This is a genomic window from Pseudomonas sp. B20 (genome assembly GCF_020515755.1).
Classification (GTDB): domain Bacteria; phylum Pseudomonadota; class Gammaproteobacteria; order Pseudomonadales; family Pseudomonadaceae; genus Aquipseudomonas; species Aquipseudomonas syringae.
Genome location: NZ_JAHPJG010000015.1, coordinates 115343 through 169943 on the forward strand (window position 1 = coordinate 115343; position 54601 = coordinate 169943).

The window sequence follows — 54601 nt, forward strand, 5'->3', positions numbered from 1 at the left end:
TAGCAACACCCATGGCCATACCTGCGGTCTGTTGTGTGACGTGATCAATCAGCAGCAGGAACAACTGGCTGATCAGGCCGATCTGCGCAAACAGCCCGAGCGACATGGCTGCCGTCAGCGTGATGAATGGCCGGCTACTCCGCAACGTTATGGGTGCAGTGTCCTGCAATGGAGGCAGGTCGGTGGCTGTCTGGCGAATGTCGTCGGGGTGCTGACTCAGATGTTCAGGCCTGAACCGGAACACACCGAAAGCGAGGAGCGCGATCACGACTGTTGAAAGCACACCCACCACGATCGCCGCGAGGTTGAACCCGAACTGGTCGATCAGGTACACCCAGCCCGACGAAAAGACCACGCCGCCGATGCTCGCGCCGTTATAGGCCATCGCCAATGCGCCGGGGCGTTTGCTGATAAACCATGGCGAGATTGTGGCGTTGACCGCCGCCGCACCCATGGTTACCCAACCGAATCCGCTGAGAGCCGCCGCGATAAATAGCTGCCAGGGCTGATTGGCGATCGACCAGCCGTACACACCGACAGCTAGGGTTGCCGCCCCTGAGACCGTAATCCACGGCAGGCCGTACCTTTTGTACAACGCAGGCAGGTTGACCACGACCAACGTACCTGCCAGAAAATGCACCGTGACCGCAGCCGAGCACAGCGCTGTCGACCAGCCGGTTCTCTGAATCACGGCATACATGAATATCGGCGGACCGTAAAAGCCGATGCCCCAGCCAAACACAGCCATCAGAAACGTGGCCGCGACGACTTTTCTGCCGAAAAAACTCGATTGACGCATGGGTGAATCCCTTCAAGTGGTTTGGCAGCAGTATGATGACTGCCTACGAGAACACTTCAGGGATGGCTGAACTATGGATGTTGAAGCGGCAGACCTCTCGCTGGCGGCAGTGGCGGGTGCCATTGCTGACCCTGCACGATCCCGAATGCTTTGTGCGCTACTGGACGGGCACGCACGAACCGCGACCGAGCTGGCGGCGCTAGCCGATACAGGCGCATCGAGCGCCAGTGGCCACTTCGCGCGTTTGCGTGAGCAGGGGTTGGTGGAAATGCTCGTGCAGGGGCGGCATCGTTACTATCGACTGGCCAACGCGCAGGTGGCGCAAGCGCTGGAAGCCTTGCTGTTGCTGACTCGACACAGCGTTGCGCCGTTCAAACCCAACACGCCTTCGGCCTTGAGACAGGCCCGAACCTGTTACGACCATTGCGCCGGAGAAGTCGCCGTCAAGTTGCACGACGCCTTGCTCAAGGCCGGCTGGTTAAGTGAGCAGGGCAAGGATTATGTGCTCAGTGAACAGGGTGCCGAATCACTCAATGCGCTGGGCATTGACGTGGACGCAGTACGTCAGCAACGCAGACGTCTGGCCTACGCCTGCCTGGACTGGAGTGAACGCGCCCCGCACATCGGCGGCGCGTTGGGGGCGGCGCTGCTGGAACTGATGCTCAAGCGCGGCTGGGTAAGCCGCCATCTGGATTCCAGAGCACTGCAGCTGACGCCCAAAGGAGCAGGCGGGATGGCGAAGGCGTTTGGTCTGGATGGCGGTGCGTAACCGCTCAGGTAACCACGCTGCTACCGAGCATGCCCGGCAGCAGCGTGGCTCAGGTTCAGAAGCTGTACTTGGCCGTCAACGCATAGCTGCGCGGATTGCCGTAGACGTCGGTGGAACCCCATACCGAGCTTGCGCCAATTGCCGTGTAGTAGGTGCGGTCGAAGATGTTGTTGGCGTTCAGTTGCAGGTCGAGGTTCTTGCTCACCTGATACCCCGCCATCAGGTCGGCAACGGCGTAGCTCCCCTGTTCCAGGCGATAGCTGCCATCGGTGAGCGCGATGTCGTTATACATGCGGCTCTGCCAGTAAACGTTGCCACCGACGCGCATTTTCTCCAGTGCGCCCTGCAGGCGATAGACCGTCGACACCTTGAACAGATGCTCGGGTGTGTCGGTGTCGAAACGCTGGTTCTTTTTCGTCGTATCGGCATCCTTGAGGTAGTGGGTGCGGGCGTAGGTGTAGCCTGCACCGACTTGCCAGTTCTCGGTCAGCGCGCCTTGCAATTCCATCTCGATGCCTTGGCTGCGTACCAGACCGGCAGCGTCGTAACAGGTCAGAACCGCACAGCCCGCCTGGGTCGGCGACTGGGTCTTGAGGTTTTTCTGGTCGATCTGGAACACCGCCAGGGAGGTGTTGAGCGCGCCGTTGAAGTATTCACCCTTGATACCGACTTCATAGTTTTCGCCCACCACCGGCTTCAGCACCTTGCCGGACAGGTCCTGTGCGCTCTGCGGCTGAAAGACGTCGGTGTAACTGGTGTAAAGCGAGTGGTGTTCATCCAGCTTATAGATCAGCCCTGCGTAGCGCGTCAGGTTACGGGTGACTTTGTAGTCTTCATCGCCGACGCGGTCATCGTAGTCGTACCAGTCCAGACGGCCGCCGAGGATCAGGGTCAGCGGATCGGCCAGGCTCAGGCGTGTGGTGAGATAGACCGCATCCTGAGTAGCGATGCTATGCGTCTTGCCATTGCGAACGAAGTCCGGCTTTGGCGCGCCGATGGGCAGGCCGGTGTCGTAAGGGCTGTACTCGTTGCTGGTCTGGTCGTACACGCGCCGGCTGGTGCCGACCACCACTTCATGAGTGCGGCCGAAGGCCTCGACCGGCCCACTGGCGTAGGCATCGAAGGCGGTCTGCTGCTCTTCCGGCTTCGACTGGTAGGCCGTGGTTTCCAGCGGGCCGTTGTAGCGAGACAGATAAGTCCCCGAAAACAGACCGTCCAGCGACGAGCTCGAGCCTGCTACGCGCAGCTTCCAGTCGTTGTCGAAACGGTGCTCCAGCTCACCGAACACGGTGTCTATCCGGATTTTCTTGTTTTCCCAATCCGAGCCGGAATAGGTGGAGCGCGGCAGGTTCAGGTGGTGACCATCGACGCCCAGGGGCAGGCCGCCCCAGAAGTAGTTGGTCTGATCTTCCTGACGAGACAGGCCCAGGGTGGCGGTCGTCGCGTCACTCAGATCGGCTTCGACCACCCCGTAGAACACGCCGTGATCGCTCTTTTCCTTATCGCGGAAGCTGTTGGCATCCTGGTAGGAGCCGACTATGCGGCCGCGAACCGTGCGGCTGTCGTTCAATGGGCCGGACGCATCGAATACGCCACGGTAATCGTCCCAGCTCCCGACCGTGCCGGTGAGGGTGACCTGTGGCACGGCGGTAGGGCGTTTGCGCACCATATTGATCGCTGCCGAAGGATTGCCAGACCCTGTCGCCAGGCCAGTGGCACCCCTGATCACCTCGACATGATCGAACATGGCCAGATTGGGTTGAACGCCTGCCGTGTAGCCCGAATAAGACGCGGGCAGGCCGTCGTACATGATGTTGTCGATGTCGAAACCGCGCGACGTGTAGGTTTGCCGACCCGGCCCGCTGGACTGGTCCAAAAACAGTCCCGGCGTATACCTGACCACGTCATTGATGCTGGTCATGGCCTGATCGTCCATGCGTTGGCGGGTGACAACCGTTACCGCCTGCGGCGTTTCACGAATGGTCAGCGGCAACTTGGTCGCGGTCTGCATCGGGCCGGTGGTGTAGGACTGACTGCCCTCGGTTGTGGAGCCAAGTTGATCGCTGCTGATCTGCGTTGCGCCCAGTTCCATGGTTGTGGCGGGCTGTTCTTCAGCGCCCAAGGCTGCCTGTGTGGTGGCAGCCCAGATGCCCATTGCCAACAGACCCGGTGTGAAACGATTGCGGCTTTGCGATTGTTGCCCCGACATGAACCCGACACTCCCTCGACGCCCTCCATGGCTGGATGATAATAATGTTGATAATGGTTCGCATTAGTGTGACAGGTTGTTTCGCACAGAAAAAGACACTGCGAACAAATAGTTAACAAATTTTTCACATTTCCGTGCTGAGGCCGGACGTGAGTCGCCGTGAGGGTCTGACACGTATCCCATCGAAAAGCGCTATGAAAATCTTGTACATGAAATTACATTGGTACAAGTTTTTATGGCTGCGGAGCCTCTTCCATTGACCCAAGCCCCTCGTCTCCACCTGATCCTTGGCGATCAGCTTTCCTTCGGCCTCGCGTCCCTGAAGGACCTGTGCCCCGAACGCGACGCGGTCCTGATGGTCGAGGTCATGGAAGAGGCGAGTCATGTGCCGCATCATCCGCAGAAGATCGTGCTGATCTTCAGTGCCATGCGTCATTTTGCCGAGGCGCTGCGTGAGCGTGGTGTTCGGGTGCAGTACGTCATGCTCGATGATCCGCAGAACACCGGGTCGGTGCCGGGTGAGTTACAGCGTTGGCAGGCCCTGTTGCGAGCAGAAGAGCTGCACGTTACCGAGTGTGGCGACTGGCGTCTGGAGCAGTCGATCAAGGACTGCGGGTTGCCCATCCAGTGGCACGCCGATACGCGCTTTCTCTGTTCCCGTGACGAATTCTCATCGTGGGCGCACGGCAAGAAGCAGTTGCGCATGGAGTTCTTTTACCGGGAGATGCGCCGCAAAAGCAGGCTGCTGTTGAACGGCGACGGTACGCCGGTCGGTGGTGCCTGGAACTTTGATGCCGAGAACCGCAAGGCGCTGCCCAAGGGTGTGGCAGCGCCTTATCCGCTGCGCTTTTCCGCCGACACCATTACGCGCCAGGTACTAAAGCTGGTAGGCGAGCGCTTTGCCAGCCATTACGGTTCGCTGGATAATTTCGACTATCCGGTTACGCACGCCGACGCTCAGGCGCTGTGGGAATACTTTCTGGACTATGGCCTGGCCGGTTTCGGCGATTATCAGGACGCGATGGCCACTGATGAGCCTTTTCTGTTTCATGCGCGCATCAGCGCGGCGCTGAACATCGGGCTGCTGGATTTACGCCAGGTGTGCAGTGACGTTGAATCCGCGTACTGGTCGGGCAGGGTGGGGCTGAATGCCGCCGAAGGTTTCATTCGCCAACTGATCGGCTGGCGGGAGTATGTGCGTGGCGTCTATTGGCTGAAAATGCCCGATTACGCGAGCGGCAATCTGTTCGGTAACAGCCGGCCGCTGCCCGAGTTTTACTGGACCGGTGAAACCAAGATGAACTGCATGAGTCAGGCCATTGGCCAAAGCCTGAAGCATGCCTACGCCCACCACATTCAGCGCCTGATGGTGACCGGCAACTTTGCCCTGCTTGCCGGCATCGTGCCGGAGCAGATTTGCGAGTGGTACCTGGCGATCTACATGGACGCCTTCGACTGGGTCGAGCTGCCCAATACGCTGGGCATGGTCATGCACGCGGATAGCGGCTATCTGGGCTCCAAGCCTTATTGCGCCAGCGGCCAGTACATCAAGCGCATGTCTGACTATTGCCGCGGCTGTGCGTACAAGGTCACTGAAAGCACCACTGAGGATGCCTGCCCGTTCAATGCGCTCTACTGGCATTTCCTGATGCGCCACGGCGACCTGTTACGTCGCAATCAGCGCATGGCAATTATCTATAAGAACCTTGATCGCATGGCTGAGCCCAGGCAACAGGCGCTGTGGGAGCGGGGCGAGCATTTGCTGGCCAGACTGGATGCCGGAGAGGCGCTTTGAAAAAGAACGAGCTGCCGGTCAAGACCTGCGTGGTCTGCGGGCTGCCGTTTACCTGGCGCAAGAAGTGGGCGCGCTGCTGGGATGAGGTGCTTTATTGCTCTGAGCGTTGCCGGCGAAACAAGCGCACTGCACGCGAGTAGCGTTTTCAAAATATTTCGAAATGAAAAACGCTGAACTATCGCGTGCTCAGCATGATCCTTCCTTATGCGCATTCAGCGCGACCCCGACCTGCCAGCGCATCCGCACTGAGTTTTGATCCAGGGTCGCCGAACGAAAAGGAGCCGTCATGACCGTAACCACCCATCCCGTCTACCGCTACACGCCAGGCCCGCTACATGCGACCTTGCTTGCCGGAACCGTGCCTTTGTTTCTCGGTGGCTTGCTGAGTGATATTGCCTATTACCAGACGTTTCAGGTGCAGTGGAGCAACTTTGCCGCCTGGCTGATTGCCGGAGGCCTGTTGTTCTGCGGGCTGGCGTTGCTGTTCGCGTTGGTCAATCTGGTTCGCGCCGATCACAAGGCCGGTCGTCCCGTGGTGTACTTCCTGTTGTTGCTGGTTACCTGGGTGCTGGGTCTGGTCAATGCCTTCGAGCATGCGAAAGACGCCTGGGCGGTCATGCCGTCTGGCTTGATCCTGTCGGTCATCGTCACTGTTCTGGCCTGCGTTGCGACGTGGACCGGGCTCACCAGCCTGCGTTCCGGAGGTGCAGAATGAGAAATATCCACGCATTGACTGCATTGAGCATGGCGCTGCTGCTGAGCGCCTGCGGTGGTGAAGCCGACAGCACTCAGGCGCGCGGACCGGACCCGAAGCTGCCGGACCCGCAACGCGGCCTGTTGCCGAGCATGAAGATTGCCGAACCGACCGCATGGGGCGATCAGAAGCCTGCCGTGCCTGAGGGGTTCAGCATCACGGCGATTGCCAGTGATCTGAATATTCCGCGCCAGTCCATCGTCTTGCCCAACGGCGACATCATCGTTGCCGAAGGACGCGGCGGCAGCGCTGCCAAGCTCAAACCCAAGGACGTGATTGCCAGCGTCATCAAGGCCCATGGCAACACCAAGGTCAAAAGCGGTAATCGTCTGACACTGTTGCGGGACGCGGACGGCGACGGCAAGTACGAGCTGAAGACGGTCTTTGCCGAGAACCTTAATGCGCCTTATGGCCTGGCCTTCGCGAACGGCAAGCTGTACGTCGCCAACCAGGATGCGCTGGTCAGCTTCGATTATCAGGAAGGTCAGACCAAGGCCAGCGGTGAGCCGACCAAGGTCACCGACTTGCCATCGGCGATCAACCACCACTGGACCAAGGCGCTGACGGCAAGCCCTGATGGCCGTTACCTGTATGTCGGTATCGGCTCGAACAGTAACGTGACCGAGCGCGGCATGGAGGTCGAGATTGATCGGGCCATGGTCTGGCAGATCGACGCCGCCACTGGTGCCCACAAGCCTTATGCGACCGGGCTGCGCAACCCGACGGCACTGGCGATTCAGCCGGGCACCGGGCAGTTGTGGACCGTGGTCAACGAGCGTGACGAACTGGGGCCTGATCTGGTTCCGGACTACCTGACCTCGGTGAAGGAGGGCGCGTTCTACGGCTGGCCTTACAGCTATTGGGGCCAGAATGTCGACACGCGTGCCCAGCCGCAGAATCCGGCCAAAGTCGCTGCGGCGATCAAGCCTGATTACAGCCTTGGTTCGCACGTCGCCGCACTGGGCGTGTCGTTCTCGATCCCTGCCATGGGCGACAAGTTTGCCGATGGCGTGTTCGTTGGTGAGCACGGCAGCTGGAACCGCGATAACCCGGTGGGTTACAAGGTGATCTTCGTGCCGTTCAGCAATGGCCGTCCTGCGGGCGAGCCTGTGGATTTCGCAACCGGTTTCCGCGGAGCTGACGGTAAGACTCGCGGCCGGCCAGTGGGCGTGACGGTTGATCCGAAAGGCGCACTGATCATCGCTGATGACCTGGCAAACACCGTCTGGAGAGTGACCCGCAACAAGTAGGTCACATGACCTGAGATCGTTGTTGAGTGATCGTTCCCAAGCGCTGCTTGGGAACGCTGTTCTTGACGCGGAGCGTCGGCACGATAGTCGATGATTGATCGTTCCCATGCTCCGCGTGGGAATGCCGTTCGTGACGCTCTGCGTCAACCATGCAGCCTCTCCGCGGAGCATCGGCCTGATGGCCAGTCTTCGCTGGGCTTACTTTGCGTCATCCACACAAAATTCTTTCGCAAGGTGGCTTCGATACGGGCTTACACGTTAGGGTTGGCCGCTTACACGCGCTGGCCCGAGCGGCCGGTCGCTGACATTCCCGAATTCTGGAACCGCTGTGAGTCGCTTTGAAACCGCTGGAAACGTAGAAACAAAACCCGCTTCATGGTGGGCCGTTGGCAGCGTATCGCTTGGGTCGTTCGCCACCGTCACCACTGAATTTCTGCCGGTCGGGCTGCTGCCCGATATCGCTCGCGACCTGGGAACCAGCATCAGCCAGACAGGCTTGATGATGGCCGTCCCCGGCATCCTTGCGGCCATCTCGGCACCGTCCTGTATTGCCCTGTTCAGTCATGTCGACCGCAAGCGCCTGTTGCTCGGGCTGCTGTCGATATTGCTGGCATCCAACCTGATCGTCGCGTTGTCTACGCACTTCTGGCTGACACTCGCAGGCAGGGTCCTGCTGGGCTTCGCGCTGGGGGGATTCTGGACGATTGCCGGGTCCCTCGGGCCGCGCTTGAGGCCCGGCAAGGAGGGCGTCAAGGCCACGGCTTATGTGCTGGCGGGCGTCTCGATTGGCACTGTCGCCGGGATTCCGGCCGGTACGTTGATCGGTGAAGCCTTCGGCTGGCGGGCCGCTTTTGAAACAGCGGCAGTGGTCACGGTGGCAGTGGGTTTGTTGATCGCATTCTTCCTGCCTGCGTTGCCGGGCGAGCGTTCCGCAGGCATCAGCCAGATGCTGTCGCTGGCTGGCGAGCAACGCATTCGTCGCATGTTCGCCGCCGCACTGTTGATCTATGTCGGGCACTTCGCGGCTTACACGTACCTCGCACCCTTCGTGCAGGAATTCGCGCATATTCAGGGTCAGGCCCTGGGCGCATTGCTCTTCGCGTTCGGCCTGGCGGCAGTTGCAGGCAATCTGGCCGGTGGAGCCCTGGCGGCCAGAAGCGCGCCGTCCTCGGTGCTGATCATGACCCTGCTGATGCTGGGTTCGCTGACGGCGCTGCTGATGTTCGTCGGTAACCCGTGGCTGCTCTGGCCGGTGATTCTGGTCTGGGGGTTCGCTTTCGGGATGATCCCCATCACCACGCAGATCTGGTGTTTCGAGGCCTCCAATGATCGTGTCGAAGGCGTTCAGGCGTTGCTGGTCTGTGTGGTGAATCTGTCGATAGGCGGCGGGGCGTTCATTGGTGGTGTGGTGTCCGGTCGGGCCGGCTTTACCGCTGCCATCGTGATCGGCGCGGTATGTGCCGCGCTGTCCATGCTCACCGTGATACTGGCGATGCGCAACTCAAGGCCGGTCAGTTGCATAGACTGATCTGCCGATAATGGGATACCGCGGCGATGCTCAATCCATCGTCGCGATAACTCATCACACCTTCATCACACCCTCAGCCTGCCTTGAAAAATGCGACTTTGCGGGTCAGGCGATCCGCAAGCTGTGCCAGCTCCTCACTGGCGGTTGCCACCTGCTGCGATCCATTGGCAGATTTGAGCGTCGAGTCGTGGATGCTGGTGATGTTTATCGCAACGTCTTCTGCCACCGCGCTCTGTTGAACCGACGCGCTGGCGATCTGCGCGTTCATGTGATTGATCGCACTCACTTCCTGATTGATTCTCGACAGGGCGTTTTGGGCATTGCGTGTCTGTTCCACGGCACGATTGACCAGTTCACAGCTGTCGCGCATGTTCTGTGCCGCAGTTTCAGTACCGCCCTGCAGCGTGCTGATCATGTTCTGAATCTCCTGGGTCGACAGCTGGGTGCGATTGGCCAGCGAACGAACCTCATCGGCGACCACCGCAAAACCTCGGCCATGCTCGCCCGCGCGGGCGGCTTCAATGGCCGCGTTGAGCGCCAGCAGGTTGGTTTGTGAGGCAATCGAGTTGATCACCTCGATCACCTTTTCGATCTCCTCGCCGTGCCGTGAGACCCGCTCCACGGTGCTGGTCGTTTCAGTCAGCGTGGCCGCCAGTTGTTCGATGGCAGTGGTCGTGCCTTCGACGAGCGTGTTGCCGTTCGCCACCTCACTGTCAGCCAGACGTGCAGCGTCTGCGGCCTGCGCTGCATAGCCCGACACTTCACTGACCGTCGCGGCCATCTCGCTGATGGCGGTGGCCACCTGTTCGGCTTCACGGGTCTGCACCATGATCTGCGCATTGTTGGCAGAGGAGGCCGTCGACAGCACGGTAGAGGACTGGCTGACCTCCTGAGCGGCCATGCGTACGTCGGTGATGGTTTCTGAAAGACGGTTTAGCGCCGTTCTCAGCACACCCATGACGCTGTCAGGATAGGCCGTGGTGATGGTTTGCTGCAGATCGCCCGCTGCCAGTCGGCGAATGGCCTCGGCAACATCAACCGGCTCTGCGCCAAGGGTCTTTTTCACGAAGCGGATGATGAACGCCGACAGCACGATGCTCAGCAGCACAGCGAACGCCGTGGCCAGCAGCATCAGGCCACGGAACTGGCTGGCGGTCGCCTGCACATTATCCAGCTGGACCCTGATCGAGGCTTCCTCATGGTCGATGAGCGCGTTGATGCGCTTCAGCCATTCACTGTAGTTACCGGAGGTCTGGCTCAGCAACAAGGCCTGCGCACCGGCGATGTCTCCGGCACGGCGCAAGGCAATCACGCTCTTGGTAGAGCCGAGCGTTTGCTGCTCGATTTCCTTGATGCCCCGGAGCAATTGGCGTTCTTCGGCACTGACATTGGGCTTTGTGAACAACTGCTCCATCGGCACAGCCGAGTCGACATAGTCCTTTTCAAGGCGGGTCATCTCTGCCAGATGCAGCGCCAGGTCCTGATCGTTGTTGACCAGCACGGCGTCACGCAGGGCGATCGCACGGTTATGCACGCTGCCCCGGAAGTTGATCGCATAGCGTTGCACCTTGGCGGCATTTTCGCCTACGTCTTCCAGGGTGCTGTCGATGAAGCCGACCCGCTGAATGCCAACGGCGGTGATCAAGATGAGCAGCGACACGACAGCGGCGAATCCCAAGCCGATGCGCGTAGCCAGAGAAACCTGATTTTTCATGAAATGAACCTGAGCGAGGCAAGAGAAGAAGTCGAATTAAATAATGGCAAAGAGCCTTTATTCAGAATGGCCTGACAATACCGTCCAGTCGACTCGCTGCCCAATAGATATTTGCGCACGGTGACATAGACAGGTGTTATTTCAGAACTGTATGACAGTTACGAAAGCGTGGGGTGCGATCTTTAGGGTCCTCGTCGTCGCTCTGTGCCGCGGGTAACCGGCGACGCTCATGTCGTTCGCCGGTTACGGGTGTTTTGCTGCGTCGGTCAGACGAAACCGGTCACTGCATGGGGCACGTACGGAGCTTCGAGACGTTTGATGTCCTCATCACTGAGCACCAGTTGCAGCGCTGCGATGGCATCGTCCAGTTGCGTGGCCTTGGAGGCGCCGACGATGGGCGCGGATACACCGCGCTTGGCCAATACCCAGGCCAGTGCGATTTGCGCCATTGGCACCCCGCGCTCTGCGGCCAGCTGTTCCACGGTATCGATCACCCGACCGTCTTCCTTTTCCGTCGCCTCGTAAAACGACTGGCCGGAAACGTCGGTTCTGGTCCGCTCCGTCTGCTGACCATGGGGCCTGGTCAGCCTGCCGCGTGCCATCGGGCTCCACGGCATCAGGCCGACACCCTGATCGATACACAGCGGGATCATCTCGCGCTCTTCTTCGCGATACACCAGGTTCAGGTAGTTCTGCATCGAGACGAACCTGCTCCAGCCATGCGCGGTCGCGACCTGCTGGGCCTTGGCGAACTGCCATGCGTACATGGAGGACGCGCCGATGTACCTGGCCTTGCCGGCCTTGACCACATCGTGCAGGGCTTCCATGGTTTCTTCGATGGGCGTGTCATAGTCCCAGCGATGGATCTGGTACAGGTCGACGTAGTCAGTGCCGAGTCGCGTCAGGCTCGCGTCGATACTGGACATGATGGCCTTGCGCGAGAGCCCCTTTTCGTTAGGACGGGTCGAGCCTTCCCACATGTTTGCCGGAAAGAACACCTTCGTGGCGATGACGGTCTCGTCGCGACGGGTGAACTCTTTGAGCAATTTGCCGACGATGGTTTCCGAAGTACCTGCCGAGTAGCTGTTGGCCGTGTCAAAAAAATTGATGCCTTGCTCGACGGCGTGTCTGATGATCGGCCTGCTTGCTTCTTCGCCCAGTGTCCAGGGATGCGTTCCGGCATCGGGCTCGCCGAATGTCATGCATCCAAGGCACAGTCTGGAAATATCCAGCCCTGTGTTGCCAAGCTTTACGTAGTCCATGAATCCTCCGTCTATCGTTGATTGATCAGCCGCCGAGCTGTTTCGGTGCCGTCCATAACATTTACAGTTGGGGTAATGTCTGCCCGGAACAACTCGCTTCGGCGCGATTGGTTCTATAGTTCTAGTTCTGTAGAACTATAAGCGACTGTGCACGATTCGGGAGAGCAATATGGCCAGACTGGAACAGATAGGGTTTCTCGGTTTCGATGTATTCGGCACCGTTGTCGACTGGCGAAACGGCGTGGCGCGGGCCGCTGCGCCATTTCTGCAGCGGCATGGCATGCACGTCGACCCCCTTGATTTTGCCGATCAGTGGCGCGGCCTTTATCAACCTTCCATGCAGCGCGTACGTGCGGGTGAGCGCCCGTACGTGACACTCGATGTGCTCAACCGGGAGAGTCTCGAAACCGTGCTGGCGCGCCACGAGGTGGATTTCGGCAGCATCTCCGACGCCGAGCTCGCCGAGCTGAACAAGGCCTGGGAACGGCTCGATCCATGGCCCGACTCGGTCGCAGGCCTGACCCGATTAAAGCGCAGATTCTCGATCGGTACGCTATCGAACGGACACATTGCCGGAATGCTCAACCTGGCGAAATTCGGCGGACTGCCCTGGGACGTCATCGTCGGCGCGGAGATCGCCGGCACCTACAAACCGATGCCCCAGACCTACCTGAAGTCTGCAAAAGCAGTGGGCCTGGCGCCGCATTGCGTCGCCATGGTGGCTGCGCATAACGCCGACCTGACTGCCGCACGTGCGAATGGCTTCAAGACCGTTTTCGTCCGACGTCCCGCCGAGCACGGGCCAGGCCAGACGTCTGATCTGACCGCCTCACAGGACTGGGACGTGATCGTCGACTCCCTGACCGAAGCGGCTGACGCGCTCGATTGTTGAAGCGCTTGTCACCCGGGTGGGCCGGTCACCCGCGCAAGTCTTTCCACATGTGCACCTTGGGGACGAACCCGGTGCCTACAGCAACTGCAAGGGGTTCGAGGCCAAAGGTCACGAAGCCCATGCGCTCGTACAGTCCGACTGCTTCGGCGTTGCCCTGCGTGACAGTGAGCTGGACGACCAGAAGCTCGGGACGGGTTTCGGCGTGGTCGAGCACGCTGCGTACCAATTGAGCGCCGATGCCCCTGTTCCTGTGGGCCAGTGGCACATACATGCCGAACAGGGTCGATTTGTGTCGGGCCTTCTTTCGGGTTTCGACGCAGAGGCCGGCGACGCCCAGCAGGTGACCGTCTTCAACGGCGGCAAACACCACTTCGCTTGCGTCAGCGCTGTCATCCAGCCTCTTTTTCCACCACTCGGCAGGCAGCACTTCGCGCTCCTTCACGTCAGAGGTAAAGGCGTCTGGATGACGTTCATAGGCCTCGAGCATCAAGGCGCGATAGGCAGGTGCATCGGCCGGAGTCAGTCGTCGGTAGGTGAGGGTCATGGAGGCCGGGCTCGTGTGAATCAGGTTTCGAGTATTGCATCGGATGCCTGGAAAAGTCGCCGCCCGCCGCTGAAATTGGAAGCAGATCTGGCGGCTGGACAGTCATGCCGTTTGACGGACACTTTCGCGGTTTGTAACTTTTTGTTTGCCTCATCGCCGAAAATCGTGGTTATTATCCCGGGCGTCCAGGGCCAAAAACCCGGCGCCAATGGCTGTCACGGGTCCACAGACTCCGCAGTCACAGCCGATCGGGTCCACCCTGGCGCTGACACCCCGGCGCAGGCCGTTCCCCGTCGTTGACCCTCAAACGGAAGATGAGGTTTCAATTGGTCACGCGGTATGCAAACGTCAGTTCCAAGGGCAGAGCGATCAGTCTCGTCAACGAGCCAGCCATCCCCCTTTCTGTAGGCGAGTCGCGCCGTGCCGCGTTCGTCTGTCATCCCTCTGCGATCCCCCCGAGCGCTTGCATGTCAGGTCATGACATGAGCCCGAGAGCCCGCGCCGCACCTTCTCCCTGAGTCTCGATGTTCATCCGGCATTGCTCATGCCGTGCCTGACGGGCTTGCTGCTCTGCGCTCCCGTCTGCTCATAAAAAAATAATCTGCTCACGGACGGTGATTCCTGATGGTCGACAAATCTTCCTCGCGCGGGACGGGCTTCGCTCATCCTGATACAGAGCAACCCTTTGACCAAAACCAGTGTGTGCATGGCCTTTTCGAAGCCCAGGCAGAGCGCAATCCTGGTGCTATCGCGGCACGCTTCGGGCTGGACACGCTTGACTATGCGACGCTCAATACCCAGGCCAACCGCCTGGCCCACTACCTGCGCAGCCTTGGTGTCGGGCCGGATGTGCGGGTCGGGATTTGCCTGGAGCGCTCGCTGGACATGCTGGTTGGCGTGCTCGCGGTACTCAAGGCGGGCGGTGCCTACGTGCCGCTGGACCCCGCGTACCCGAAAGCCCGCCTGGCCCACATGCTGGCAGACAGCGCGCCACGCGTGCTGCTGAGCCACGCTCCGGCGCGCGCGGCGTTGCTGGCGGCGCTGGAGGAGGTCGAGGTCGCAACGCAGGTGCTCGATCTGGCCGATACCCGACTATGGGCAGCGCAGCCGGCGCACAACCCTGACCCGCACGCGGTTGGTCTGACGTCCCGCCATCTGGCGTACGTGATCTACACCTCGGGCTCCACCGGGACGCCCAAGGGGGTCATGGTCGAGCACCGTGGGCTGATCGCGGTGAGCGCTGCCTGGGAGCCGTTGTACGCGCTGCACAAGCACCTCAATCACCTGCAAATGGCCGGGTTTTCCTTCGATGTGTTCAGCGCCGACCTGATCCGCGCGCTGGGTTTTGGCGGCACGCTCGTGCTCTGCCCGCGTGACACGCTGATGGACCCGCCTGCGCTGTATCGTCTGATGAGCGAGGCGCGCATCGATTTTGCGGACTTCGTGCCGGCGGTGCTTAACCCGTTGCTGGCCTGGGTGCAGGAGGCGGGGCGCGACCTGTCGTTCATGAGCACGGTGGTTTGCGGCTCGGACATCTGGACAGCGCACAGCGCGCGCCAACTGCGTAGGTTGTGTGGCGAGCATGTACAAATCGTCCAAGCCTACGGTGTTACCGAAGCGAGCATCGACAGCACCTGTTTCGAGTTCGAGGCCGACAGCCATGTCGATGCGGTGCTGCCCATCGGGCGGGCGTTGGCCAATACGCGGATTTACCTGCTCGATGCCGCTGGCGAGCGGGTTCCCCAGCGCGTGACCGGCGAACTGTACATCGGCGGCGCGGGGGTAGCGCGTGGCTACCTGAATTTGCCGGAACTGACCCGCGAGCGCTTCGTCGACAACCCGTTCGTGGCCGGTGAGCGGTTGTACCGTACTGGCGATCTGGCCCGCTATCGAGCTGACGGCCATCTGGAGTTTCTCGGGCGCAACGACTCGCAGGCCAAGCTGCGCGGCCTGCGCCTGGAACTGGGTGAAATCGAGGCGCGTCTGGCCGAGGTTGCCCTTGTGCGGGACAACGTGGTGGTGCTGCGTGAAGACGGTGCGGGCGTGCCCAGGCTGATTGCCTACTTTCACGAACAGAGCGGCGCAGCGCTGACGCCCAAGGGCCTGCGCCAGCATCTGCAGCTCAGCCTGCCGGAGTACATGATTCCTGCTGCGTTCGTGCGTATGGACGCGCTGCCGCTGACCGCCAATGGCAAGCTGGACCGCATCGCATTGCCCGAGCCGGGGGACGACGCGTTCGATCGGCACGTTTTCGAAGCCGCGCAAGGCGCGCTGGAAACGGCCCTCGTGGCCATCTGGGCGGAGGTGCTGGGCGTCGAGCGAGTCGGTCGCCAGGATCACTTTTTTGCACTCGGCGGCCACTCGCTGCTGGTGATGCGCGTGCTGGCCAAGGTTCGGCAGGCACTGCATCTTGAGGTGTCACCCTCATCCCTGTTTACCGCCCCCGTGCTGCAGCAGTTCGCCGAACGACTGAGCACCGCGCAGCAGGGCAACGCTCGCCCACCGATCACGGCTGTAGAGCGTAGCGGAGCACACACGTTGTCGTCTGCCCAACAGCGTTTGTGGTTTCTGGCGCAGATGAAAGGCGGCAATGCGGCCTACCACATGCCCTTGAATCTGCGCCTGCGCGGGCCGTTGCAAGTGGCCGCGCTGGAGCGCAGTTTCAATCAGCTGGTGGCCCGCCACGAGGCTCTGCGCACCACGTTTTTCGCTTTAGAGGGAGAAGGGCGGCAGCGCGTTTGCGCTGCGGAGACGATCATTCCGTTATCAGTCACCGATTTGCGTGGCGAGCACGATGCCCAGGCGCGTTTGCTGGCGTTGATCGACGCAGAGGGCAGCAAGCCGTTCGACCTGGCGGTGGGGCCGTTGATGCGCGTCAGCCTGGTCAAGCTGGCCGACGACGATCATGTGTTATTGCTGACCCAGCACCACATCGTCTCGGATGGCTGGTCGATGGGCGTGCTGACCCGTGAACTGGGGCTGCTCTATGAGGCGGCTATTCAGCAACCGGCCGCGCACGGGCAGTCCCTGCCACTGCCGCCGCTGGCTGTTCAGTATGTGGATTACGCGGCCTGGCAACGCCAGTGGCTGTCCGGCGAGGTGCTGGATGCGCAGCGGCGCTACTGGCGTGAAACCCTGAGCGGTGCACCGCTATTGCTGGAGTTGCCCACCGATCACAAACGTCCGGCCGCCCAGGATTACCGCGGCGGCTTCGTGCCGCTGGTCTTTGACCGCGCGCTGACGGCACGGCTCCGAGTGTTGGCTACGCAGCAGGGCACCACGTTGTTCATGAACCTGCTGGCGGCCTGGTCGCTGTTGCTGATGCGCCTGTCGGGGCAGGATGACGTGGTCATCGGTGTGCCCTCGGCGAACCGCAGCCAGCAGGAGCTGGAAGGGCTGATCGGGTTCTTCGTCAATACTCTGGCCCTGCGCATGACCCGCGCCGGCAGCCCGACGGTGGCCAGCTGGCTGCAACAGGCGCGCAGCGTTGCGCTTGCCGCTCAGGAACATCAGGACTTGCCGTTCGATCAAGTGGTGGAGTTGCTCAACCCGCCGCGCAGTCTGGCTTACAGCCCGGTGTTTCAGGTGCTGTTCGCCTGGGAGCAGCATCAGGATTCGGATCTGGAGTTGTCCGGGCTCGACGTCAGCGTGCTGCAAAGCGTCCAGCCAGTGGCCAAATTCGACCTGCAACTGGCACTCAGCGAACGTGACGGGCAAATCGTCGGCGGCCTGGAATACGCGTCGGGGCTGTTCGAGCCGGAGACCGTGGTGCAGATGGGCGAATACCTGCGCCGCATCCTCACGCAGATGGTCGAGGACAGCGAACAGCCGTTGGCGATGCTCGACCTGCTCAACGCCGAGCAGCATCGACGGATCGTTCACGACTGGAACCGCACCGAACGCGATACCTCGGCGCAGCCCGATTGCGTCAAGCGCTTCGAAGCCGTGGCGCAGCGCACACCCGATGCCGTGGCGTTGCTGGCCGATGAGCGAGCGCTGACTTACGCCGAGCTGAATCAGTCTGCCAACCGGTTGGCGAATTACCTGATCGAGCAGGGCGTGAGGCCCGAGCAGCGCGTGGGACTTTGTCTGGAGCGCTCACCGCAGATGGTCATCGGCCTGCTGGCCATTCTCAAGACCGGCGCCGCTTACGTGCCGTTCGATCCTGCATACCCGGCCGAGCGGCTGGCGTTCATGTTCGCGGATGCCGCACCAAGCCTGCTGCTGACCCAGACTGCACTGCGTGCCGGTCTGCCGCCGTTGCCCGACACGCTGCCGATCTGCTGCCTCGACGTGGAAGCGCAGCGCTTGTCTGGGTATTCCGAGGCCAACCCGCAAGTCCCCGTCAGCCCCGGCAACCTGGCTTACGTGCTCTACACCTCCGGTTCGACCGGGCGGCCCAAGGGCGTGGCGCACAGTCGTGCGGCGCTGGATAACCTGATCGCCTGGCAACTGGAACAGACGCCTGTTTCACAACGCGTGCTGCAATTCGCGTCGTTGAATTTCGACGTGTCGTTTCAGGAAATCTGCAGCACGCTGTGCCAGGGTGGCAGCCTGGTGCTGATGAGCGAAGCCGGCCGCAAAGACCTCGCCGCGCTGCGTCCGACGCTGGTGGCCGAAGATGTACAACGGGCGTTTCTGCCGTTTGCCGTGCTTCAGCAACTGGCCAGCTTCACTGAAACCGACGCGTCGGTGCCGATGCCTTTGCCGAAGGGCGGCTGCGAAATCATCACCGCTGGCGAGGCGTTGCTCGTCAATGACGAACTGCGTGCCTTTGTCTGCGGCCTTGGCGGTGCGCAACTGCACAACCAGTACGGCCCGACCGAAACCCACGTGGTCAGCCAGTTCAGCCTGAACTGTGACGCCGCCGGGCAGTGGCCGGACGCACCGCCGATTGGCCGGCCCATCGCCAATGCGCGTTTGTATGTGCTGGACGGCGACCTGAACCCGGTGCCGGTCGGCGTGGCGGGCGAGTTGTTTATCGCCGGGGCCTGCCTGGCCCGTGGTTATCTGAATCGTCCAGACTTGAGCGCCGAACGCTTCCTGCCGGACCCGTTCAACCTGCAGCCCGGTGCGCGCATGTACCGCAGCGGAGACCTGGCGAGATTTGCGGCCGACGGCAACGTGCACTACCTGGGACGCATCGACCAGCAGGTCAAGTTGCGCGGCTTTCGCGTCGAACTGGGCGAGATCGACAGCCTCCTGCACCAGCAACCCGGTGTGCGGGAAGCGGTGGTGCTGTTGCGCGAAGATGTGCCGGGCGACAAGCGTCTGGTGGCCTACGTGGTGGGGCCTGCAACCGCCGAAACGCTGCGTGCCGAGCTGCACCGCCACCTGCCGGAACACATGGTGCCTACGGCCTGGGTGGCGCTGGCGCAATTGCCGCTGACCCGTAACGGCAAGCTCGACCGTCAGGCGCTGCCAGTGCCAGAGCGGCAGGCCGCCAGTGCCTATGTGGCACCGCGCGACGAGACCGAGCGGCAGATGGTGTGTATCTGGGCCGAGGTGCTCAAGTGCCAGCAGGTCGGCATTCACGACAACTTTTTCGAACTGGGCGGGCACTCGCTGCTGGCCACGCGGATGATCTACATGATCAACCAGCGCATGGGCGCGCAGCTGTCCCTGAGCAGCCTGTTCAAGACGCCGGTGCTGATGGACCTGGCCGAGCAGGTGCGGCTCGGGCGGAGTGACGGGCCTTCGCTCGACACACCCTTTGCCCCGATTGAAGCCGATCGCAGCGCACGTTACGCGCCGTTTCCGCTGACCGATATCCAGCAGGCGTACTGGTTTGGCCGCGAAGCGTCGGTCAGCCTCGGCGGGGTCAGTGCCCATGGCTATGAAGAGCTGCGCATCCCCGGCCTCGACGTACCACGTTTCGAGCAGGCGCTGAACCGCATGATCCTGCGGCACGACATGCTGCGCGTGGTGTTCCTTGGCGATGGCACGCAGCAGGTTCTCGACAGCGTGCCGACCTATCATATGCCACGCAACGATCTGCGCGGCCTGTCTGCCGCCGCCGCGCAGCAGGCCCTGCAAGTCACCCGCGAACGTCAATCCCATCAGGTGCTGGACGCCAGTCGCTGGCCGTTGTTCGAGTTCAGCCTGTCGTTGCTCGATGAGGGCATCAGCCATCTGCACATCAGCCTTGACGCCCTGATCGTCGACGCCGCGAGTACGCAGATTCTGGCGCGCGAGCTGATGGCGTTTTATGCCGACCCGCAGTTGCAACTGCCCGAACCGGGGCTGACCTTTCGCGATTACGTGCTGGCCGAGCAGCGCTTGCGCAATGACAGCCGCTACGCACAGGCACTGGACTACTGGCGCGAGAAGGTTGCCACGCTGGCACCTGCGCCGGACCTGCCGCTGGTGTGCCAGCCGGAAAGCATCAGCCAGCCGCACTTTACCCGCCGCGACCGCGAGCTTTCAGCGTCGCAGTGGTCACGGCTCAAGGAACTCGCCAGGCAATTTGCCGTGACGCCATCGGTGATGCTGCTGACCGCGTTCAGTGAGGTGCTGTCGCTGTGGAGTCGGCAGCCGCGCTTCACGTTGAGTCTGCCGCTGTTCAATCGCATGCCGCTGCACCCGGATGTCGATGAGATCATCGGTGACTTCACCTCGCTGGTCTTGCTTGAAGTCAGTCTCGACGGGGCCGCGAGTTTCATCGACAAGGCGCGTGCCGTGCAGGCACGGTTGTGGCAAGACATCGACCATTCGGTGGTCAGCGGCGTGCGGGTGCTGCGTGAACTGTCCCAGGCCCGAGGCGTGCAGCAGACCGCCATGCCGATCGTGTTCAACAGCACCTTGTCGGAAGCTGCGCCGGAACTGGCCGAATTCAACCTTGCCGACGCGTTGAATGCCGAGCATATGCACAGCATCACCCAAACCCCGCAGGTCTGGCTTGACCACACGTTGCTGGAGCTGGAAGGGCGCCTGCTGTTCAACTGGGACAGCATCGACGAGTTGTTTCCGCAAGGCCTGATCGAGCAGATGTTCGTCGCCTACAACGCGCTGCTGGATCGCCTGCTGGACGCCGATGCCTGGAACGCTGGCACGGTGGAGCTGATACCGAGGGCGCGCTTGCCGGTGCCCGAGGCCAGCCCCGCCGACTCGGCGCTGATGCACGAGCTGTTCGATCGCCAGGCACTCGCTGCCCCGGATGCGCTGGCGGTCATCGGCACCCAGCGTCAGTTGAGTTATCACCAGCTGCGAGCCGAAGCGCGGCAACTGGCGGCGCTGCTTCAGCGTCGCGGCGTGGTGCCTAATCAACTGGTCGCGGTGGTCATGGAACGTGGCTGGGAACAGGTCGTCGCGACGCTGGCGATCCAGTACGCCGGCGGGGCCTACCTGCCGCTCGACCCGGCACTGCCGACCGAGCGTCTGGAGCACATTCTGCAACGTGCCGAAGCCAGCCTGGCGCTGACTCAGCCGGCACTGCTGCAACGTGTCGAGTGGCCCGCGCAGGTCCAGGTGATCAGCGTGAGCGATCCGATCGTTGCCGACGATGGCCTTTCCGATCAGTCCGAATTGCACGCCGTGCGTCTCACCCCGGACGATCTGGCCTATGTGATCTACACCTCAGGCTCGACCGGCCTGCCCAAGGGCGTGGTCATCGATCATCGCGGTGCGGTGAATACGCTGCTCGACATCAACCGGCGCTTTGCCGTCGGTGCTACGGACCGGGTGCTGGCGGTTTCGTCGTTGAGTTTCGACCTGTCGGTCTATGACTTCTTCGGCACGCTGGCCGCTGGCGCAGCGGTGGTGCTGCTCGAACCGCAGCAAGCCCTCGACCCGGCGCACTGGCTGACGCTGATCGAGCGGCATCAGGTCAGCCTGTGGAGTTCGGTGCCAGCCTTGTTCGGCATGTTGCTGGAGTATGTGCAAAGCGAGCGCAGCGCGTTGCCGTCGTGCCTGCGCGTGGCGATGCTGTCAGGCGACTGGATTCCCCTGACGCTGCCCGAGCGTGCCTGGGCGCTGCAGCCGGCGTTGCAACTGGTCAGCCTTGGCGGGGCGACCGAAGCGTCCATCTGGTCGATCCAGTATCCGCTGCAGCAGGTCGACCCCGCGTGGCGCAGTATTCCCTATGGCAAGGCGCTGGATCACCAGCGCTTCTATGTGCTGGATGACGCCTTGCAGGTTCGCCCGACATGGGTGGCTGGCCAGTTGTATATCGGCGGTATCGGCCTGGCCAAGGGCTATTGGCGTGATGAAGCCCTGAGTGCCGGCAGTTTCTTCGCCCACCCGCTGACCGGCGAACGTCTGTACCGGACCGGCGACTTGGGGCGCTGGATGCCTGACGGCAATATCGAGTTTCTCGGGCGTGAAGACACCCAGGTCAAGGTCCAGGGGCATCGCATCGAGCTGGGCGAGATCGAAGCGGCGCTCAATCGCCATCCCGGCGTGCAGAGCGCCGTGGTGCGGGTGCTCGGCGAAGCGCTGGGCGAGAAGCGGCTTGCGGGCTACATACTCAAGGCCGATCCCTCGTTGCAGGCCAGTGATTTTGTCCAGTACCTGGCAGACAAACTGCCGGCCTACATGGTGCCGACGTCGTTTACCTTCGTGCAGGAATGGCCGCTGTCGGCCAACGGCAAGGTCGACAAGAAGCGCCTGCCGGAGCCAGCGCAGGTTCAGGATGCCGGTCCTGCGCTGGAAGTGGAGGGGCCACAGGAGCAACAACTGGTGATGATCGTGCAGGGCGTGCTCAAGCGCCCGTCGATCGCTGCCGACGCCAATTTGCTCAACCTGGGCGCCACCTCGATCGACATTGTCAGGATCAGTAATGCGCTGTCCGGCGAACTGCAATTCCGTCCCAACGTTGCGCAACTGCTGGCGCAGCCGACCCTGCTCAACCTGCTCGGCATGTACCGCCGGAATCTGGCCAACGGCAGTGTGGTCGACAGCGTTCGGCAGCGCGCGGGTTTGCCTGAGCAAGTGATCGAGGATCCGCAGCAGCGGGCGCGCTTCAAGGCCGACCAGCGCGGTCGGCGGACTTTCACCCAAGAGGTTGCGGCGCTGAATCTTGCGCGTCCGGATGATCCGGCGTTCGCGCGACGCTTCAGCGATTACCGCTCGGTACGCCAATTCGCTGAGGGGCCCATTCCGACCGAGGCGTTTGCCGGGTTACTGGCCAGCCTGGCGCAGGGGCAACTGCACGGCGAGGTCAAATACCAGTTCCCGTCCGCAGGCGGTCTGTACCCGATCCAGTGCTACCTGTATGTCAAACCGCAGCGGGTCAGCGGCGTTGCTGCCGGCGCCTATTACTACGACCCGGTTGAGCACCGCCTGCTGATGCTCGACAGCGAGCCGCTCGACCCGGACACCTACGATTATTTCGTTAACCGACCGGTGTATGAAAACGCCGCGTTCTCGCTGTTCTTCATCGCCGACATGGCCGCGATCCGGCCGCTGTATGGCGAGCGCAGTCGCGACTTCTGTCATATCGAAGCCGGTGGCATGGCGCAATTGCTGAGCATAACGGCGGTGGAGCAGGGCCTTGGCCTGTGTGGCATGGGCTCGCTCGAAGAGCAGCAATTGTCGGCCCTGTTCGACCTGGGCCCGAATCATCAGTTGATTTACTCGATGGTGGGCGGCCTGCGCACTGCCGACGAACAACGCCGCGCGCAGGTCGAGGCGTTCGCTTCTGCTGCGGATCAAACGGACGACGCCAGCGACATGGAGGAGATAGAGATATGAATGCCTATCAATTGCTGGAGTTGTTCGGTCGCCACGCCGTGGTGCTTGAAGTGGACGGCGACAAACTGCGCTGCAAGGCGCCGCGCGGGTTTCTGAATGACGAGATGTTGCAGGCGCTCAAGCAGCACAAGGCAGAACTGATTGCCTTGCTGAGCGGCACCGACCCCGCCGCGATCCCTCGGTGTGCTGCCGGGCAAACGGCTGTTCCGCTGTCGTTTTCACAACGCCAGCTGTGGTTTCTCGATCAGATGGAACCGGGCAATGCGTTCTATAACGTGCCCACTGCGGTGCTGCTGAAAGGCGTGCTGGATGTGTCGGCGCTGGAGCGGGCGCTGAACGAATTGATCATGCGCCATGAAATATTGCGCACCACCTTTGCCAGCGTGGACGGCGAGCCACGGCAGCTCGTGCACCCGGCGATGCCGCTGGTGATGCCAAGTGTCGACCTGCGTGACCTGTCGCCGACAGCGCGCGATGCGCACGTCAGCATGGCGGTGGAGCAGGAGGCCAAAGCGCCGTTTGACCTGGCCAGCGGCCCGTTGCTGCGGGCCTCGCTGCTGCGCCTTGCCGATGAGGAATACCTCTGGCTGTACAGCGTGCACCACATCATCGCCGACGGCTGGTCGATGGGCGTGATCCTTCAGGAAGTGACTACCGTGTATGGCGATTTTCTGCGCGGTCAGGCGTCCAGTCTGGCGCAGCTGGCGGTGCAGTACGCTGATTACGCCTGCTGGCAGCAACAGCGGCTGAGCGACGAGGCGCTGGCCGGGCAACTTGAGTTCTGGCAGCGCACGCTGGCCGACGCGCCGCCGCTGCTCGACATGCCTGCCGACCGGCCACGTCCGAACGTGCAGCGCTACGTCGGGGCGACCTTCAGCTCGACGGTCGACGGCACCACCCTGCGTGCGCTCAACGCGCTGGCCAGACAGACCCAAGGCACGCTGTTCAACGTGCTGATCGGCGCGCTGTCGGTCCTGCTCTGGCGCCACAGCGGTCAGCGGGACCTGTGCATCGGTACGCCATTCGCCAACCGTAGCCGTCCAGAAATCGAGCCGCTGATCGGCCATTTCGTCAACACTCAAGTGATTCGCCAGCGTCTCGATCCGCAGCAGACCTTTGCCGAGCTGTTGCGCGAAGTGCGCACCACTCTGCTGGATGTCCATGCGCATCAGGACGTGCCTTTCGACCGCGTGGTGGAAGCCGTCAACCCGCAACGCGATACCGCGTATTCGCCTCTGTTTCAGGTGATGATGGTGTTGCAGAACACCCCAGGCAACGCCGCACAGATGCCGGGCCTGAGCATGACCCCATACGGCACCGGGAGCGCCACGGCCAAGTTCGACCTGGCGTTCGAATGGGTCGAGCGCGACGGTGTGCTGAGCCTGCTGGTGGAATACAACACCGACCTGTTCGACCCGACCAGCATCGAGCGTCTGAGCGGGCATTATCGTCAGCTGCTGGAACAGGTGGCGCTGAACCCCAAGCAGCCTGTCGGCGCACTGACGCTGATCAGCGATGCCGAACGCGAACAGATACTGCATGCGTGGAACAGCCCGGCACCGCTGGCCCAGCCCCTCGATTGCGTGCATCGCCTGATCGAAGCTCAGGTCACGCGTCGGCAGGCCGAGTGTGCGGTCATCTTCGAAGGTCGATCGCTGAGCTACAGCCAGCTCAACAGTCAGGCCAACCGCCTGGCGCATCACTTGCTCACCCTCGGCGTCGGCCCGGATGTGCGCGTGGCGGTGTGTATCGAACGTTCGCTGGAACTGCCGGTGGCCTTGCTGGCGGTGCTCAAGGCCGGGGGCGCCTATGTGCCACTGGACCCGGATTATCCATCGGGTCGCCTGCGGCATATTCTCGATGACACGTCCCCGGTAGTGCTGCTGGCCCAAGGGCCGACGCGCAAGATCCTGCGCGAGGCCCTGCAAGGCGCGGACTGTGAAGTGCCGATCCTCGACGTGCAGGCCGATGCCGTGCTTTGGGCCGAGTGCCCGTCGGACAATCCGCAGCCGCAGCGTGTCGGTGTGAACGCCGACCACCTGGCGTATGTGCTTTACACCTCCGGCACCACCGGGCTGCCCAAGGGGGCGATGGTCACGCATCGCGGGCTGAGCAACCTGCTGCTGTGGTGTCAGCAATTCTGCGGCGAACACGGGAGTATGCTGCACAAGATTCCATTCGGTTTCGACGCCTCGGCCTGGGAGATTTTCTGGCCGTTGCTCACCGGGGGCAGGCTGGTCATCGCCCGTCCCGGCGGGCATTTCGAACCCGGTTACCTGGCGCAGGTGGTGCGCGAACAAAGCGTCACCGCGATGGTGTTCGTGCCAGCTATGTTGCAACTGTTTCTGGAGGTCGAAGAGGTCAGCGCCTGTCTCTCCCTGAAGGATGTGTTCAGTGGCGGTGGGGAGCTGTCGCCCGCAGTCGCCAGGCTGTTTCAGGAGCGTCTGCCGCATGCCCGCCTGCACAACGTCTATGGTCCGACCGAAACCACAGTGATCAGCAGTGTCTGGACGCTGGAGCCTGGTGCTGACGTTCCGCCACGCCAATTGCCCATCGGCCGACCCATTGCCAACACCCGTTTTTACGTGCTCGACGAGCGTGATGCGCCGGTGCCGGCCGGGGTCACCGGTCAGTTGCACATTGGTGGTGTCGGCGTTGCACGGGGTTATCTGGGGCAGGACGAGCTCACCGCCGAACGGTTTATCGACAACCCCTTCGTTGCCGGTGACCGGCTGTACCGCAGCGGCGATCTGGCGCGTTATCGCCCGGACGGTCAGTTGGAGTTTCTCGGTCGCAACGACTTTCAGGTCAAGCTGCGCGGCATTCGCCTGGAACTGAGTGAAATCGAAGCGCGGCTGGACCTGTTCCCCGGTATTCGCACCAGTGTGGCGTTGATCGTCGGTGATACGGCGCAGAACCAGCGCCTTGTGGCGTGCTGCGTTACCGACAGCACGGTGGACGAATCCGCACTGCGTGCGCACCTGGCAACGACTCTGTCCAGCGCCGTCATGCCCAGCGCGTTTCTGTGGCTGGACGCCTTACCGTTGACGGTCAATGGCAAAGTCGACCGTGCCGCCCTTGCGGCACTGGCCGATCAGGATCTGGCCGACCGGCAGGTCAATCTCGGCAGCCCCCGTGACCATATCGAGCTGACCCTGTATCAGATCTGGAAAGACCTGCTGCTAGTGCCGCAGATCGGTATTCGCGACAACTTCTTCAACGTCGGCGGGACATCGATTGCGGCGATCAAGATGGCCTACGAAATTGGCCGGGCGTTCAGCGTCGAGGTGCCTGTGCGCGTGATCCTCGGCCACCCGACCATCGAGGCGTTGGGCGGCTGGCTGCGTAGTGGGGCCAGCCTGGCCGCGGCACATGACAACCTGATCGAATTCCGGCGCGGTGCCGGGCAACGCAACGTGGTGTGCATTCACCCGGCGGGGGGCACGGCGTTCTGCTATCTGTCGCTGGCCAAGGAACTGCCGGAAAGCATCGGTGTGTACGGTGTGCAATCGCCAGGGTTGAACCCCGGAGAGAGCACCGAGCCGAGCGTCGAAGCGATGGCCGACGCCTATTTGCGGCGGATCGCGGCGTTGACCTCACAACCGCTGGTGCTCACCGGGCTGTCGTTCGGTGGCCTGGTGGCGTACGAAATGGCCCGCCGTCTGACGGCTGCCGGCCATCGTCAGGTGTCGGTGGTGCTGCTCGACACTCAAGGCTCGGATGATCCGGGGTTTCGGCAACAGATCGGGACCGTGGACATGGCGGAGTTTCGCGACAAGCTGGTGCGCTTCAACGGCATGTACCCCGGCATCGAAGACGCGCAGGTCGAGCGGTATTTCCACCTCTACAACCACAACCGCCTGGCCATGGCCGCATACGAGTGCGCGCCGCAAGCCGGGCGCATCGTGCTGATTCAGGCTCGCGAAGGCTTTACCCGCACGCAGTTGCATGAGCTGCGCAGCTTCTGGCGTCGTCGCGCGGGCAACGGTTACAGAGCCCGGCTGGTTCACGGCGGGCACTGGGACATGCTGGAAAGCGCCGAGGTGCATCGGGTCTCGCAGACGCTCAGGCAAGAGCTGCAACGTTTCGACACGCAGGAGGCGCAATGATGAACCGGCACGCGGAAAATAACGCCCGCAACCCCCAGACCCTGCTGTCGCGTTTTGCCGAGCAGGTACGCCGTGATCCCCAAGCGCTGGCCGTGATCGACCGACAGGTACGGCTGACCTACGCGCAACTGGCCAGCGCCAGTGAACGCATCGCCAAAGGGCTGCTGGCACAAGGCACCGGCCCTGCGGATCCGATTGCCCTGTGCATGCCGCGCTGCTGGCAATGGGTCGCCACGATACTGGCCGTGCTGAAAGTCGGGGCTGTGGTGGTGCCGCTGGATCGGGCCAGCCCGGCCCGGCGTCGACAACTGATGCTCGACGACGGAGGTTGCGTCGGGCTGGTGACCCTCGGCGAAGACGCGGACAGCCTGGCAGCGCCACAACGTGGCTGGTACGTCAGCGTCGAAGCCCTGCTGGAATTCCCCGATCAGCCAGCACAGCCGCTGCCCGAGGACTTCGCCGCGTCGAGCTTCCTGTTCTACACCTCGGGCACCACCGGTACCCCGAAGGCCGTGGACGTAGGGGAGCGCGGCCTGTTGCGTCTGGCCCAGACCGACAGTTGCCTCGACATTCGCGCAGGCGAGCGCGTGGCCTGCCTGTCCAACCCGGCGTTCGACGCCTGTAATTTCGAACTGTGGGCGCCGCTGCTCAACGGCGGTTGCTGCGTCATCATTGCCGACGCAGACCTGCAGGACGCACAGCAACTGGCCAGAGTGCTGGAAACGCAGCAGGTCGATAGCCTGTTCATGACCGTTTCGCTGTTCAACACCTTGAGCGCAGATAACCCCGCCTGTTTCGCCAGCCTGCGCCAGGTGCTGATCGGCGGTGAGCAGGTCAGCGCCGCAGCGGTGCGTGCCTGGTATCAGGCCAATCCCGATAGCCGTTGCCGGATTTTCAACGTCTACGGACCTACCGAATGCACCACCTTCGCCGTGTGCTATCCGATCCCCCGCGACTTTGCCGGGGACGCGGTGCCGATCGGTCGGCCATTGCCTGACACCGGCGTGCAGGTGCTTGATGCGCAACAACGCCCGGTTGCCAGTGGCGAGGCGGGTGAGCTTTACCTGAGCGGCAGCGGGGTCGCACGCGGTTACCGCAACCGTCCGACCGAGACTGAACAGCGTTTCCTGCGCCTGCCGACAATCGATGCCGGGGATGTACTGCATTACCGAACCGGCGATCAGGTGCGGGTCAATGCCGACGGGCTGATCGAGTACCTGGGGCGGATTGATCGTCAGGTGAAGGTCCGCGGTTTTCGCATCGAGCCGGGCGAGGTCGAGCAGCGTATTCTGGAGCACCCGCAGGTGGCGCAGGTGCACGTCTGCACGCGACGGCAGGCGGCTGAAGACCACCAGTTGCTGGCCTTCATCGTGCCGCGCGAGGCGCTGGACTATCGCGATTTCGACCAGCACCTGCGTGACAACCTGGCGGTATGGATGCGCCCGCATCAACTGTTTGTGCTGCAGCGCCTGCCACTGACTGCCAATGGCAAGATCGATCAGCGTGCGCTGCTGGAGCAGCCCTTGAAACCGTGGCGACCGCAGGCGGGTTCGCGTGCAGACGAGCAACACTCGCCCGCGCTTGACTGGCTGCTGACTCAGGCCCGCAGGTTGTTGGCGCAACCTGAGCTGAACGGCGAGGATGACTGGCTGGGCAGCGGCGGCGACTCGCTCAAGGCCATGCGTCTGCGTTCGGCAATTCGCACCCACTGGCGGCGGGAGATCACGCTGGGTGCGGTGCTGAGCGAATCGTTTTCGGCACTGGCCGAGCGCCTTGGTGATGAGCAGGGTGCGGCGTCTGCCTATCCGCCCGCGCCGCCCGTCAACCATTCAGGGCGTGCGCCGGCGACTGCCGAGCAGAGTCGCCTGTGGCTGATGCAGCAGCGCACTCCGCTGGCGACGGCCTACAACGTGCCAATCATCCTGCACCTGGCAGCGGGCGTCGAGCTGAGCGCATTGGCCGAGTCCGTGCAGCGCCTGCTGACCCGGCACAGCGGGCTGCGCACGGCGTTCGTGTCCGCTGCCGACGGGCTGCATCAGGAGGTTCACCAACGGGACGCGGTGTGCCAGACCTTTGCCACCGGGGCGTTCAGTGAACAGACCTGGCGCAGCTTTGCAGCCCTGGTCTTCGACACACCTTTCGATCTGGCGACGTCGGCGCTGTGCAAGGCCTGGCTGTTGCCGTTTGCCGATGGCAGCTGCCGCTTGCTGCTGAACCTGCATCACGTGGCCATTGATGGCTGGTCGATGAACCTGTTGTTCGATGACCTGGTGCAGCTGTACGACGATGCGCTGCAGGGGCGGTCGAGTGCCGAGCCTTCGCCGGGTCTGGGCACGCTGGAGTTTGCCCTCTGGCAACGGCAATGGCGTGTCGACCCGCGTTACCGCGATCAGCGTCGCGCCCTGGCCGGGTTGCACCGTCAGCACCCGGCGCCTTCGCCCGCGATGCTGCCGGTTCGCGAGCCTGGACCGCAGGCACGGCTCTATCGTCAGCCGCTGGGAGCCACGCGCAGTGCTGCACTGGATCGGTTCTGCAGCCGCCAGCGCGTCACTCGTTATGAGGTGCTGTTCAGCGTCTATGCCTGGAGCGTTTACGCCCTGACCGGCTGTGAACGGCCACGCATCGCCAGCCCGGTATCCAACCGTCCGCTGAGCGAATTCGAAGACGCAATCGGGATGTTCGCCAACACCGTGCTGATCCCCACGGCGTTCGACGGCGACAAGGCGCTCGACCAGCAACTGCATCAGCAGACCGCCACGGTGCGTGAGGTGCTGGCTTTGCAGGACGTCGCGCTGGCGGACCTGGTGGAAGACCTGCGGCTGTCGTCGAGCAGTGCGCTGTTCGATTTCATGTTCGTGCTGGAAAACACCGACTACGCCAGGCTGGCCCATACCGGCCTGCGGGCCACGCTGGAATTCAACGAGACGGTGCAGGCCAAGTGCCCGCTGACTTTGCTGGTGGTCGATGCCGGGTCGCAGCTGGAATGCTGGTGGGAGTACCAGTGCTGTTATTTTGATGCGGCACAAATGGTCGCCGTCAATCAGCTCTTGCAGCAGGGGCTTGATCTGCTGTTGGAGAAACCGTCGGCGACCCTTGATGCGCTGCTCGCGCCTTACCGCTTCAGCCTGCCGCCCGCCAGTCAGGGCGACAGCGCTGAGCCACCGTTCAACACCGTGGCCGACTGGTTCGCCTACCAGGTGAGTTGCACACCGGATGCTCCGGCACTGGTCGACAATCAGCAGTGCATCAGCTACGTCGAACTGGATGCACTGGCCGATACGCTGGCGGCCACCCTGATCGAGCAGTGCCCGCTGCCGGAGGATAACGATGCGCCGCTGCAAGTGGTCCTGTACCTCGAAGCTTCGGTCGAGCACATCGTGGCCTTGCTGGCGCTGGCCAGGCTCAACCTGACGGCGGTGCCTCTGGACCCTGGCTATCCGCTGGCGGTGCAGCGCCAGGTCATGCAGCAGGCACAACCCGGCTGTGTGCTGTACAGCGCGACCACCGAGGCGGCACTGGAACAGTTGAACGCAGACCGACAGGTCTGTCATCGGGTCGACCTGAGCGCTGCGGCACGGCCGTTCGAGCGTCGCCGTCATGCGGGTCAACGACCGTTGTACACGCTGTTCACGTCCGGTTCGACGGGGACACCAAAAGGGGTTCAGGTGCCGGACCGAACCCTTTGCAATCTGTTGCACTGGCAGCGCAACGAGGGGCAGTTACCCGCGAAGTCAGTGACCCTGCAATTCTCCATGCTGTCGTTTGATGTGTCGTTTCAGGAGATTTTCAGCACCCTCTGCGGCGGGGGTTGTTACCACCTGATCAACCCGCGTTGGCGGCAGGATGCCCAGGCATTGCTGAGCTATCTGGTGCAGACGCGTATCGAACGGCTGTTCCTGCCCTGCGTGGCCTTGCAGCATCTGGCGCAGACCGCTGTCAGCCAGGGCGTGTATCCGCAGGCGTTGCGCGAAGTGATCACGGCGGGCGAGCAACTGCTGTGCACCGAGGCTTTGCGCAACTGGTTCGGCGGCATGCCGCAGGCACGGCTGTTCAATCATTACGGCCCGACCGAAACCCACGTGGTCAGCGCCTGGCGTTTGCCTGCGGCGGTTCAGGACTGGCCGCTGCGCGCGCCGATCGGGCGGGCAGTGAGTAATGCACGCCTGCTGCTGGTGGACGAACACGACCGGCCGGTGCCGCGTGGCAGCCAGGGCTATCTGCTGGTGGCAGGGCCGATGATTTCGCGCTGCTACCTCGCTGACCCGGCGCTGAATGCCGCGCGCTTTGTCGAGCTGCCGCAGCCAGAGGGCATGACCCTGTTCTATCGCACCGGCGACCTTGCGCGGGCTGATGCAAACGCCTGTCTGCACTACCTGGGCCGGGACGATCAGCAGATCAAAATCAGTGGTCAGCGTATAGAACTGGGGCAGATCGAGGCCGCGCTGTTGCAGGTCGCTCAGGTGAGCAACGCGGTGGTAGCCATGCAGGCTGAGCCGCCCCGTCTGGTGGCCTGGTTGCGCAGCGAAGGCACGCTGCCCGATGCACAACAGCTTGATCGACAGATCAGCCTGCACCTGCCGGCGCATGTGCGTATCGACGAGTACCGGCGGGTCGACGCCTGGCCGCGTACACCGAGCGGCAAGATCGATCGCAAGGCGCTGGGTGAGCTCGGCGAGGTGTTGCAACGGCAACGCACCGGGCTGCCTGCGGCACCGTTGAGTGCGCTTGAACAGCAATTGAGCGAGTTGTTCGTGGCGGTCATCGGTCGCGACATCGAGCCTGATCAGACCTTCTTCGAAGCCGGCGCCACCAGCCTCGGCCTGATGCGCCTGCATGCCCGCTTCAACGAAGCACTGCCGCAGCCAGTGGCAATGGCCGCGTTGTTCGAGCATGTCAGCGTGCGCCGCCTGGCGCAGCATCTCTCCGTACCGGCAGGGCAACTGCCCGGTGCTGGGAAGGGCAATGAGCGAGTCGCCAAGGCTGGCCAACAACCCATGGCGATCATCGGCATGTCGGTGAATGTGGCCGGGGCGAGCAACGTTGCCGAGTTCTGGGCGATGGTTCAAGGAAATGGCTTGGGCATCGAGCGGTTCGACGCTGCCGAGGGGCTGGTCGGTGCGCGCAGTCAACTGACCGGCCTGCTGGATTTCGATCCCGACTATTTTGGCATCAGTCTGCAGGAAGCGCGGCTGATGGACCCGCAACAGCGGCACCTGCTGATGGGCTGCGTGCAGGCGCTGCAACATGCCGGGCTGACACCCAACGTCGACGGGCCGCGCATCGGCCTGATCGCCAGTTGCGGCGAAACCACGTATTTCCAGCAAATGCTGCGCGAAACTGCCGAGGGCGATCTGCCCGACGGTTTTCAGATGGCGCTGCACCACGACAAGGACTTTCTGGCCACCAAGGCGGCTTACCACCTCGACCTCGGCGGGCCGGCACTCAGCGTTCAGGCGGCGTGCGGCAGTTCGCTGATTGCCGTGCACCTGGCGGCGGCGATGCTGCGTCAGGGCGACAGTGACGTGATGCTGGCCGCCGGGGTGCTGATCGACCCGACCCTGACCGATGGCTATCGTTATCGCCCGCAGCACATTTTTTCCCGCGACGGTTTGTGCCGTCCGTTCAGTGACGACGCCAGCGGCACCATCGGTGCCAGCGGTTACGGGGTGGTGGTACTCAAACCGCTGGACCGTGCCCAGGCCGACGGCGACCGGATCTACGCGCTGGTCGAAGCCTCTGCGCTGAACAACGATGGCCGCGCCAAGATGAGTTACACCGCGCCATCGGTGGCGGGGCAGAGCGCAGTGATCAGCGAGGCGCTACGCAAGGCCGGGGTCAATGGCGCCGACATGGGCTACATCGAGGCTCACGGCACCGGCACGCTGTTGGGCGACCCGATTGAAGTGGCGGCATTGACCAAAGCGTTCGGCGCGGCACCAGCCGCCAGTTGCGCGCTGGCCTCAGTGAAAAGCCAGGTGGGGCATCTGGGCGCGGCTGCCGGCGTGGTCGGGCTGATTCGCGCGACGCTTGCCGTGTTTCACGGGGTGATCCCACCCAACCTGGGGTTTACCCGGATCAATCCGCAAATCGATCTGCAGCACTCGCCGTTCTACATACCCACCACCTCCGGGCCCTGGCCCGAGGGGCGTCGGCGTCTGGCCGGGGTCAGCAGTTTCGGCATCGGTGGCACCAACGCGCATGTGATTGTCGGCGCCGCGCCGCAGCAGACAGACCGCGTCGAGGATTTCCCGGCGTGCCTGCTGCTGTCGGCGCACAGCCGTACTGCCCTGGAGCGGGACATGCTGGCGATTGAAGCCTGGCTCAACGCCTTTCCCGAGCAGCAGGCTGCGCTGCTGCGTTACCTGCAAAACGGTCGACGCGCGTTGCCCTGGCGCTTCGCAATGATCTGCCAGCCCGGTCAGACACCGCGCCTGCAAGCCGCGTCGATCAAGCAGGTGACGCTTTCGGACGTGCGAGTGAACACCAGCGAGCATTCGCCCCAGGCCCTGCTGGACGCCTGGTATGCGGGGGACAGCATCGAAGGGTCGACCGGTTCGACGCCGCCACCCTGGGACTTGCCTCCGTCGGCATTCGATCTGCAGACCTTCCGTTTCAAACCGGCCGCTCGCGCCGAACTGCAGAAGTCGTCAGCCGTCGAGCGCCAGCCGCTGGCGGACTGGTTCTATCAGCGTCAGTGGCAGCGGGTAAACCGTCTGCGTACACAACCGACTGGCGAGGGTCGTGAAGTGCTGGTGGTGTGCAGCCATGAACGTCTGGATGCCACCACGCTTGGCAGTCTGCAGGGTGTCTATCGGCATGTCATCGAGGTGCAGGCCGGCAATGGCTACCAGCAGCTTGGCCCGAATCGTTATGAACTCGACCCGCTGGACCCAGTGGCGTTCGGTCGATTGATCGCTACGCTCGATCAGAATGGGCAGACGGCAAGCGAACTGGACTGGCTGCATGCCTTGCCGCTGTCGGTGGGCGGAGCGGTTGACGAGCAAAGCCTGGCGGCCGCGCAATGGGCTTGTCTGGATACGCTCAGCGCGTTGTTGCAGGCCTGGGGGCAGAACGCACAGAAGAGCGTTCTGCGGCTCTGGCTGTTGTCCTGGCAAGCGTGCCCGGTGAACGGCCAGGTCATGCGCCCTGAACTGGCGGCGCTGGCCGGTATCACCGAAGTGGCCCCGCAGGAGTTCCCGATACGCTGTCATTGGTTAGACCTGCCTACGGCGCAGTTGAGCGTTCAGGCTCGGCACCTGGCGGCGCTGCTGGCCGAACCGGCGTCGCTGCCGCGGCGCATGGCCATTCGTGATGGTTATCTGTGGCAGCCTCAGCTGTCGGTCAGTCCGCTGGCGGCTCCGACGGGGGATTCGAATCTGCTGCCGGCGAACGGCACGTTGCTGGTGCTCGGCGGTACAGGCGGCATCGGACGTACCTTGTGTGAATACCTGCTGCAATCCAGCCAGCGGCGGGTCGTGCTGCTGTCGCGAGGTGGCGAGTGTCCGAAAGAACTGCACGCCTATGCTTCGCGCATCGACAGCATCGCTGCGGATATCGCCGACCTGGCGCGCTGGCCCACGGTGCTTGAACACTTGTGTGAGCGTTATGGGCACTTTGACGGCGTGATTCACGCGGCCGGCACCGGAGCGGGCAGCCTGATCCGTCAGCGCGATGCTCAGGTGCTGTCTGAGGCGATGGCCAGCAAGACCCGCGGCATGCTGGCGGTCGAAGCGTTGATCGAAAAGATGACTCCGGGGTTCGTCCTGTATTGCTCTTCGATGTCGGCACTGTTCGGTGGCGCCGGGCACTTGGACTACGCCGCCGCCAGTGCCGTGCTTGACGGTTTCACCCACTACCGCCCGCATGCCGAAAATGGCTGTGTGCGTCTGGGCATTAACTGGGACATCTGGCGCGATGTCGGCATGGCCGCTGCCAGTGGCGTCGGGGATGACGCGCACCAGCGGCATCTGGCGGTCGGCATGTCGGCGCAGGAGGGCTGCCGGGTATTCGATGCAGCCATGACGGCTCAACTGCCGCAGTTGCTGATCTCGACCACCGATCCAGCGACGGCGCGACAGTTTTACCCGGTTCGCCACAGCGCAGGCTCAACCCTGGCCGATACTGCGCCAGCGCTGACGGCAGACACTGAAGGGCCGGACCGTCTGCCCGAGCATCTGCATGACTGCCTGTGCAAATGGCTCGGTGTGAGTGCGCTGCAGCCGGATGCCTCGCTCTATGAGTTGGGCGCCGATTCCCTGACCCTGCTGGACCTGATCGACGAACTGCAGGCCGCGACCGGCGTGGTCTTCCAGTTGTCGCAGTTCAGCCACAAAGTCAGCCTGGCCGAGGTGTTGGCGCTGGTGCAGACGTCAGGGGCCGTAACGGTTGCGGACGAAAACCAGTGGGCCGATGCGGTGAGGATCGATCAGTGGCATGCGGGCGCGGGGCGCGAGCGCCTGTATCTGATTCACCCGGTGGGTGGCGACGTGCAGGCGTACCGCGAGCTGGCCTCGGCGCTGCACCCTGATCTGGGCGTGTGGGTGATCGCCGATCCGGCCTTGCGCCTGCCCGACCTGCCGAACATCAGCGTGAATGAGCGAGCGCAGCTGTATCTCGAGGCGTTGCAGGCCCATCACCCCGACGGCATGGCATGGCGGCTGGCCGGCTGGTCGTTCGGCGCGTGGGTGACGCAGGCGATGTGCAGCCTGCTGACGGAGGATTGCGAGCAGCCATTGTTGTACCTGATCGATCCCCCCGCGCCGGATGCGGGTCACGAGCTGGCGCAGATTGGCGAAGCGCAGATTCAGCAGGTCTTTCAGCGCGAGTTTTCTGCACGGCGCAGCCTCGACACGGCCACCAGCACGGCCAGCGAAGACGCATCGCGTTACCTGCAAAGCCTGATTGTCTGCTGCCAGAACAATATGGCGAGCATGGCCGGCTATCAGCCCGAAGCGCTGTTGCGCACTCCAGTGCGGCTGTTCATCGCCACGCAGCCCAATCCTTATGGCATGGGCAGCGCCTGGCGGATCGCCGATCTACAGCGGGCCTGGCAAGAGCTGTTACCGCACATGCTGAGCTGCCAAGCACTGGACACCGATCACTACGGTATTGTCGCAGCGCCCTGGGCGCAGGTGATGGCCGAGATGATCAATGCCGACCTGTCTTCGATAAAGGGCTGAACGTTAACGACAGGATTTTCAGGCGGGGCTGAAGTACCCGCAGACGAACCACGGGCATGGTGACCGGCCATGCCAACAACTCAAGGTGAGGGATCATGGATCAAATGGCACTCAAGGCCATAGAAGGCATCGCAGGCGCCGTGCGTGCGCCGTATCAGAGCATCACGGTCAACCGCCTGACACCGATCATCGGTGCCGAGGTCGGCGGTGTCGATCTGTCGCAACCACTCAGCGCCGAGCAGTTGACGGAAATCCGCCGGGCCTTTCTGGAAAATCACGTGCTGGTGTTTCGCGATCAGCACCTGACGGTCGAACAGCACAAGGCATTCGGCCGACTGTTCGGTCCTTTGCGCGCCTTGCCGGTGGACAGCATTGATGGCGATGACCCGGAACTGGTCGTGGTGCGCGCCAACGCCCAATCGCGTTTCGCTGCGGGCGAGCTATGGCACACCGACGGCACCGCTGATCTGGAGCCGTCGATGGGCTCGATGCTGTACGTCAAGGAGACACCCGCCATCGGCACCGGCGGCGACACGCTGTTTGCCAACATGCACCTGGCCATTGAAATGCTCTCGCCGGCGATGCAGCAGTTTCTCGGCGGGCTGACAGCCATTCACGATGGCGAGATTCCGTGGAAAGGCTATCAGCCGCCCGCCAATCTTCCGAAAAGCGAGCACCCGCTGGTGGTTCGCCACCCTGAAACCGGACGTCGCAGCCTGTTCGTCAATTCCGGGTTCACCTCGCATATCGTGCAACTCTCGCCCGGCGAGAGCCGCACCGTGCTGAATATGCTGTTCGATCTGATCGCCCGCGAACCCTGCCTCAGTTGTCGCGTGCGCTGGGAACCGAACATGCTGGTGTTCTGGGATAACCGTTGTACCCAGCACCACGCGGTGTGGGATTACTTCCCGCACTCGCGCTATGGCGAGCGGGTGACGATTCTCGGAGGGCGGCCTCAGGCCTGAAGGCGCTTGCGGATTGACCGGCGAACACCGTTCAGCTGATTCATCAGCGCAGTGGCAGGTGGTATATCAGGTCGTCGAACCACTGATCGCCGATCTGATAGGCCTGCGGGACGCGGCGCTCGAAGGTGAAACCGCATTTCTCCAGGACCTTGCAGGAGGCGATGTTGCCGTCCGTCACGGTCGATTCCAGTGAATCCAGGCCGATGGCGGCGGCGTAGTCGATGATTGCCCGGCGTGACTCGGTGCCGAAGCCCTTGCCTTGATGTTCCGGCAGTAACAGACAACCCACTTCGGCATGCCCCGGCGACAGGATGCGAAAACCGCTGACCCCCAGCTCTGCATCGTTTTGTGTGTCTGTGACCACCAGGCACAGCCAGTGATCGGACGCCGGCGTCCACTCGGGCAGGCGATGATCGAAGCCTTTACGGATCTGCGCCTCTTCGATTTCTCCGAATACGTAGCGCATGGTCTCGGGCTCGGAATGCAGCCTGAAAAACAGTGGCCAGTCGCTGGCGAGCAGGGTTCGCAGATAAAGTCGTTCGGTGTGTAGTTCCAGCATCCGTTGCTCCCGGGACAATCAAAAAAGGCACAGGGTTTTGTACCCGGCCTGCGGCCAATGATCAATAATGCACGCGCATTTCATCGCCATTGCTCACGGCAATCGTGGCGCAATAAGGCAGGGTCACATCCTTCGGCAGGTCAGGGACGAGTCAATGGCATTTCGCGTATTGGTCATCGGTGGCTACGGTAACTTCGGCAGCCTTATCTGTAATCATCTGGTGATGATGCCGCACATCGACCTGGTCATTTCCGGTCGTGACCCGCGCAAGCTGGCGGAAAAGGTCGCCGCACTGCAAACGCAGGCTGGCAGGTTCTGCGAGAGCTGGTGCGTGGATATCATGCAGGACGGCGCGGGCAGTGAGCTGGGTGAATTGGGCATTGATCTGCTTATCCACACCGCGGGGCCTTTTCAGGGGCAGTCGTACACCGTGGCCAGGCATTGCATCGAGGCGGGTGTGAATTATTGCGACCTGGCGGATTGCCGGGCGTTTGTCGCCGGTATCGCCAGCCTCGATGCCCAGGCGCGTGAGGCAGGTGTAAGCGTGCTGAGCGGTTGCAGCTCGGTGCCAACGCTTTCGGCGGCCATCATCGATCAGCATCGCCAGCGTTTTCTGCGTATCGATTCGATAGAGCATGGCATCTCCTCGGCAGCGAAAATGCCCGGTCTGTCGACCGTGCGCGGCGTGCTGGCCAATGCCGGGCGACCGATCAGGCAACTGCGCAACGGCAAGGTCCACGACGTTTACGGCTGGATGGACCTGACCCTGCGCCGGATGCCCGGCATGGGCACACGGCTGGTGGCCAATGTCGACGTCCCGGACCTGGATGTATTCGCGACACGCTACGCCGCGCAGAATCTGAGCTTCAAGGCCGGTTCCGCGCTCAAGGCCGGCGGCGTCGCGACCTGGCTGCTGGCGCTGGCGGTTCGCTGCGGGCTGCTGCGCGATCCTGCGCCGTGGGCCGAGCGCCTGTACCGTTGGGGCGCGCGCTTTGAACAGTGGGGTGATCGAAAGAGCGCGATGTACATCGATGTCGATGGCGTCGACCTCACCGGCCAGCCGTTGCACATGCGTGCGCAATTGACTGCACTGAACGACAAGGGCCCGGAGATCCCCGGCAGTGCCGCCGTCGCGCTGAGCAGCAAAATGGCCGGTGGCTATCGTCCACTGCCGGGCGCTAGGGCCTGCGTCGGAGAAATCACCGTGGACGAGTACCTGGCGGCGATCGACGAGCCGGAAAACATCCGGCTGGATGTTCATTTCAATAACCACAACGCCTGACGCTGCTGCAGATGTCCGATGGCTCTGTGCAGGCGGCTTGTGTGGCTTTTTAACGGCACTTTTTTGCTGTTTTCTACAGCACCAATCATCGGAAAATTCTGCTCAGGCAACTTAAATAAATCTTAATCATCGATTACGGAGCCCGTAATTCATGGGGTGCAAGGTCCTCCCTCTCGACCGGTCCGTTATTCCAATCATGTCAACTATCAAGTTAAACCTTTCAGCGCCGACTCACGGGTATTCCGAAAAATCAAAGGCACACACGTAATGAGCGCAAAATGGTTGGACAATCTGAAAGTCAGCAAGAAGCTCGGGCTGGGCTTTGCCGCTATTTTGCTCGGGGTACTGACCGTTACCGTGATCGGTTACTCCAGCACCAACCTGCTGATCGAGCGCATGGGCAAAAGCAGCAAGGTCGCCGAGATCAAGGCTGACGTTCTGAATGCCCGGATCGCTGCGCAAGCCTATGCGACCGGTCCTACCGCCGCAGGTGTGCAGAATTACGCCAGCGCCCTGGATACCTTGAGCCGCAGTGTCGATCAAGGCCTGCAGGTGTTCGTGATCTCGAGCAACCTGGCCAAGCTGCGCGAGATCAAAGAGCAGGTGGGCGGTCTGAAGCAGACGTTCGACCAGTTGGTCGGCATCAATCAGAAAGTCGACGAGGCGTTGAAACCGATCATCAAGGTGTCCGATGACGTCAGCGCGACCTTCGAGAATCTGCTGAACAAGACCATTGACGACACCTTGCGCTCGCCGAATGAAACCGGCATCAGGCAGGTCAAGATCGCTGGCGACCTGCGTAACGGCATGACCAACTTCCGCCTGGTATTTCGCCGCTACCTGAGCGTTCCGAATGCCGACAACCGTCAGGCCACCTATAAGGCCGCCGACGCGCTGATCGCGCAAGTGGACGCCGCCCGCAGCCAGTTGCCTGTCGAGGCAAATGCCGCAGTGGATGCCGCGCTGGTGGCGTTGAAACAGTACAAGGTGCTGATGACGTCGATTTCGGACATGCTTCAGCAGACCGAGCAGATCCGCAATGACCTGCAACAGCAATCCGTAGCGACCGCAGCCCGTGCCGATGATCTGGCGGCGCTGCAGGTCATCAGCGCCAAGAAGGAACAGGGAACCGCTGTGGTGCAATTGCTCAGCGTAGCGCTGGTCGTGCTGCTGGTCGGCATCTTTGCTGCGTTCCTGATCACGCGTCAGATTACCGTGCCGTTGAACAGCACTGTGATTGCGGCGCGCCGGATTGCCGACGGTGATCTGACCCATGACAGCAGCACCACCCGCCAGGACGAACTTGGCCTGCTGCAGAACACCATGCAACACATGACCGTTTCGCTGCGCGGCCTGATCGGCGGCATCGGCAACGGTGTTACGCAGATCGCCACGGCGGCCGAACAGTTGTCTGCCGTCAGCGAGCAGACCAGCGCGGGTGTCACCCTGCAGAAAAACGAAGTCGATCAGGTCGCCACCGCCATGAACGAAATGGCCTCTACCGTACAGGAAGTGGCGCGCAACACCGAAGACGCTTCGCAAGCCGCCAAGCAGGCCAGCGAGCGCGCCGCGCACGGTAGCAGTGTGGTGCAGCATGCCACGCGCGAAATTGGTCAGTTGGCCGGTGAAGTGCAGCAACTGGGTGAAGCCATGCAGCGCCTGACCGAAGACAGCGGCAAGATCGGCAGCGTGATTGACGTGATCAAGGCGGTCGCCGAGCAGACCAACCTGCTGGCGCTCAACGCAGCCATCGAGGCCGCACGGGCAGGCGAGCAGGGTCGCGGTTTTGCTGTGGTGGCTGACGAAGTCCGTTCGCTGGCTCAGCGTACGCAGAACTCCACAACCGAAATCGAAGCGCTGATCCAGGCGTTGCAAAAAGGTACAGGCGCCGCCTCGGGCCTTATGGACGCCAGCCTGCAGCGCACTGAAGGCACTGTGGTGCTGGCTCGTCAGGCCGAACAGGCGCTGGTGGAAATCAACCAGTCCATTGGCACCATCGAACAGATGAGTCAGCAGATTTCCGCCGCGGCCGAGCAACAGAGCGCCGTGACCGAAGAAATCAACCGCAGCGTACTCAGTGTTCGCGACATCGCCGACCAGTCCGCTTCGGCCACCGAGCAAAGCGCAGCATCGACCGTCGAGCTGGCCCGCCTGGGCAGCGATTTGCAGAGCATGGTCGCGCGTTTCAAGATTTAACCTGCGCCAGGCTCTGTACGAAAAGTCGGCGAGCGAAGGTCAGGCGAGGCAAAAACAGGCGAGGAACGGCCGGGGTCGCGTTCGACTCTACGTGTTGTAAATGAGCATTCCGATTGGACTCGCCCCCAAGCCTGTTTTTAACGAAGCATCACCGAGCGCAGCCACTTTCGTACAGAGCCTAAGCAAAGTCGGCCTCCTGAGCCCATCAGGAGGCCGACTGCCGTTGTTCCGCCCGCACCACCATCCACACGCCGATACCTGACACCGCCATGCCTGACGCCATCTGCCAGGACAGCGGTTCGTCGAACATCGCCCAGGCCCAGAGCATCGTCACCGGTGGGCTGAGGTACAGCACGCTGGCGACGCGGGTGGCTGTCGCGCGGCGCAGACACACCCAGTACAGTCCGTAACCGCCCAGAGTTGCCAGCCCCACCGTCCATAGCACGCTCAGCGCAAAGCCGGTACTGGCTACAGGCGCCAGGCTGCCCTGTGTGCCCTGAATGATCGCGAAGGCGACGCTGGAGACGGCGCATTGCAGCCACAGATTGGGCAGCAGTGCCATAGGCTCTGCGGTGCCGGACTGTTTCTGCCACAGCGTCGCGATGGCCAGTGACAACATGCCCAGCAGCGGCAGGCCGTAGGCCCACAACGGAGCGTCACCTACCGCCAGCGCGCTGTAGGTCACCAGCATTACGCCGATCAGCCCGACAAACAGTCCCGCCCAGATTTGCCAGGCCAGCCGTTGTCCGAGCACTACTGCCGCCAGGAGTGCCATGCCCATCGGCAACAAATCGGCAAACAGCGCAGCGAGGCCGGCTGGCACGCCCAGCGCAATGCCCTGCGTGACACCGGCGACGTAGCCGGCCATGGCCAGCAGGCCGACACCTGCGTTTTTCAGCAGCGTGGCAGCCGGGATCGACCTCAGTTGCCTGGCGACAAAAGGCAGCAGGATCAGGGTGACCACCACACAGCGCCAGAACACCACCAGCAGCGGCGGCGCATGTTCCAGCGAAAAGCGTGCGCCGACGAAGCCCGAACTCCAGGTCAGAACCAGCGCAGCTTCAAGCAGGGGCAAGGGAATGGCCTGGTGCCAGGCAGGCCGCGAGACGTTCGGAGCGATCGACAGGTATGGGTTCATGGACACAGGTTACGAAACCGGCGTAATCTAATAAATCAAAATTAAATGCATGATTTATTCAGGAAAACTGAATCATGACGGCCATTCTCGACATCGAACTGGTGCGCACCTTCCATGCGGTGGCGCGGATAGGGAAGTTTTCAGCCGCCGCCGAGCAACTTCATAAAAGCCCGGCAGCGGTGAGTGTGCATATCCAGCGCCTCGAGGCCGTGGCGGGCGGGCGCTTGCTCAACCGGGACAACCAGGCGGTGTCGCTGACGGCACTGGGCAAGCGCCTGCTGCTGTCGACGACAGAGCTGCTGTCCACGCATGACCGGGTGCTGGCGGATCTGCAAGGCACTCATCTGGCCGGACGCATCACGCTGGGTGTTCCGGATGAATACGCCGTGCATGTCATTCGCGACATTCTGCCGGTGTTCGCGGCCGCGTGGCCCAATGTCGTGCTGGAATTGAAATCCGCACCCAGCTACGCCCTGCGCGAGCAGGTTGCGCGCGGCAAGTTGCAGACAGCAGTGATCGCGCAACCCAAAGGGCAGCTGAGTGCTGATACGCAGTTTCTGGTATCGACCAAGCCGGTCTGGGTCGGGCCGGCCCGCGTCGCACTGGCATCCGCGGACCCGCTGCCGCTGGCGATTCACGCAGCGCAATGTCCTTATCGAGAAGCCATGCTGGCGTCACTCAAAGACAACGGCCGCAAAGTCCGCGTAGTTCTCGAAAGCCCGTCCAATCAGGCGATCAAAGCCTGTGTGGAAGCGGGCCTGGCGATCAGCCTCATCGATCGGAGCGGGGTCACGGACGCCATGCAGATTCTCGATGACCTGCCTGAAATAGCCGAGCACGAAATCGTCTTCCTGCGCTCGCCGTCGTCACAGAATGACGAGGCGGTGAGCCTGCTGGCACAGGCCCTGCAGAAGTATTTTCGGGTTTGATAGCGAAGCTGTGTGCAGCAAACGTCTTTGCGGTTTACCACACGGGTGGCGATTGTCTTCTGGTGTGGAAAATCCGTAGAACCTGTAGCCGGCCGCTACGGATGCGATATGGAATCAGGTAAGGCAGGTCTGGCAGAGGCCATTCTCTGGTTCCGGCAATCCGTCCTTCCCGGCCCATGGCGGGAAAGTTCGCGAGCTGCGTTACGCTTGATTGAATGGCTTTTACGAAAGCAGCGGCAGCAGCTGGATTGTCCAGTGCGATATACGCTGCCTCCTCATCCAGATTCTTTAGTGCTGTTTTGAGCCACTCAACCTGCATTGCCTGACCATTTGTCCATGACAGCTTTTACGTCGTCTGGGCTTGCGAACTCGCCGGCGTCGGCTTCTTCGATGGCACGCTGAATTTCGGCAATCTGCCAAGCCTCGCGTGTCAGGTATTCGCGGAGCGCGTCGAGGGCCAAAAATGACTTGCTGCGCCCGGTGGCCTTTGCAAGGTGTGCAAGGGTATCCGCCATTTCGTCCGGCAGACGTAGAGACATTGTGGACATATGCACCTCACACGTAGTTATTTGTATTACATGAGGGTGCAGTGTAATACATGTGAATACGTGTGTGGATGCCGTTTCCATTTCAGGTTTGTCGGCTTTTCGAGCGAGTGCAAAATGGCCCGCGAATTCACGGGCCATTCAAGCAGCTTTCGGGGTGGCTCAACCGTCCTTGAACAGAAAGCTGTAGGCATTCAACGCCGGCACGCCGCCGAGGTGGGCGTAGAGCACTTTCGAGCCTTCGGGGAATTCGCCGTTGCGCACCATGTCGATCATGCCGTGCATGGATTTGCCCTCGTAGACCGGGTCGGTCAGCACGCCCTCCAGGCGGGCGCAGAGGCGGATGGCTTCGAGGGTGCCATCGTTCGGCAGGCCGTATTCCGGGTAGGCGTAGCGGGTGTCGAGCACCACGTCTTCGGCGGTGATTTCGCGGCCCAGCTCCACCAGTTTTGCGGTGTTCTGAGCGATACGCAGGACCTGCGCGCGGGTCTTTTCCGGTTTGGCCGACGCATCGATACCGATCACACGCTGTGCCCGGCCATCGGCAGCGAAGCCCACCAGCATGCCTGCGTGAGTACTGCCGGTGACCGAGCAGACCACGATGTAGTCGAACTTGAAGCCCAGCTCTTCTTCCTGCTGGCGCACTTCATCGGCAAAACGCACGAACCCCAGGCCGCCATAAGGGTGTTCCGAACAGCCCGCTGGAATCGGGAACGGTTTGCCGCCGCCTTCCTCGACGTCGGCCATGGCCTTTTCCCAACTCGGGCGAATGCCGATATCGAAGCCTGCCGAATCCAGGCGCACATCGGCGCCCATGATGCGCGACATCTCGATATTGCCGACCCGGTCGTACAACGCGTCCGAATAGTTGACCCAATTCTCCTGAACCAGCACGCACTTCATGCCCAGATGCGCCGCTACGGCTGCCACCTGACGGGTCTGGTTGGACTGGATGCCACCGATCGACACCAATGTGTCGTAGCCGCCGTCGATGGCTTCCGGCACCAGGTATTCCAGTTTGCGGGTCTTGTTGCCGCCGAAGGCCAGACCGCTGTTGCAATCTTCGCGCTTGGCATACAACTCGACCTTGCCGCCCAGATGCTCACTCAAGCGTTTCAGTGGGGTAATGGGCGAGGGGCCGAAGGTCAGAGGGTAGCGCTTGAACTTGCTCAGGTTCATATCGGGTCTCCGTTGATAAGTTGTTCCGGGCATTGAAGGTGGGGCTCGATGTGTTTATCGAGCGGCCCGGCATGGCTCCCATCATAGGAAAACTGCGAATAATCGTGGTTGCAAAGAATTGTCTATCTACAAAATAAGCGTTAGCCTGAATGCAACTAAACAGACTTTTATTGTGTGAATTTCATTATGAAAGCAATAAATGAACGCGCTAAAAAGTCCGGTGCTGACATGACGCCGCTGCTGGACAGGATTGACCGCGCCATCCTCAAGACCTTGCAACGTGACGCGTCCATTTCCAATGTGGCACTTGCCGAGAAGGTCAAACTGAGTCCGCCTGCGTGCCTGCGTCGCGTCGAGCGGCTGAAAGAGGCGGGCGTGATCAAGGGCGTGGTGGCGTTGCTCAATGGCGATGTTCTGGACGCCGGCATGGTGGTGCTGATCGGTGTCGTGCTGGACCGGTCGACACCGGATTCATTCGCGCAATTCGAAGCCGCTGCGCAGAAGGTTTCCGGTTGTATGGAGTTTCATGTCGTCACTGGCGAGTTCGACTACTTCATGTTGTTGCGCACCAGGGACAGTCAGAGCTTCAACCGTCTGCACGCCGAACAGTTACTGTACTTGCCCGGTGTCAGACAGATTCGTTCGTTCATGGGGCTGCGTCAGGTCGTTTCCACGACCCAGTTACCTCTCTGACGGGGTTTGGCGTGGCCTGTTTGCTGCATGCAGCGTCAAACGTTCACGTCTGACCAAGGTCAGAGTTGCTGACTGCCACACGATTGACTCTGGCGCATGATTCAATCAGTGCCGTTTTCTTTTTTACTTGCTCAAGGATTTTCATTTTGGCTGCTGGAAGCTTGCTTACCCTGCTTGACGATATTGCGACGCTGCTCGATGACGTGGCACTGGCCACGAAGAAGACGGCGGGTGTGCTGGGTGATGATCTGGCGCTCAATGCCCAGCAGGTCACCGGTGTTTCAGCGGATCGCGAATTGCCGGTTGTCTGGGCCGTGGCCAAGGGGTCGCTGCTCAACAAGGCCATTCTGGTTCCGACAGCGTTGCTGATCAGTGCCTTCGCACCCTGGGCGATTCTGCCGTTGCTGATGATCGGCGGTGCGTTTCTGTGCTTCGAGGGCTTCGAGAAAATCGCCCATAAATGGCTGCATCCCGAAACCGGCGAAGAGCATGAGCAGCGCAAGCAGGCGTCGGCGGATGCGTCTGTGGACATGGTGGCGTTCGAAAAGGAACGCGTCAAAGGCGCGATTCGCACGGACTTCATTCTTTCGGCGGAAATCATCGTGCTCGCACTGGGTGTGGTCTCGGCCAGACCCTTCATGGATCAGGTCGGCGTGCTTGTTATCGTCGCAGTGCTGATCACCGTGGGGGTCTACGGGTTGGTGGCCGGTATCGTCAAACTCGATGACCTGGGCCTGTATCTGAAGAAAAGCGCAGCTTCGGCTGCACAAAAGATCGGTGCCGGCCTGCTGTGGCTGGCACCGGTGTTGATGAAAGTGCTGTCGATCGTCGGTACGGCTGCGATGTTCATGGTCGGCGGCGGGATTCTGGTCCACGGCCTGCCGTTCGCTCATCATTGGGTCGAGGGCGTGACTGAAGCGGCAGCGGGTGCGGTAGGCGGTCTGTCGATGGTCGTTCCGACGCTGATCGATGCGCTTGCCGGGATCATTGCCGGTGCCGTGCTGGTGTTGGTCGTGACGCTGATTGGCAAGGTCTGGAAAGCTGCGAAGGAGTGATTGAGGGGGGCATCCACACTTCTGATCCAGGGCCGTGAAGGCGAGCCGGGCGACGCTTCGCTTGCTCGCGAAGGGGTTGGTACAGCCAACCGAAGGCTGGCTGAAACACCGCCTTCGCGAGCAAGCTCGCTCCCACAGAATTCCGGAGTGAGCGTCATCACCGTCAAACAACGTGCTTAGAAGAACACCTTGACCAGCAAGCTCGCGGTGTTCTGATCGGTGTCGAAGGAACTTGTGTCCTTGATGCCGTATTTGTTGGTCCAGTAGTCGTATTCGATACCCACGTACAGCTGCCGCTCCGGGTAATTCAGTGCCTTGCCCAGGTCGTACTTGATCTGCGGGTTGAAGTGCAGGTTGGAGTGGTAAGTGCCACGCGAGGTCTTGTCGTTGTCGACCACCCAGTCCATGAATCCATCGATCAGCACATCCGATTTGCCCACCGGAATGGTGTAGGACCACACCGGAGTGATCTGCCACACGCCGTCGCCCGGGCGATTGCCTTCGGTCTGGCGCTGGTAGAAGTTAAGCTGGAAGTAGTCGAAACCCGGGATCTTCAAGTCGAACGCCGGACCGATCAGGTACGACTCGTTATCGCCTTCACCAAACTCGTAAGTTGCGGCAATCAGCACATCGCTGATCGGCCCGAACTCGAACTTCTGGCCGAAGACCTTGCCCAGCGAAAGCCGTGGCGAGAACTCGCCGTAATAGGTGTTATCGCCAGCGGTTGCGTCTTTCTTGCCGTTGTAGAAGATCTTGTCGACGAAGAAGAAGTTGTCGCCGTACTTCCAGCTGTCCGCGTGCTCAAAGGTGAAGGTCTGCTGATTTTCCGGGTTGACAGCAAAGTCTCGTCCATTGAGATAGGTCAGGCTATTACTATGCCACTGGAAGATATCCCCTGCCATGGCGGGTGCAGCAACCAGCAGACTGCTGGCCAGTAATGCACTGGAAATCGTACGGTTCATGCGGTGAGCCCCTTGATGTAGATCGTGATTTTTTCGGACTGGCGTTCTATGCATGACGCCTTGTCGGTGGTTGCAATAATTTGTCTGTCTGGTCAGCTTTGTGTTGTTAGCAAGAGCTGCGCCAATCAGTGAAAAAAAGTTTAAGTAAGCCTTCAAACCGATATCGAAGTGCCGATTTCAGGTCATTTTTTTCAATGGGCAGCGTTCTGGGCGCCGTTCAGCCAGTGGGCCGCCCGGTCAGGTTCAGCTATCGGGAAAGAGAGAGGCGGGTTGGCAGCGGCGGCGGAGGATACTGACTCGCGTCGCCGTGCTCAAGTGCTCCAGAGCAGGGCGTCCGGAGCGAAAACAGGGCAATGCCCATTGCTTCAGTTGATGTGGGCGCCCTGATCGATCCAGGCGCCTACCAGATCACGTTCCTGCTGGGTCATCTGGGTGATATTGCCCAGCGGCATGATCGGCGCGGTGATCGCCTGCGCCTTGATGCGCGGCGCCTGTTGCTGGATCTGTTCAGGTGTATCGAACATCACGCCGGCCGGAGCGACGCTGAACAGCTGACTGGTAGGCGTGGCCGAGTGACAGACCGAGCAACGTTGCCGAATGACATCGTGCACCGTGTTGAAGTCTGCACCTGCCACCTTGGCTGGCTCGGGCTGGGCAGGCGCTGCCTGTGCAGGCGCAGCGGGTTGCGCAGGTTGTTCATCAGCCCGATGACCGCCGACCGCTGTACCGGGCAGTGGCTGATAGACGATCTTGGCCGGCGCTTGCGCAGGGCCGGTGACATACGCCAGGCACAGCATGCCCAGCGCAGCGACCGGCAGGGTCCAGGCGAATCGATGGCTGTTGTGCCGCGTATTGAAGTAATGGCGCACCAGCACGGCCAGCAGCGCGATACCTGCAAGAATCAGCCAGTTGTACTCACTGCCGTAGGTGCTTGGAAAGTGATTGCTGATCATGATGAACAGCACGGGCAGGGTGAAGTAGTTGTTGTGTCGTGAACGCAACAGGCCTTTTGCCGGCAGGCTTGGGTCCGGCGTGCGGTTCTCGGCAATGGCGGCCACCAGCGCGCGCTGGGCCGGCATGATGATGCGGAACACGTTGCCGACCATGATGGTGCCCATGATCGCGCCCACATGCAGATAGGCACCGCGACCGCTGAACACTTTGCTGAACCCGTACGCCGCCGCCGCCAGCAGCACGAACAGGACCACGCCCAACAGGGCAGGGCGCTTGCCCAATGGCGAGTCACACAGAAAGCTGTAAATGAACCAGCCAACGAACAGCGAACCCAGGCCGATGTGCACACCCTCGGCGCCACTCAGGCTGCTGCCCGGTGCCAGCAGGTACAGCGTCGGGTTGGCGTAGAACACCACGCACAACAGCGCGACCCCTGACAGCCAGGTCGAATAGGCTTCCCATTTGAACCAGTGCAGATTCTCCGGCATGGTCGGCGGTGCGAGCTTGTACTTCTCCAGGTGGTAGATACCGCCGCCGTGGATCGCCCACAGATCACCCGACAGGCCTTCACGCGGGTTGCTGCGGTTGAGGTTGTTCTCCAGCCAGACGAAGTAGAACGAGGCGCCGATCCAGGCGACGCCGACAATCATGTGAATCCAGCGCACGCCCAGATTCAGCCATTCCATCATATGTGCCAGCACGGTGTTTACCCTTCCAGTGGGTGGGGATCGAGAACCAGCAACTGGCTCTCGGCAAAGTAATGCTCGTCACAGTTATTGCCTTCGCCACTGCGATCAACCACCAGGAAGTCATCCCGCTTTTCGATCGTCAGCACCGGATGGTGCCAGACGCCGCGATGGTAATTGACACCCTGCCTGCCGTTCGACACGAAGGCGCGGGTCGCCTCTGATTCAGGCACATCGCCGACCGGCGCGACCACGATCAGAAAGGGGTTGCCGAGCAGCGGCACGAACGCCTGACTGCCCAGCGGATGACGCTCCAGCATGCCGATGGTCAACGGCATCGGCAGCGCTTCGGCGCGGAAGATGCTGATAATCGCCTTGTCCTCCGGCTGCGCGGTCTGCACGTCAGCCAGACGATGAAAGCGCATGGTCGAGCCGTTGTTGATCATGAAGTGATCGCTGCCGTCGGTTTCGATCACATCACCGAATGGCGCAAAGGCTTCCTTGGTCAGTGGCTCGATTATCAGTTTGCGCATGCGGGTTCTTCTTCAATGGTTTTGAGGGTGGGTCGTTTGCACATTCGTATTGATGACTATCGTGCCAATGCTCTGCGTTGGCATGCATTTCGTGACGCTCTGCGTCACAACTCTACGCCGCGCCACACATACTCAAGACTGGACGCAGAGCGTCCGGAACTGCATTCCCACGCGGAGCGTGGGAACGATAGCCTGTTGCCTTCTGCTGACTTCCGACGCGTTGTTACCTGGACACCTTGCCCAGCACTCGCAGGCGGCTCACGCCACCGTCCGGGAATACGTTCAGGCGGATGTGGGTGATCGGGCCGATCGCCTTGATCTGCTCGGCGAACTCGTGTTCGGCGTGCATGGTCAGCTTCTGGCTGGGCAGCAACTCGCGCCAGAACAGGCTCTGGGTTTCGATCTGGCTGTCGGTGCCACCCTTGACCAGTGCGCCCTGAATCGAGCAGCTGTCCGGGTAGTTGCCTTTGAAGTGCAGGGTATCGACGATGACTTTCTCGACTTCGCCCTGGTGCCCGAGCGCCACGATGACCCAGTCGTTGCCGGGTGTGCGGCGGCGCGCGGTTTCCCAGCCGTCGCCCATGTTCACACCGCGACCAGGGTTGAGGATATTGCTCATGCTGCCGTAGTGTTCATCGGAGCAGGCAATCGATCGGCCGCCATTGAGCGCCGCAACCAGATCGATCTGCTCGTCCTCGCTGACTTTCGACCAGTCGCGATGCGGCACACCGTATACGCGCAGACGCGCGACGCCGCCGTCCGGGTAGATGTTGAAGCGCAGGTGGCTGAACGCCTGATCGCTGCTGATCTCATGGTAATGATGGCTGTTGCCTTGCAGCTCCACAGACGGCAGCACTTCGGTCCAGGCGGTGTTTTCATCGGGCTCGCCGGACGCCAGGAAGCACGCTTCCAGTGATGCGGAAGGCGGGAAGTTGCCGGTGAAAAACGAGGTGTCGATGTCCACACCCTTGATGGTTCCCGCCACACCGAGGCGAATCACCGCGCTGTCGTACCCTTCGAAACGCTTGCGGCGCGACTCCCAGCCGTCCATCCACTTGCCGTTGTCGTCGAACACGCCTTCTTTCCACACGGCCGGGGTCGGCTGGAACAGCCGGTTGGCGTCTGCGAACCAGTCATCGGTGACCGAAAGGATTTTGGTGCCCAGACGCGCGTCGGCCAGGTTCACGAACTTCTCGAACGGTGCGGCGTAAACTTTCATGCTTTTTGTCTGCCTTCTGAATACGGTTATGACTGCGACGCTCAAAGCGCCTGTAGACGAAACAGTGCGATCTTGTTGATCTCGGCCAGGGCGCAAGCAAACTCGGCCTCGGGCGAGTGGTGGATGCGTTGTTCGAACGCTGCCAGAATTTTGTGCCTGTCGCTGCCCTTGACCGCCATGATGAACGGAAAGCCAAAGCGGGCCTTGTAAGCCTCGTTCAGCTCGGTAAAGCGCTGGAACTCCTCAGGCGTGCAGTGGTGGATACCGGCGCCGGCCTGTTCATCGGTACTGGCCTGAGTCAGCTCGCCCTGGACGGCAGCCTTGCCTGCCAGGTCCGGGTGGGCATTGATCAGTGCCAGTTGTTGCTCGTGTGTGGCACCCAGCAGGATCTCGCTCATGCGAGCGTGCAGGGCCTCCACCTGATCGAGTTGCACGCCTGTGCTTTGGTCGAACGCTTGCTGCGCGACCCACGGTGAGTGTTCGTAGATATCGGCAAAGGCCGCGATGAACGCATCCCGGCCCAGGCTTGAAGGTGTCAGTGTCTTGAACGTGCTCATTGCTCGGCCTTGCCGGTAAACGGATGTTCAGTGTGCCAGTGCCGGGCGATATCGACACGTCGGGTAAACCACACCTGCTCATGACCTTTGGCGTACTCGATGAAACGCTTGAGTGCGGCGAGGCGGGCGGGGCGGCCGATCAGGCGGCAATGCAGGCCGATGGAAAGCATCTTCGGCGCGTCTTCGCCTTCGGCATACAGCACGTCGAACGCATCCTTGAGGTACTGAAAGAACTGCTCGCCATTGTTGAAGCCCTGCACCTGGGTGAAGCGCATGTCGTTGGTGTCCAGGGTGTACGGAATCACCAGATGAGGCTTGCCGGTCGGGTTGTTCGGCTCCCAGTACGGCAGGTCATCGTCATAGGTGTCGCAATCATAGAGAAAACCGCCTTCCTCCATGACCAGACGCCGGGTGTTGGGGCCGGTGCGCCCGGTGTACCAGCCCAGCGGCCGTTCGCCGCTGATCTCGGTGAGGATCTGGATCGCCTGGCGCATGTGCTCACGCTCCTGGGCTTCGTCCATGTTCTGGTAGTCGATCCAGCGATAGCCGTGGCTGCAGATCTCATGACCTTCGGCGACCATGGCGCGGATCACCTCCGGATGACGCTGCGCGGCCATGGCGACGGCGAAAATGGTCAGTGGGATATCGAACTGCCTGAACAGCTTGAGAATACGCCACACACCGGCGCGGCTGCCGTACTCGTACAGCGACTCCATGCTCATGTTGCGCTGGCCCTGGAGCGGCTGCGCGGCAACCATCTCGGACAGAAAGGCTTCTGATTCCTTGTCGCCGTGCAGAATATTGCGCTCGCCACCTTCCTCGTAATTCAGCACGAAAGACAAGGCAATGCGCGCATTACCCGGCCAGCGTGGGTGAGGCGGGTTGTTGCCGTAACCGATCAGGTCGCGTGGGTAGTCAGCGCTCACTGCAAGCTTCCTTCTTGTCCATGGGGTGCGTTGAATGCGTTAAGTCAGGTGCAATGCCAGGAACGGTCAAGGCACTGCCGAATCAAGATTGTATACAATTTTATTTTCAGCTTGTAACCCTGTACGTTTCTGCACCGAAGCGTCTCGGCAAGTGTAAAACAAGCAAGAAACCTGCCTGACTGGTCAGCTAATCATAAAAAACCTGATATTTTTCCTCTGCTTCCTCAATGTCTGACCAATCGCGCGCCCAGTCAGCGTCTTGGCTACGAGCTGTTGGACGATCAGGAATTTATTGTGTACAGCTTTTCCCGAAAGTGTCTTAATCGGTCGCAATCGCACGATGTAGAGCACTTCATTGGTGCACTGCTTGACCATGGCCGGATGTGAGGAGTGAAGTTTTGGGAAAATTGACCACACATGTACTGGATGCCGCCCACGGCTGCCCAGGCAGCGCCATCCGCATCGAGTTGTACCGGGTCGAAGACCAGCAGTTGCTGCACATTGTCAGTGCGCTTACCAACAGCGATGGGCGCTGCGATGCGCCGCTGTTGCAGGGCGAGGCCTATCAATCCGGCGTCTATCAATTGCACTTCAAGGCTGGCGATTATTACCGCGCGCGGGGCGTGGTTCTGAATGAGCCTGCCTTTCTCGATGAGGTGGTGCTGCGCTTCGGCATTGACGCAGGTCAGGAACACTTTCATGTCCCGTTGTTAATCTCGCCGTACAGCTACTCGACGTACCGGGGCAGCTGAATACCTCTTGCCCGCCCCACACTGCGGGCTTTTTTTTTGCGCGTGTCTGCGCTTTTGCCCTGTGTACAATGTGCCAGTCCCGACGCCGTCATCCACCTGCGCACGAGTGCCCATGAACGACCGGTCCCTGCCTCTCAAGAAACAGCCGCGCAGCCTTGGCCTAAGCCGTAACGTCACGCAGGACGATGTCGTTTACGAACATGTCTTCGATGCCATTCTGGAGCAGCGGCTGGCGCCGGGTACCAAATTGAGTGAAGAGGCGCTGGGCGAGATTTTCGGTGTGAGTCGTACCATCATTCGTCGCGCGCTGTCGCGGTTGGGCCATGAGGGCGTCGTGCTGTTGCGCCCCAATCGTGGCGCGGTGGTCGCCAGCCCCAGCGTTGAAGAGGCACGTCAGGTGTTTTTCGCGCGGCGCATGGTCGAGAAGGCAATCACGGAACTGGCGGTCGAGCACGCCACTGCCGAGCAGCTGGCCGAGCTGCGTCAGATGGTCAGCGACGAGCGCGACAGCTTTGCTCGCGGTGATCGGGGCGCCGGTATTCGTCTGTCCGGCGAGTTTCACCTGCAGTTGGCCGTGGCCGCTAGAAACGCGCCGCTGATCAGCTTCCAGCGCAGCCTGGTGTCGCAGACCTCACTGATCATTGCCCAGTACGAAACCGGCAATCGCACGCACTGTTCCTACGATGAGCACAGCCAGTTGATCGACGCCATCGAAGCCCGCAATGCAGCGCTGGCCGTCGAATTGATGATGCATCACATGGACCACATCGACAGCAAACTCAACCTTGACGAAGACAGCGCTTCGGATGATTTGCATGCGGTGTTCTCGCATGTCATGGGCCGGAAAAAGACGGGGCGTTGAGGCAGCACGGTTAATTCAATCTCCTGAACGCCTCAACTATCGTGCGACGCTCCGTGTCCTCTTGGCGACGCAGAGCGTCGTGAACTGCATTCCCACGCTGTGGACTGCCCCCAAG

The 54601-nt window shown here is 61.7% G+C and carries 34 protein-coding genes and 1 pseudogene (1 of these 35 only partly in view); 19 read left to right on the plus strand and 16 right to left on the minus strand.

What is annotated here, in order from left to right:
* On the minus strand, nt 1-799 hold the 5' portion of the coding sequence (locus LIX91_RS16040; RefSeq protein ID WP_226488761.1) for an MFS transporter. It extends 449 nt beyond the left edge of the window; only the first 799 of its 1248 coding nucleotides appear in the window; the start codon lies at nt 797-799; its stop codon lies off the left edge, out of view.
* Between the two features lie 73 nt (nt 800-872).
* Here LIX91_RS16040 and LIX91_RS16045 point away from each other — a divergent pair, with 73 nt between their 5' ends.
* The gene (locus tag LIX91_RS16045) at nt 873-1568 is read left to right on the plus strand and encodes an ArsR/SmtB family transcription factor (protein WP_226488762.1); all 696 of its coding nucleotides are present in this window, start codon (nt 873-875) and stop codon (nt 1566-1568) included.
* 55 nt (nt 1569-1623) lie between these two features.
* Here LIX91_RS16045 and LIX91_RS16050 read toward each other — a convergent pair whose 3' ends face one another.
* On the minus strand, nt 1624-3777 hold the full coding sequence (locus LIX91_RS16050) for a TonB-dependent siderophore receptor (RefSeq protein ID WP_003415793.1): 2154 nt from the start codon (nt 3775-3777) through the stop codon (nt 1624-1626).
* A 235-nt stretch (nt 3778-4012) separates the two neighbouring features.
* Between LIX91_RS16050 and LIX91_RS16055 the strand changes: the two genes are divergently transcribed.
* The 5 genes from LIX91_RS16055 (at nt 4013) to LIX91_RS16075 (ending at nt 9104) form a co-directional block, all read left to right on the plus strand.
* On the plus strand, nt 4013-5572 hold the full coding sequence (locus tag LIX91_RS16055; protein ID WP_226488763.1) for a cryptochrome/photolyase family protein: 1560 nt from the start codon (nt 4013-4015) through the stop codon (nt 5570-5572).
* On the plus strand, nt 5569-5712 hold the full coding sequence (locus LIX91_RS16060; protein WP_003315231.1) for a DUF2256 domain-containing protein: 144 nt from the start codon (nt 5569-5571) through the stop codon (nt 5710-5712). The genes LIX91_RS16055 and LIX91_RS16060 overlap by 4 nt, the downstream gene beginning before the upstream one ends.
* A gap of 146 nt (nt 5713-5858) precedes the next feature.
* Nucleotides 5859-6287, plus strand: a complete 429-nt coding sequence (locus LIX91_RS16065) for a DUF2231 domain-containing protein (protein ID WP_003368607.1) — start codon at nt 5859-5861, stop codon at nt 6285-6287.
* Nucleotides 6284-7576, plus strand: a complete 1293-nt coding sequence (locus LIX91_RS16070; protein ID WP_226488764.1) for a PQQ-dependent sugar dehydrogenase — start codon at nt 6284-6286, stop codon at nt 7574-7576. Before LIX91_RS16065 ends, LIX91_RS16070 begins: the two co-directional genes overlap by 4 nt.
* 328 nt (nt 7577-7904) lie before the next feature.
* On the plus strand, nt 7905-9104 hold the full coding sequence (locus tag LIX91_RS16075) for an MFS transporter (RefSeq protein ID WP_226488765.1): 1200 nt from the start codon (nt 7905-7907) through the stop codon (nt 9102-9104).
* Between the two features lie 73 nt (nt 9105-9177).
* Here LIX91_RS16075 and LIX91_RS16080 read toward each other — a convergent pair whose 3' ends face one another.
* Both LIX91_RS16080 and LIX91_RS16085 read right to left on the minus strand, forming a co-directional pair.
* Nucleotides 9178-10818 carry a methyl-accepting chemotaxis protein gene (locus LIX91_RS16080; protein WP_003415797.1) on the minus strand — a complete coding sequence of 547 codons (1641 nt, stop codon included), beginning with the start codon at nt 10816-10818 and terminating at the stop codon, nt 9178-9180.
* A gap of 266 nt (nt 10819-11084) precedes the next feature.
* Nucleotides 11085-12080, minus strand: coding sequence for an aldo/keto reductase (locus LIX91_RS16085; RefSeq protein ID WP_003342942.1), 996 nt, complete (start codon nt 12078-12080; stop codon nt 11085-11087).
* Between the two features lie 169 nt (nt 12081-12249).
* On the opposite strand from LIX91_RS16085, the gene LIX91_RS16090 reads away from it, so the two are divergent.
* Nucleotides 12250-12972 (plus strand): haloacid dehalogenase type II, encoded by a 723-nt coding sequence (locus tag LIX91_RS16090; protein ID WP_004410551.1) that lies wholly within the window; start codon nt 12250-12252, stop codon nt 12970-12972.
* A gap of 25 nt (nt 12973-12997) precedes the next feature.
* Here the strand turns inward: LIX91_RS16090 and LIX91_RS16095 are convergent, their stop codons facing one another.
* The gene (locus LIX91_RS16095; RefSeq protein WP_003415800.1) at nt 12998-13516 is read right to left on the minus strand and encodes a GNAT family N-acetyltransferase; all 519 of its coding nucleotides are present in this window, start codon (nt 13514-13516) and stop codon (nt 12998-13000) included.
* A 624-nt stretch (nt 13517-14140) separates the two neighbouring features.
* Between LIX91_RS16095 and LIX91_RS16100 the strand changes: the two genes are divergently transcribed.
* The 4 genes from LIX91_RS16100 (at nt 14141) to LIX91_RS16115 (ending at nt 37459) form a co-directional block, all read left to right on the plus strand.
* On the plus strand, nt 14141-23206 hold the full coding sequence (locus tag LIX91_RS16100; RefSeq protein WP_226488766.1) for a non-ribosomal peptide synthetase: 9066 nt from the start codon (nt 14141-14143) through the stop codon (nt 23204-23206).
* The gene (locus LIX91_RS16105; protein WP_226488767.1) at nt 23203-27315 is read left to right on the plus strand and encodes a non-ribosomal peptide synthetase; all 4113 of its coding nucleotides are present in this window, start codon (nt 23203-23205) and stop codon (nt 27313-27315) included. Before LIX91_RS16100 ends, LIX91_RS16105 begins: the two co-directional genes overlap by 4 nt.
* A complete protein-coding gene (locus LIX91_RS16110; RefSeq protein ID WP_226488768.1) occupies nt 27312-36494 on the plus strand; it encodes a non-ribosomal peptide synthetase in 9183 nt (3060 codons plus the stop codon). Before LIX91_RS16105 ends, LIX91_RS16110 begins: the two co-directional genes overlap by 4 nt.
* A gap of 95 nt (nt 36495-36589) precedes the next feature.
* Nucleotides 36590-37459 carry a TauD/TfdA dioxygenase family protein gene (locus LIX91_RS16115; protein ID WP_003415804.1) on the plus strand — a complete coding sequence of 290 codons (870 nt, stop codon included), beginning with the start codon at nt 36590-36592 and terminating at the stop codon, nt 37457-37459.
* Nucleotides 37460-37502: 43 nt separating this feature from the next.
* On the opposite strand, the gene LIX91_RS16120 is transcribed toward LIX91_RS16115, so the two are convergent.
* On the minus strand, nt 37503-38018 hold the full coding sequence (locus LIX91_RS16120) for a GNAT family N-acetyltransferase (protein WP_003415805.1): 516 nt from the start codon (nt 38016-38018) through the stop codon (nt 37503-37505).
* 154 nt (nt 38019-38172) lie between these two features.
* Between LIX91_RS16120 and LIX91_RS16125 the strand changes: the two genes are divergently transcribed.
* The 3 genes and pseudogenes from LIX91_RS16125 to LIX91_RS25865 all read left to right on the plus strand — a co-directional run bounded on the left by LIX91_RS16125 (nt 38173) and on the right by LIX91_RS25865 (nt 41496).
* Nucleotides 38173-39300 (plus strand): saccharopine dehydrogenase family protein, encoded by a 1128-nt coding sequence (locus LIX91_RS16125; protein ID WP_032702756.1) that lies wholly within the window; start codon nt 38173-38175, stop codon nt 39298-39300.
* A gap of 396 nt (nt 39301-39696) precedes the next feature.
* Nucleotides 39697-40590: pseudogene (locus LIX91_RS25860) on the plus strand (methyl-accepting chemotaxis protein); the annotation flags it as partial.
* 201 nt (nt 40591-40791) lie between these two features.
* The gene (locus LIX91_RS25865; RefSeq protein ID WP_371124565.1) at nt 40792-41496 is read left to right on the plus strand and encodes a methyl-accepting chemotaxis protein; all 705 of its coding nucleotides are present in this window, start codon (nt 40792-40794) and stop codon (nt 41494-41496) included.
* A gap of 205 nt (nt 41497-41701) precedes the next feature.
* Here the strand turns inward: LIX91_RS25865 and LIX91_RS16135 are convergent, their stop codons facing one another.
* Nucleotides 41702-42634, minus strand: a complete 933-nt coding sequence (locus LIX91_RS16135; protein WP_226488773.1) for a DMT family transporter — start codon at nt 42632-42634, stop codon at nt 41702-41704.
* A 74-nt stretch (nt 42635-42708) separates the two neighbouring features.
* On the opposite strand from LIX91_RS16135, the gene LIX91_RS16140 reads away from it, so the two are divergent.
* Nucleotides 42709-43563: a LysR family transcriptional regulator gene (locus tag LIX91_RS16140; protein WP_096133335.1), complete on the plus strand. Its 855-nt coding sequence runs from the start codon at nt 42709-42711 to the stop codon at nt 43561-43563.
* Nucleotides 43564-43597: 34 nt separating this feature from the next.
* On the opposite strand, the gene LIX91_RS16145 is transcribed toward LIX91_RS16140, so the two are convergent.
* From LIX91_RS16145 to LIX91_RS16155, 3 genes are all read right to left on the minus strand, one after another.
* The gene (locus LIX91_RS16145) at nt 43598-43882 is read right to left on the minus strand and encodes a type II toxin-antitoxin system RelE/ParE family toxin (RefSeq protein WP_100072679.1); all 285 of its coding nucleotides are present in this window, start codon (nt 43880-43882) and stop codon (nt 43598-43600) included.
* Complete coding sequence (locus tag LIX91_RS16150) at nt 43872-44111, minus strand: CopG family ribbon-helix-helix protein (RefSeq protein WP_004418474.1); 240 nt, start codon at nt 44109-44111, stop codon at nt 43872-43874. The genes LIX91_RS16145 and LIX91_RS16150 overlap by 11 nt, the downstream gene beginning before the upstream one ends.
* 159 nt (nt 44112-44270) lie before the next feature.
* On the minus strand, nt 44271-45287 hold the full coding sequence (locus LIX91_RS16155; protein ID WP_003415810.1) for a 1-aminocyclopropane-1-carboxylate deaminase: 1017 nt from the start codon (nt 45285-45287) through the stop codon (nt 44271-44273).
* A 186-nt stretch (nt 45288-45473) separates the two neighbouring features.
* Here LIX91_RS16155 and LIX91_RS16160 point away from each other — a divergent pair, with 186 nt between their 5' ends.
* Entirely contained in the window at nt 45474-45980 is a 507-nt protein-coding gene (locus LIX91_RS16160; protein ID WP_046235996.1) for an Lrp/AsnC family transcriptional regulator, read from the plus strand.
* A 146-nt stretch (nt 45981-46126) separates the two neighbouring features.
* A complete protein-coding gene (locus tag LIX91_RS16165; RefSeq protein ID WP_003348941.1) occupies nt 46127-47035 on the plus strand; it encodes a DUF808 domain-containing protein in 909 nt (302 codons plus the stop codon).
* 176 nt (nt 47036-47211) lie between these two features.
* Here LIX91_RS16165 and LIX91_RS16170 read toward each other — a convergent pair whose 3' ends face one another.
* The 6 genes from LIX91_RS16170 to puuE all read right to left on the minus strand — a co-directional run bounded on the left by LIX91_RS16170 (nt 47212) and on the right by puuE (nt 52872).
* Nucleotides 47212-47997, minus strand: coding sequence for an outer membrane protein OmpK (locus LIX91_RS16170; protein WP_226488769.1), 786 nt, complete (start codon nt 47995-47997; stop codon nt 47212-47214).
* 365 nt (nt 47998-48362) lie between these two features.
* Nucleotides 48363-49652, minus strand: a complete 1290-nt coding sequence (locus LIX91_RS16175) for a urate hydroxylase PuuD (protein ID WP_003415814.1) — start codon at nt 49650-49652, stop codon at nt 48363-48365.
* Nucleotides 49653-49657: 5 nt separating this feature from the next.
* Nucleotides 49658-50170 carry an ureidoglycolate lyase gene (locus LIX91_RS16180; RefSeq protein WP_003415815.1) on the minus strand — a complete coding sequence of 171 codons (513 nt, stop codon included), beginning with the start codon at nt 50168-50170 and terminating at the stop codon, nt 49658-49660.
* Nucleotides 50171-50393: 223 nt separating this feature from the next.
* Nucleotides 50394-51389 (minus strand): allantoicase, encoded by a 996-nt coding sequence (alc, locus tag LIX91_RS16185; RefSeq protein ID WP_003415816.1) that lies wholly within the window; start codon nt 51387-51389, stop codon nt 50394-50396.
* Between the two features lie 41 nt (nt 51390-51430).
* Nucleotides 51431-51946, minus strand: coding sequence for a 2-oxo-4-hydroxy-4-carboxy-5-ureidoimidazoline decarboxylase (gene uraD, locus LIX91_RS16190; RefSeq protein WP_226488770.1), 516 nt, complete (start codon nt 51944-51946; stop codon nt 51431-51433).
* Nucleotides 51943-52872 carry an allantoinase PuuE gene (gene puuE, locus LIX91_RS16195; RefSeq protein ID WP_003343034.1) on the minus strand — a complete coding sequence of 310 codons (930 nt, stop codon included), beginning with the start codon at nt 52870-52872 and terminating at the stop codon, nt 51943-51945. The genes uraD and puuE overlap by 4 nt, the downstream gene beginning before the upstream one ends.
* Before the next feature lie 398 nt (nt 52873-53270).
* On the opposite strand from puuE, the gene uraH reads away from it, so the two are divergent.
* Nucleotides 53271-53624, plus strand: coding sequence for a hydroxyisourate hydrolase (gene uraH, locus LIX91_RS16200; protein WP_003415819.1), 354 nt, complete (start codon nt 53271-53273; stop codon nt 53622-53624).
* Between the two features lie 112 nt (nt 53625-53736).
* Nucleotides 53737-54486 (plus strand): GntR family transcriptional regulator, encoded by a 750-nt coding sequence (locus LIX91_RS16205; protein ID WP_003415820.1) that lies wholly within the window; start codon nt 53737-53739, stop codon nt 54484-54486.
* Nucleotides 54487-54601 lie beyond the last annotated feature (115 nt).

Bases quoted from the DNA above. Each gene is read 5' to 3' on its own strand.
- LIX91_RS16150 (WP_004418474.1), bottom strand. From the start codon at position 44,111: ATGTCCACAATGTCTCTACGTCTGCCGGACGAAATGGCGGATACCCTT.
- LIX91_RS16105 (WP_226488767.1), top strand. From the start codon at position 23,203: ATGAATGCCTATCAATTGCTGGAGTTGTTCGGTCGCCACGCCGTGGTG.
- LIX91_RS16180 (WP_003415815.1), bottom strand. From the start codon at position 50,170: ATGCGCAAACTGATAATCGAGCCACTGACCAAGGAAGCCTTTGCGCCA.
- LIX91_RS16115 (WP_003415804.1), top strand. From the start codon at position 36,590: ATGGATCAAATGGCACTCAAGGCCATAGAAGGCATCGCAGGCGCCGTG.
- LIX91_RS16135 (WP_226488773.1), bottom strand. From the start codon at position 42,634: ATGAACCCATACCTGTCGATCGCTCCGAACGTCTCGCGGCCTGCCTGG.
- LIX91_RS16160 (WP_046235996.1), top strand. From the start codon at position 45,474: ATGAAAGCAATAAATGAACGCGCTAAAAAGTCCGGTGCTGACATGACG.
- LIX91_RS16140 (WP_096133335.1), top strand. From the start codon at position 42,709: ATGACGGCCATTCTCGACATCGAACTGGTGCGCACCTTCCATGCGGTG.
- LIX91_RS16120 (WP_003415805.1), bottom strand. From the start codon at position 38,018: ATGCTGGAACTACACACCGAACGACTTTATCTGCGAACCCTGCTCGCC.
- LIX91_RS16100 (WP_226488766.1), top strand. From the start codon at position 14,141: ATGGTCGACAAATCTTCCTCGCGCGGGACGGGCTTCGCTCATCCTGAT.
- LIX91_RS25865 (WP_371124565.1), top strand. From the start codon at position 40,792: ATGGCCTCTACCGTACAGGAAGTGGCGCGCAACACCGAAGACGCTTCG.
- LIX91_RS16125 (WP_032702756.1), top strand. From the start codon at position 38,173: ATGGCATTTCGCGTATTGGTCATCGGTGGCTACGGTAACTTCGGCAGC.
- LIX91_RS16085 (WP_003342942.1), bottom strand. From the start codon at position 12,080: ATGGACTACGTAAAGCTTGGCAACACAGGGCTGGATATTTCCAGACTG.
- LIX91_RS16170 (WP_226488769.1), bottom strand. From the start codon at position 47,997: ATGAACCGTACGATTTCCAGTGCATTACTGGCCAGCAGTCTGCTGGTT.
- LIX91_RS16145 (WP_100072679.1), bottom strand. From the start codon at position 43,882: ATGCAGGTTGAGTGGCTCAAAACAGCACTAAAGAATCTGGATGAGGAG.
- LIX91_RS16155 (WP_003415810.1), bottom strand. From the start codon at position 45,287: ATGAACCTGAGCAAGTTCAAGCGCTACCCTCTGACCTTCGGCCCCTCG.
- LIX91_RS16205 (WP_003415820.1), top strand. From the start codon at position 53,737: ATGAACGACCGGTCCCTGCCTCTCAAGAAACAGCCGCGCAGCCTTGGC.
- LIX91_RS16055 (WP_226488763.1), top strand. From the start codon at position 4,013: ATGGCTGCGGAGCCTCTTCCATTGACCCAAGCCCCTCGTCTCCACCTG.
- LIX91_RS16095 (WP_003415800.1), bottom strand. From the start codon at position 13,516: ATGACCCTCACCTACCGACGACTGACTCCGGCCGATGCACCTGCCTAT.
- LIX91_RS16070 (WP_226488764.1), top strand. From the start codon at position 6,284: ATGAGAAATATCCACGCATTGACTGCATTGAGCATGGCGCTGCTGCTG.
- LIX91_RS16050 (WP_003415793.1), bottom strand. From the start codon at position 3,777: ATGTCGGGGCAACAATCGCAAAGCCGCAATCGTTTCACACCGGGTCTG.
- uraD (WP_226488770.1), bottom strand. From the start codon at position 51,946: ATGAGCACGTTCAAGACACTGACACCTTCAAGCCTGGGCCGGGATGCG.
- LIX91_RS16080 (WP_003415797.1), bottom strand. From the start codon at position 10,818: ATGAAAAATCAGGTTTCTCTGGCTACGCGCATCGGCTTGGGATTCGCC.
- LIX91_RS16065 (WP_003368607.1), top strand. From the start codon at position 5,859: ATGACCGTAACCACCCATCCCGTCTACCGCTACACGCCAGGCCCGCTA.
- LIX91_RS16090 (WP_004410551.1), top strand. From the start codon at position 12,250: ATGGCCAGACTGGAACAGATAGGGTTTCTCGGTTTCGATGTATTCGGC.
- LIX91_RS16045 (WP_226488762.1), top strand. From the start codon at position 873: ATGGATGTTGAAGCGGCAGACCTCTCGCTGGCGGCAGTGGCGGGTGCC.
- alc (WP_003415816.1), bottom strand. From the start codon at position 51,389: ATGAAAGTTTACGCCGCACCGTTCGAGAAGTTCGTGAACCTGGCCGAC.
- LIX91_RS16110 (WP_226488768.1), top strand. From the start codon at position 27,312: ATGATGAACCGGCACGCGGAAAATAACGCCCGCAACCCCCAGACCCTG.